Origin of the sequence: Clostridium punense (assembly GCF_017874425.1) — a bacterium.
GTDB classification, from domain to species: Bacteria; Bacillota; Clostridia; order Clostridiales; family Clostridiaceae; genus Clostridium_J; species Clostridium_J punense.
In genome coordinates this window covers 57,672-115,342 of the sequence record NZ_JAGGLL010000005.1, presented here as the reverse complement: position 1 = coordinate 115,342, position 57,671 = coordinate 57,672, and the positions used below count along the sequence as shown (strand labels likewise).

General features: G+C 31.9%; 41 protein-coding genes and 2 pseudogenes. 36 read left to right on the top strand and 7 right to left on the bottom strand.

Translation table 11 applies throughout. The annotated features are described in order from the left end of the window. Window positions 1-295 precede the first annotated feature (295 nt). The 3 genes from J2Z44_RS04675 to J2Z44_RS04665 are packed head-to-tail and all read left to right on the top strand — an operon-like array spanning window position 296 to window position 3,200. Entirely contained in the window at window positions 296-1,417 is a 1,122-nt protein-coding gene (locus J2Z44_RS04675) for a glycosyltransferase family 4 protein (protein WP_021283142.1), read from the top strand. 23 nt (window positions 1,418-1,440) lie between these two features. Then, entirely contained in the window at window positions 1,441-2,574 is a 1,134-nt protein-coding gene (locus tag J2Z44_RS04670) for an EpsG family protein (protein ID WP_021283143.1), read from the top strand. A 26-nt stretch (window positions 2,575-2,600) separates the two neighbouring features. Next, window positions 2,601-3,200 (top strand): Uma2 family endonuclease, encoded by a 600-nt coding sequence (locus tag J2Z44_RS04665; RefSeq protein WP_245352983.1) that lies wholly within the window; start codon window positions 2,601-2,603, stop codon window positions 3,198-3,200. 148 nt (window positions 3,201-3,348) lie between these two features. On the opposite strand, the gene J2Z44_RS04660 is transcribed toward J2Z44_RS04665, so the two are convergent. Next, a complete protein-coding gene (locus tag J2Z44_RS04660) occupies window positions 3,349-4,281 on the bottom strand; it encodes a LicD family protein (RefSeq protein WP_021283145.1) in 933 nt (310 codons plus the stop codon). A 548-nt stretch (window positions 4,282-4,829) separates the two neighbouring features. Between J2Z44_RS04660 and J2Z44_RS04655 the strand changes: the two genes are divergently transcribed. From J2Z44_RS04655 to J2Z44_RS04560, 20 genes and pseudogenes are all read left to right on the top strand, one after another. Then, window positions 4,830-5,774 carry an NTP transferase domain-containing protein gene (locus J2Z44_RS04655; protein WP_021283146.1) on the top strand — a complete coding sequence of 315 codons (945 nt, stop codon included), beginning with the start codon at window positions 4,830-4,832 and terminating at the stop codon, window positions 5,772-5,774. A gap of 638 nt (window positions 5,775-6,412) precedes the next feature. Continuing rightward, window positions 6,413-7,711 (top strand): phosphoenolpyruvate mutase, encoded by a 1,299-nt coding sequence (gene aepX, locus J2Z44_RS04650; protein ID WP_021283147.1) that lies wholly within the window; start codon window positions 6,413-6,415, stop codon window positions 7,709-7,711. A gap of 1 nt (window position 7,712) precedes the next feature. After that, entirely contained in the window at window positions 7,713-8,846 is a 1,134-nt protein-coding gene (aepY, locus tag J2Z44_RS04645) for a phosphonopyruvate decarboxylase (RefSeq protein ID WP_021283148.1), read from the top strand. Window positions 8,847-8,861: 15 nt separating this feature from the next. Then, the gene (locus tag J2Z44_RS04640; RefSeq protein WP_021283149.1) at window positions 8,862-9,968 is read left to right on the top strand and encodes a 2-aminoethylphosphonate aminotransferase; all 1,107 of its coding nucleotides are present in this window, start codon (window positions 8,862-8,864) and stop codon (window positions 9,966-9,968) included. 435 nt (window positions 9,969-10,403) lie between these two features. Further along, complete coding sequence (locus tag J2Z44_RS04635; RefSeq protein ID WP_021283150.1) at window positions 10,404-11,099, top strand: sugar phosphate nucleotidyltransferase; 696 nt, start codon at window positions 10,404-10,406, stop codon at window positions 11,097-11,099. Between the two features lie 184 nt (window positions 11,100-11,283). Further along, window positions 11,284-12,321 (top strand): acyltransferase family protein, encoded by a 1,038-nt coding sequence (locus tag J2Z44_RS04630; protein ID WP_021283151.1) that lies wholly within the window; start codon window positions 11,284-11,286, stop codon window positions 12,319-12,321. 291 nt (window positions 12,322-12,612) lie between these two features. Further along, window positions 12,613-13,638, top strand: a complete 1,026-nt coding sequence (locus J2Z44_RS04625; protein ID WP_021283153.1) for a glycosyltransferase family 2 protein — start codon at window positions 12,613-12,615, stop codon at window positions 13,636-13,638. 54 nt (window positions 13,639-13,692) lie between these two features. Continuing rightward, window positions 13,693-14,715, top strand: coding sequence for a sulfotransferase (locus J2Z44_RS04620; protein ID WP_021283154.1), 1,023 nt, complete (start codon window positions 13,693-13,695; stop codon window positions 14,713-14,715). Window positions 14,716-14,731: 16 nt separating this feature from the next. Further along, window positions 14,732-15,505, top strand: coding sequence for a Wzz/FepE/Etk N-terminal domain-containing protein (locus J2Z44_RS04615; protein WP_021283155.1), 774 nt, complete (start codon window positions 14,732-14,734; stop codon window positions 15,503-15,505). Window positions 15,506-15,688: 183 nt separating this feature from the next. Then, a complete protein-coding gene (locus tag J2Z44_RS04610) occupies window positions 15,689-16,807 on the top strand; it encodes an O-antigen ligase family protein (RefSeq protein ID WP_021283156.1) in 1,119 nt (372 codons plus the stop codon). 493 nt (window positions 16,808-17,300) lie between these two features. Beyond that, complete coding sequence (locus tag J2Z44_RS04605; protein WP_021283157.1) at window positions 17,301-19,067, top strand: N-acetylmuramoyl-L-alanine amidase; 1,767 nt, start codon at window positions 17,301-17,303, stop codon at window positions 19,065-19,067. A gap of 316 nt (window positions 19,068-19,383) precedes the next feature. Then, window positions 19,384-21,231: a phosphocholine cytidylyltransferase/choline kinase family protein gene (locus J2Z44_RS04600; protein WP_021283158.1), complete on the top strand. Its 1,848-nt coding sequence runs from the start codon at window positions 19,384-19,386 to the stop codon at window positions 21,229-21,231. A 383-nt stretch (window positions 21,232-21,614) separates the two neighbouring features. Continuing rightward, window positions 21,615-22,310, top strand: coding sequence for a sugar phosphate nucleotidyltransferase (locus J2Z44_RS04595; RefSeq protein ID WP_021283159.1), 696 nt, complete (start codon window positions 21,615-21,617; stop codon window positions 22,308-22,310). 442 nt (window positions 22,311-22,752) lie between these two features. Beyond that, on the top strand, window positions 22,753-24,690 hold the full coding sequence (locus J2Z44_RS04590; RefSeq protein WP_021283160.1) for an N-acetylmuramoyl-L-alanine amidase family protein: 1,938 nt from the start codon (window positions 22,753-22,755) through the stop codon (window positions 24,688-24,690). Window positions 24,691-25,221: 531 nt separating this feature from the next. Beyond that, the gene (locus J2Z44_RS04585) at window positions 25,222-26,586 is read left to right on the top strand and encodes an N-acetylmuramoyl-L-alanine amidase family protein (RefSeq protein ID WP_021283161.1); all 1,365 of its coding nucleotides are present in this window, start codon (window positions 25,222-25,224) and stop codon (window positions 26,584-26,586) included. A 159-nt stretch (window positions 26,587-26,745) separates the two neighbouring features. After that, window positions 26,746-28,470: an N-acetylmuramoyl-L-alanine amidase family protein gene (locus tag J2Z44_RS04580; RefSeq protein ID WP_021283162.1), complete on the top strand. Its 1,725-nt coding sequence runs from the start codon at window positions 26,746-26,748 to the stop codon at window positions 28,468-28,470. Between the two features lie 343 nt (window positions 28,471-28,813). Further along, window positions 28,814-29,275 (top strand): VanZ family protein, encoded by a 462-nt coding sequence (locus J2Z44_RS04575; protein ID WP_209649372.1) that lies wholly within the window; start codon window positions 28,814-28,816, stop codon window positions 29,273-29,275. A 209-nt stretch (window positions 29,276-29,484) separates the two neighbouring features. After that, complete coding sequence (locus tag J2Z44_RS04570) at window positions 29,485-31,212, top strand: phospho-sugar mutase (RefSeq protein WP_021282401.1); 1,728 nt, start codon at window positions 29,485-29,487, stop codon at window positions 31,210-31,212. 432 nt (window positions 31,213-31,644) lie between these two features. Further along, a pseudogene (locus tag J2Z44_RS04565) lies at window positions 31,645-32,286 on the top strand (mannose-1-phosphate guanylyltransferase); the annotation flags it as partial. Window positions 32,287-32,802: 516 nt separating this feature from the next. Continuing rightward, window positions 32,803-34,122 (top strand): O-antigen ligase family protein, encoded by a 1,320-nt coding sequence (locus tag J2Z44_RS04560; RefSeq protein WP_021282403.1) that lies wholly within the window; start codon window positions 32,803-32,805, stop codon window positions 34,120-34,122. Window positions 34,123-34,461: 339 nt separating this feature from the next. On the opposite strand, the gene J2Z44_RS04555 is transcribed toward J2Z44_RS04560, so the two are convergent. Continuing rightward, a complete protein-coding gene (locus J2Z44_RS04555; RefSeq protein ID WP_242833393.1) occupies window positions 34,462-36,084 on the bottom strand; it encodes a recombinase family protein in 1,623 nt (540 codons plus the stop codon). Between the two features lie 11 nt (window positions 36,085-36,095). Then, window positions 36,096-36,296 (bottom strand): hypothetical protein, encoded by a 201-nt coding sequence (locus J2Z44_RS04550; protein ID WP_021282406.1) that lies wholly within the window; start codon window positions 36,294-36,296, stop codon window positions 36,096-36,098. An 84-nt stretch (window positions 36,297-36,380) separates the two neighbouring features. Between J2Z44_RS04550 and J2Z44_RS04545 the strand changes: the two are divergent. The 6 genes and pseudogenes from J2Z44_RS04545 to J2Z44_RS04520 form a co-directional block, all read left to right on the top strand. Next, window positions 36,381-36,857 (top strand): annotated as a pseudogene (locus J2Z44_RS04545) (mannose-1-phosphate guanylyltransferase); the annotation flags it as partial. A 147-nt stretch (window positions 36,858-37,004) separates the two neighbouring features. Beyond that, window positions 37,005-38,696, top strand: a complete 1,692-nt coding sequence (locus tag J2Z44_RS21770; protein WP_209649371.1) for a cell wall-binding repeat-containing protein — start codon at window positions 37,005-37,007, stop codon at window positions 38,694-38,696. 281 nt (window positions 38,697-38,977) lie between these two features. Then, window positions 38,978-40,522: a nickel pincer cofactor biosynthesis protein LarC gene (larC, locus tag J2Z44_RS04535; RefSeq protein WP_021282410.1), complete on the top strand. Its 1,545-nt coding sequence runs from the start codon at window positions 38,978-38,980 to the stop codon at window positions 40,520-40,522. Window positions 40,523-41,072: 550 nt separating this feature from the next. Continuing rightward, the gene (locus J2Z44_RS04530; protein ID WP_021282411.1) at window positions 41,073-41,921 is read left to right on the top strand and encodes an ABC transporter substrate-binding protein; all 849 of its coding nucleotides are present in this window, start codon (window positions 41,073-41,075) and stop codon (window positions 41,919-41,921) included. Window positions 41,922-42,135: 214 nt separating this feature from the next. Continuing rightward, a complete protein-coding gene (locus tag J2Z44_RS04525; protein ID WP_021282412.1) occupies window positions 42,136-42,792 on the top strand; it encodes an amino acid ABC transporter permease in 657 nt (218 codons plus the stop codon). After that, window positions 42,779-43,501, top strand: a complete 723-nt coding sequence (locus tag J2Z44_RS04520) for an amino acid ABC transporter ATP-binding protein (RefSeq protein ID WP_021282413.1) — start codon at window positions 42,779-42,781, stop codon at window positions 43,499-43,501. Before J2Z44_RS04525 ends, J2Z44_RS04520 begins: the two co-directional genes overlap by 14 nt. 156 nt (window positions 43,502-43,657) lie before the next feature. On the opposite strand, the gene J2Z44_RS04515 is transcribed toward J2Z44_RS04520, so the two are convergent. Then, entirely contained in the window at window positions 43,658-43,939 is a 282-nt protein-coding gene (locus tag J2Z44_RS04515) for a hypothetical protein (RefSeq protein WP_021282414.1), read from the bottom strand. Window positions 43,940-44,431: 492 nt separating this feature from the next. Further along, window positions 44,432-45,565, bottom strand: coding sequence for a glycosyltransferase family 4 protein (locus J2Z44_RS04510; protein WP_021282415.1), 1,134 nt, complete (start codon window positions 45,563-45,565; stop codon window positions 44,432-44,434). A 135-nt stretch (window positions 45,566-45,700) separates the two neighbouring features. On the opposite strand from J2Z44_RS04510, the gene J2Z44_RS04505 reads away from it, so the two are divergent. From J2Z44_RS04505 to J2Z44_RS04490, 4 genes are read left to right on the top strand one after another with little or no spacing between them, the layout of a single operon-like run. Then, window positions 45,701-46,705, top strand: a complete 1,005-nt coding sequence (locus tag J2Z44_RS04505; RefSeq protein WP_209649370.1) for a CotS family spore coat protein — start codon at window positions 45,701-45,703, stop codon at window positions 46,703-46,705. A gap of 25 nt (window positions 46,706-46,730) precedes the next feature. Next, a complete protein-coding gene (locus J2Z44_RS04500) occupies window positions 46,731-46,961 on the top strand; it encodes a hypothetical protein (protein WP_021282418.1) in 231 nt (76 codons plus the stop codon). A gap of 10 nt (window positions 46,962-46,971) precedes the next feature. After that, complete coding sequence (locus J2Z44_RS04495; RefSeq protein WP_021282419.1) at window positions 46,972-47,754, top strand: protein kinase family protein; 783 nt, start codon at window positions 46,972-46,974, stop codon at window positions 47,752-47,754. Beyond that, complete coding sequence (locus J2Z44_RS04490; RefSeq protein WP_209649369.1) at window positions 47,748-48,782, top strand: CotS family spore coat protein; 1,035 nt, start codon at window positions 47,748-47,750, stop codon at window positions 48,780-48,782. The genes J2Z44_RS04495 and J2Z44_RS04490 overlap by 7 nt, the downstream gene beginning before the upstream one ends. A 221-nt stretch (window positions 48,783-49,003) precedes the next feature. Here the strand turns inward: J2Z44_RS04490 and J2Z44_RS04485 are convergent, their stop codons facing one another. After that, entirely contained in the window at window positions 49,004-50,131 is a 1,128-nt protein-coding gene (locus tag J2Z44_RS04485; RefSeq protein ID WP_021282422.1) for a glycosyltransferase family 4 protein, read from the bottom strand. 324 nt (window positions 50,132-50,455) lie between these two features. Here J2Z44_RS04485 and J2Z44_RS04480 point away from each other — a divergent pair, with 324 nt between their 5' ends. Beyond that, on the top strand, window positions 50,456-51,460 hold the full coding sequence (locus J2Z44_RS04480; RefSeq protein WP_021282423.1) for a CotS family spore coat protein: 1,005 nt from the start codon (window positions 50,456-50,458) through the stop codon (window positions 51,458-51,460). Window positions 51,461-51,942: 482 nt separating this feature from the next. Next, window positions 51,943-52,908: a polysaccharide deacetylase family protein gene (locus J2Z44_RS04475; RefSeq protein WP_021282424.1), complete on the top strand. Its 966-nt coding sequence runs from the start codon at window positions 51,943-51,945 to the stop codon at window positions 52,906-52,908. Window positions 52,909-53,308: 400 nt separating this feature from the next. Here the strand turns inward: J2Z44_RS04475 and adhE are convergent, their stop codons facing one another. Then, complete coding sequence (gene adhE, locus J2Z44_RS04470; protein ID WP_245352981.1) at window positions 53,309-55,969, bottom strand: bifunctional acetaldehyde-CoA/alcohol dehydrogenase; 2,661 nt, start codon at window positions 55,967-55,969, stop codon at window positions 53,309-53,311. A 361-nt stretch (window positions 55,970-56,330) separates the two neighbouring features. On the opposite strand from adhE, the gene yabG reads away from it, so the two are divergent. Then, on the top strand, window positions 56,331-57,254 hold the full coding sequence (yabG, locus tag J2Z44_RS04465; protein ID WP_021282427.1) for a sporulation peptidase YabG: 924 nt from the start codon (window positions 56,331-56,333) through the stop codon (window positions 57,252-57,254). The last annotated feature ends 417 nt before the right edge of the window (window positions 57,255-57,671 follow it).

Here is a 57,671-nt window from a genome sequence, read left to right as displayed (position 1 = left end):
ATTGTTTCCATATTACAAATAAAGGTTTTATATAGATTAATAATATGGTATTATATATTAGGTATAGGAATATTCAAAAATGATTGTATAAATAATAAACATAAATTAGGTATTAAATCATAGGAACTTTATTATATAGGTACCTATATGTAAAATTAGTATTACTTTTGAGCTGTTTAGGGGTTTGCGGAACTTTTTTATAAGCTTGTAACCTTTGTGCAGCATAACAATAAGTAGTGATTTACTTGTAATACTATAAAATATCTAATTAATAATACAAAATGTAGGTGAATTTATGAAGAAGATACTATATGTTACTAATACAAGCAGGTCTGTAAATACTTTTTTCATACCACATATGAATGCCTTGGTGGACCACGGCTATAAGGTGGATTGCGCTTGTAAAATAGGCCATGCCATTTATAAAGAAAGAGTTAGAGATGATATAGAATTTTTTGATGTACCTTTTAGTAGAAACCCTCTTAGTACGGATAATGTAAAGGCTTTTAAGCAGTTATGCGAGCTTCAAAGAAATAATCAGTATGATGTGATTCATGCTCACACACCTATAGTAGCAGCTTATGTGAGATTAATGAAGTTAAAATTTCCAAACTTAAAAATAATGTATACCGCTCATGGGTACCATTTTTATGAAGGTGCGTCTAAAGTGAATTGGGCCATATATTACCCAATTGAAAAAATTCTAGCAAAATATACAGACTTGCTAATTAACATAAATGATGAAGACTATAATGCTTCAAAAAAGTTTTCTTGCAAGAAATTAGCTAAAATCAATGGAGTAGGTATAGATTTAGATAAGTTTAAAGTATTAGAAGAGCATGAAGTACTACATGTTAGGGCTTCATTAGGACTATCAAAGGAAGATTTTGTAGTTGTAATGATTGCAGAACACAATAAGAATAAAAATCAAATACAGCTTTTAAATGCTATGGAAATTTTAAAGTCTAAGCATGAAAACATAAAGGCGGTTTGTATAGGTGATGGAGAACTTCTAGAAGAAATAAAAGGGGAAGTAGAGAAGAGAGCTTTAAGCAATGTTAAAATTTTAGGTTTCAGAAAAGATGTAAATGAAATTATAAATGCTAGTGATGTTGCTATACTACTATCTCATAGAGAAGGATTACCTAAGAACTTAATGGAAGTTATGGCTTGTAAAAAGCCTTTGATTGGAACTAATGTAAGGGGTATAAGAGATTTAATTGAAGATGGCGTTAATGGTAAAATAGTACCTTTAGGGGACCCTGTTAAAACTGCTGAAGCTATCGAATATCTATATAATAATAAACAAATGCTAAAAGCTATGGGAGAAGAATCTTATAATAAGATACAAAAGTTCACCATGGATGAAATTTTAGAGGAGATATTACGTCTTCACAACCAGGTTTTAAACCAATAATGTGAATTTAAGAGAGGTAGTTCATGTTTTATATAGCAGTTTTTTTAGGTTTATGTGTTTTATCCTATTTTGAATATAGAGGAAAAAGTTTTAAATACTTATCCTTAGAGACTTTGTTTTTAATTGTTACTTTGATTACGGTATTTAGATTTGGGCAAGGAACAGATTACTTTGCCTATGTAGATATTTATGATAAGACTCCTTCATTTTTAGGAGTATCAAGCTTTGGAGAAATTTTTGCCACCAATAGTGATGTAGAGTTTGGTTATGTACTTTTTATGGCTATTTTTAAAACTCTTCACTTAAACTTTGAAGTTTTTTGTGGAGTTTCAGGAATTATAACCATGTACCTTTTCTACAAATTTATTAAACAAAATGCAAAGCTTCCAATTACAGCCTTTTCTGTTTTTTATGTGCTTTACTATTTAGTTTATGTATTAAGTGGAATGAGACAAGGCTTAGCTATTGCCATATTTGTGGGCATTGGAATCCAGTTATACAAAAGAAAGAAATATAAGGAATTTGTTCTGCTAGTTTTATTAACAGCTACCATACATGTATCTATCTTGGTTACTTTGATGGTTTTTGTTTTAGATAAGTTAGGAGATAACTACAAGTTTTATTGCGCTTTAGGTATTCTTGCTATTTTAATTATATATTTTAATTTTGATGTGGCTATAATTAATTTAATGCCAGGGTTCCTAGCAGATAAGTTATCTATGTATCTTACTGATGGAAGAGCATCTATGATGTCCTTTATAAATAGATTCACAATACTTGCTCTTGTGCTGTTTTATTCCTTTGGAGAGAAGGAAGATAAGGATTTAATTTTCTTTAAAAAGATTTATATATTTAGCTTTGTTTTATATCTTCTTACTATGAAGAGTATGACCATATCCACTAGAATAACCTTATACTTTAAGATTTTTGAGGTTATTTTAATACCTAATGTGGTGATGAACCTATTAAGAGATAATAAGAAGTTTAAGGCTTTACAGCTCTATGGAATGTCTATGGCAATAGTTGCTGTACTTTTAATTAAAACCTTAAATGCTTTCCTTGATGAAGGATATTATAAGGATCACGTTAATGTAGTTAACTATCCTTATGTTACAATATTTAATAAAGATCGTTTGTGGGATTTTAAGGAACATTAACCGCATACCCCTGGGGTGCGCGGTTTTTGTCGAAATTAAATTTAAGTAAGGGAGTGATTTTAATGCTAGCTGAAAAGAAACATATAACTTATGAAGAATTTTTAAACCTTGATAATAGTATAGAAGAATTATTAGAGTATATTGATGGAGTTGTTTATTATCAAGCATCACCTTCAAGAATACATCAAGTTGTAGCTATAAATATAGCCACAGAATTTAATATGTTCTTTAAAAATAGTGCATGTAAGCCTTATATTGCTCCTTTTGATATTATACTGAAAAATGAAAAGGAAACATATCCAAGAAAGGTTATTCCAGATATAAGTGTTATTTGTGATACCACAGGACTTAACGATCAAAACTATGTAGGAGTACCTAATTTAATTGTAGAAATATTAAGTCCATCAAATGAAGCTCATGATTTAATAACAAAGATGAATTTATATCAAAACTTTGGTGTAAAAGAATATTGGATAGTGAATCCTAAGATAAGAACCATTTCAATATATAAGTTAAATGAAAATGGATTATATGAACAGTTTGCAGTATATAAAAATGAAGAAGTGCTTGAAGCTGCTACTTTTGCAGAGTTAAAATTAGGGTTAAAGGATATCTTTGAATTTTAGCTGATTTATATTATATTAACCCCAGGGTTCCCACGGAAACCCCTGGGGTACGCGGTTTTTGTCACAATGAGATTGATTTAGTAATTCAATAATTATTTAAAATTATGATGTCCAAATAATAAAACTCGGGATTTGCATCCCGAGTTTTTTATTTAGTAACAAATTGTTTTTCCTCATTATTTACACATGGTTTATTGTAGGCAATAGGCTCCACATGATTAAAATGAGTGTACCTATTATATTCAGGGGGAGGAGTCATGTAGCTACCTCCATACTGAGTAACTAAAAAGCTATGACAATTGTTTGGAACAGAAAACTCTCCATCTTCAAACTTCATTTTCTTAAGAGGATATATTACTTCAGAATCATATACCTTGTCCCAATTTAAGATATCTGTTCCATAGCCATAATTGGTTTTAGGATTATTCTTCATGGAATTTATTCTTTGTTCTCTTGACTTAAGGCTTAAGTTATATATCTTTTTATGATTTAAAATAGAAAATATAATTGTAAGTCTACTAAGTAGTCTAACTATGTTTTTAGGCAAGTTACTTCCTTTAAAAAAAGGTTTCTTTAAAGGTGCGTTCACTAAAAAGGACTTTATGAAAAGATGCTTATGAAGCTTCTCTGAAAAGTTTCTTTTAAAGAAGTTATCACTATAGCTGTCAAAAGGAAATATATCAATGTAAAGACCACTAATATGATCCTCTGCACCTTTTTCAATAATGCGAGATTTTGTATCTATTACATTCCCCCAAGTGTGCTTTGGATTTTCAGTGGTATCATAACATTTAAAGTAAAGATCCTCAGGAAGCTCTTGTTCTATAATTTCAATAAACCTTTCATAATGTTCCCTTGGCATAGCAATGTCTATATCATCATCCCAAGGAATAAAACCTCCATGGCGAACAGCTCCTAAAAGCGTTCCTGAGTCTAGCCAGTAATCTATAGAATTTTTTTCACATATATAATCTACTATTTTTAACATTCTAAGCATAATTAATTGAGATTGCCTTAATACAGTTTCATTTGTATGCTCTTCCCTATCATCAGGAAAAAGCTTTGAAAAATCTTCCTTCATTTTTTTCACCCCTTATGTTTATGTAGTTATTTTGCTATTTAAAAAAGCAAGTTACCCAGTTTTATAGAATTTGTAAGCTTAGTTATATGAAGAAAAGCTTAAAGCTATTCGTCTACTGTAGCTTTAAGAGAAATATCTATTGTGGTAAAACATAAGTTCATTATACACAAGTTACCATATTATTTCTACATTTTAAACATAGGTATGAAGGGGGTTATATAAAGTAAGCCTGCGTTAAAAATATATACAAAGATATAATAAAGCTTAAAATTACTACCACCTTATAGTGAAAATTTAGCATATGCATTTGGTAAATGCTTTATTAGAACTGGACTTTTAGATGATATTCATAGGAATAAATTTAATAAATATAAGAATTAATAATAACTGCTGTCAGAAAGACTTATGATCACAGTTATTTTAATTTTAAAGGTGATATTAAGTTATGAAGTAAATGTAAAATCTATAAAAATTCATTGCTTTATGGATAAGCCTGTACTATAATTTATACATGATTCAAATTTTGAATGAGTTTAGGTGATGTAACTGTGATTGAAACGGAAATACTGCAATTTATTAGCAATAATAGTAGCACAACTCAAGGACATATAGCTAAGGCTTTGAATATATCCGTTGGAAAGGTGAATTACTTGATAAAAGACCTTTTAATAAAGGATTATATTCAAGTTCATAAAGAAGGAAATAGGTATAGATATATTCTTAAAGATAAGGGAATGGAATACCTAGAGACGGAGTTACATAGTACTCAGCGTAGAAAAATTGATCTTGGGAAAAGTGATTCAAAAATTGAATTGGCTGTAATTTTACTTGCAGGAAAAAATGAAGAACTTAGAGAAACTGTGGGAGTTCTTAGTGTTAAGGATGAACCTTTAATAGAAAGAACCATAAGACTTCTAAGAAAAAAAGGCATTGAAAATATTATATTAATCTGTGGGTATAATAAGGAAAAGTACGAGTATTTGCTAGAACGCAATGTAGTGCTTTTAGAAAATCCTGATTATGAGAAAACAGGCACCATGTATTCACTGTCTGTGGCCAAGGATTATATAACTTCAGATTTTATACTTCTAGAAGGAGATATAGTTTTTGAAGAAAAATTACTAGATGTTTTAATTAGTAATAGAAGTAAGAATTGTGTAACCATAACTAACTTAAGTGATAGAGATGATGAAATATATGTGGAGACAAAAAATGATTATATTCATAACATCTCTAAGGACATTCATCATTTAAATAAAATTCATGGAGAGTTAATTGGAGTTACCAAAATATCTAAGATGGTTTTTGAGAAGATGATGCATAGATTTTCCCAGGGAACAAACCCTTATGTAAACTATGAATACATGTTATTAGACGTAGCTGAGACCTTTAAGGTTCACTATGAATATGTGCCCAACATTGTCTTTGCAGAAATTGATAATTTAAAGCAGTACTACTATGTGAAGAGGGAAATAGAACCCTTACTTGTATAAGGCATCTTCAAAAAATAAATAAGTCAATCTGTTCGTCTATTTTGTGATATACTGCGTCAACAGAACCCTTAGATAGCTACACTATCTGCGGAACCTGTTTCCTTGTCTATCTCAAAATATACTTCACATCTTGGACTTGTTATTTATTTTCAGATGCCTAAAAATAACTAAGTATTTTAAGGAAAGCACATTTGTCTACTTATTTCTATATTGTAAAAGGTGCTTTCTTATATAAATATATTATAATGGAGGAGGTGAACTGTTGTATTTAATCTATAGAAAATAGATAAAAACTAGTATTAATAGGTACATTTAAGCTTATTTTGGTTATAATATTAATAGCTATTGTGAATCCCAGACATTGCGAAAGTGATGTAATCATAGGGTAGAACCTTGAGGGTGTTAGTGTTTAAATAAGGCTACTTGCGTAAGTAGTTAGCGAGAACCAAGCAAAGTAAGTTAATACAAGATATTGCACTTAAAAGTAAACTTGTATATGTACCGTGCGTTGTGCGGGAGTTTAAGCCTTTGGAGCAACATATCAAACTGGAGTAGTCTTATGATAAAACAGGTTGCGTTGAATAAGGAATAAATCTCTAAGTATTAGGTTTTAGTAGATTTTATACAACGGAATTGAGATGAAAAAAGTATACATAGCAATGAGTGCAGATTTAATCCATCATGGGCACTTAAATGTTATTGAAGAGGGAAGAAAATTAGGGGAAGTTATAATAGGACTTCATACAGATGATGTAATATCAGAATATTGGAGAACACCACTTTTAAGCTACAATGAAAGAAAAGTTATTGTAGAAAATATTAAAGGTGTATCAGAGGTAGTTCCACAAGATGAATTAGACCAGGTAGCTAACTTATTAAAAATAAAGCCTGACTACGTAGTTCATGGAGATGACTGGAAAGAAGGTCTTCAAAAGAACTTAAGAGAAAGAGTTATTGAAACTTTAAAACAGTGGGGCGGAGAATTAGTAGAAGTTAAGTACACTGATGGGGTTTCAATTTCTAAACTTGACGAAACTATTAACCTAATTGGAACAACTCCAGCTAACAGAATGAAAAAGCTTAAAAAATTAATAGGAAGCAAGCCAGTAGTTAGAATTATGGAAGCTCACAATGGTCTTACTGGACTTATTGCTGAGAAAACTAAAATAGAAAAAGACGGAAAAATTAAAGAGTTTGATGGTATGTGGATTAGCTCGCTATGTGACTCTACAGCTAAAGGAAAGCCAGATATAGAGCTTGTTGACTTAACTTCAAGACTTAATACTATTAATGATATATTAGAAGTTACAACTAAACCTATTATTTTAGATGGTGACACAGGCGGAAAGATTGAGCACTTTGTTTACACAGTTAAAACTTTAGAGAGATTAGGAGTTTCAGCTATTATCATAGAAGATAAAGTTGGACTTAAGAAAAACTCACTATTTGGTACAGATGTAGAGCAAACTCAAGATACTATAGAAAACTTCTGCGATAAGATTAGATCAGGAAGAGCTGCTAGAGTTACAAATGATTTTATGATTATTGCAAGAATTGAAAGCTTAATTTTAAAAGCTGGAATGGATGATGCTATAGCTAGAGCTAAAGCTTACGTTGAAGCAGGAGCAGATGGAATCATGATCCATAGCCAACAAAAGGATGGAAAAGAAATCGTTGAATTCCTTTCAATCTTCAATCAATTTGAGAAAAAGGTTCCAGTGGTAGTTGTACCAACTTCTTACTCTCATATGACTGAAAAAGAGCTATACGAAGCAGGTGCAAGTGTTGTAATTTACGCTAACCACTTAATCAGAAGTGCTTACCCAGCAATGGTTAACACTGCAAAATCTATCCTTGAAAATGATAGAGCTCTTGAAGCTAAAGAGTATTGCATGCCAATAAAAGAAATTTTAACTTTAATTCCAGGAGGAAAATAAAGTGATAAATACTGGACTGTTTTATGACATGTTAAAAGAGAATGGAGTGGACTTCTTTACAGGAGTTCCCGATTCTCTATTAAAAGACTTTTGTGCCTATGTAATGGATAATACAGAAGAAAGCAATAACATAATTGCTGCTAATGAGGGTAATGCCTTAGCTATGGCTTCAGGTTACCACTTAGCTACTGGAAAGTTTGCCTTAACTTATATGCAAAACTCAGGGATTGGTAATATTGTTAACCCTTTATTATCTCTAAATGATGCTTTAGTTTATAATATACCATCTCTTCTTTTAATAGGCTGGAGAGGAGAGCCAGGTAAAAAGGATGAGCCTCAACATAAAAAGCAAGGTCTTGTTACTGTAGAGCTTTTAGATACTATGGGTGTTAAGTATGAAGTTTTATCAGAGGAAGATACTGTAGATAGCGCAAAAGAGAAAATAGAAAAAGCTATAAACCACATGAAAACAACTAATGAGCCTTTTGCACTAGTTGTTAGAAAAGGTACTTTTGAGCCCTATAAGCTTCAAAAGAAAATAGAGACTTCTTTTGAAATGAATAGAGAAAAAGCCATTGAAGTTATACTTTCAGCTATGGGTAAGGACGAAGTTATTGTTTCAACTACTGGTATGGCCTCTCGTGAGCTATTTGAACTTAGAGAAGCTAGAGGAGAAGGACATGAAAGAGACTTCTTAACAGTAGGGTCTATGGGACATTCTGCTCAAATAGCACTAGGAATAGCCCTAGCTAAGCCTGAAAGAAAAGTATTTTGTTTAGATGGTGATGGAGCTACCTTAATGCATATGGGTGGTCTTGCTATAATCGGAAATCAACAGGTTAACAACTTTAAACATATAATCATAAACAATGGAGCTCATGATTCTGTTGGTGGTCAGCCAACTATAGCTTTTAACATAGACCTTCAGGGAATTGCAAGAAGCTGCGGATATAAAAATGTATTTTCAGTAACTACTAGTGAGGAACTTAAAGAAGCTATGACCCTATTAAACAATGCACAGGGTCCAGCACTACTTGAAGTTAAGGTTAATGGAGGCGCTAGAAAAGATTTAGGAAGACCAACTACTACTCCAATAGAAAACAAGTTAGCTCTTATGCAATTTTTATCAAAGTAGATGGGAGAGTTAATTATGGAAGTTAAAAGAAATGTGTTATTAAATCCAGGTCCTGCTACTACTACTGATACTGTAAAGTTTGCTCAAGTGGTTGCAGATATTTGCCCAAGAGAGCAAGAGTTTGGGGATGTTATGGAGTTTGTTTCTAAAGAGCTTACAAACTTTGTAGGAAACAATGAAGAATATACTACAGTACTATTTGGTGGTTCTGGAACTGCTGCAGTTGAAGCTATGCTTAGTTCTGTAGTAGGTGAAGATACTGTTGTTATTATTAATAACGGTGCTTATGGTAAGAGAATGTGTGAGATTGCTGAAGCTTATGGACTTAAGTTCATAGAATTTAAGAGCTCTACAGTGGATGCTATAGACTATGAAAAGTTAGAAGGAGTTATTAAAAACTCCCCAGATAAAATCAGTCACTTAGCTGTAATTCACCATGAAACTACTACAGGATTACTAAATGATGTAGCAAGACTTGGACAACTTTGCAAAAAGCATAATATAGATTTAATTGTGGATGCAATGAGTTCTTATGCTGGAATTCCTATTGATATGAAAAAAATGAATATAACTTACTTAGCTTCAAGCTCAAATAAGTGTATTCAAGGTATGGCTGGGGTTAGCTTTGTTATTGCAAACTTAGAAGCACTATTAAAAACTAAGGAATTAAAGCCAAGAAACGTGTATCTAAACTTATTTAAGCAATACGAGTATTTCATTAAGAACTATCAAATGAGATTTACTCCACCAGTGCAAATACTTTATGCTTTAAAACAAGCAATTGTTGAAGCTAAAGAAGAAACTATTGAAAAAAGACATGAAAGATATGTAAGAAGCTGTGATACTCTACTTGCTGGGCTAGACAGATTAGGTCTTGTGCACTTAGTTAAGGAAGAAAATCACTCTAAGCTTATTACATCAATTATAGAGCCTAAGGTAGAAGGCTATAGCTTCGATGCTATGCATGATTACCTTTATGAAAGAGGCTTCACTATTTACCCAGGAAAAGTATCTGATGCAGATACCTTTAGAATTGCTAACATTGGGCAAATAGACTATAAGGATATGGAAGGTTTCTTAGCTGCTCTTGAGGCGTACTTAAAAACCATAAACTATATTTAATAGTACTTTAGAACTTTAGCTACCTGATTTGTTCAAGTAGCAAAATCAAGTGCCTATATTTAGAATAATTTTATCAAACTACCCTGATGATTAATGATAGTCCTTTATACAACAAGGGATTGGTTAATTATCAGGGTATTTTAACGAGATTTTAAAGAATAGTTACATCCTATTCTTTAAGGTAACAAAAACTTCTAATTACAAAATGCCCTTGCTCAAGCCAAATTTTCATCCAAAGATAAATTTTAAAAAGAACTTGGTGATTATATAATGTAAAATTAAAGTTTTAAGCTAAAAAATACTTGTTTTTATAAAAAAAATAAGTCTTTTTAAAGCGAATAGGGGAAAATAGTGATATAATTAGCAGTGTTTGTTATAATACTAAATAAAGTAATTGAAGTATACATTATATTGATATATAAGGAGTGAACATAGATGAGAGCTATTATTTTGGCAGCAGGGATGGGTACAAGACTTAGACCTTTAACAGATAATATTCCTAAATCACTAGTTAAGGTATTAGGAGAGCCAATGGCTGAAAGACAAATAAAGTTTTTAAGGGAAAAAGGTATAGATGACATAATAGTAGTAACGGGATATTTAAGTGAGAAATTTGAATATCTTAAAGAAAAGTACGGAGTAAAACTAATACATAATGATAAATATGATTTATACAATAATGTGTACACCATGTATTTAGTAAGGGATTACCTTGCAGATGCTTATGTTACAGAAGCAGATGTGTATATGGTAAGAAATTACTTTGAAGAAAGTCCTAAGACTTCAACTTACTTCTCAGGAATCAAAGAAGACTTCCTGAAGGAATGGAAGGTAAAGTTTGATGAAAATAATAAGGTTTATACCCTAGAGGTTGGACCTGGAACGGATTACATCATGTCAGGGGTTTCCTATTGGAGTAAGGAAGATGGTGCTTTAATTAAAAAGCAACTTGAAAAGGTTATTGGGGGAGGAAACTTTGATAACGTATATTGGGATGATGTAGTTAGTGAGATAATGACAAAACTAAATGTTTATATTAATAAAATAGATTCTAATGATTGGTTTGAAATTGATTCCTTAGAAGATTTAAAAAAAGCAGAAGAATATTTACAGGGAAATAAATTAGTTTAATTTTTACATTAGGAATTTATAATTTACTAAAGCACTATGAAACTTATTGGTTTTATAGTGTTTTTTATAGGGATTTATTTTATATAAAGATATTCAGTTTTATTAGGTTTTAAAATCATCGTTGTCATTTATTGCTAATAGGGTATAATAACTATATTAAAATACTTTGAAAAGGTGGATACTTATGAAATCAAGTTACTTGCTTTGGATAGTAATACTATTTTTTGCTATGGTGTTTTTAAATAAAAAGAATTATAAGGTTGATAGCTATACAGTAACTTCTCAAATAAAGGGTATTGCAATATTGCTTGTTATTTTTGGGCATCTTTCTAGGGTAGCAGAAATACATAATCCCATTCTAAACCTCTTAGGAGCCAATGGGGTATGTATATTTCTATTAATTTCAGGATATGGGCTTTATAAATCTTCAGAAAAGAAAGGGATTACTTTTAGCTATTGGAAGAAGAGGATAGTTACAGTACTTATACCCTATAGCTTAATTACTGGAATCTTTCTACTATATGATAGGTTTTTCTTAAATAAGGAGTATTCTAAAATATATATTTTAAAAAATATTTTAGGTATAGATAACTTAACTAGATTTGATGGCACTATGTGGTATATTCAGTTTATATTAAGTTGGTATATAGTTTTTGGCATAGTATTTTATTTTAATAAATATAAGGCTTTAAGAATAAGTATTTTATTTTTATTTTCTATAATTTTTTATAGTCAAATGAACAGAGAGCCTTTCTCTATGTATTATTATCAATGTGCAGTCCATAGTTTTTGGTTTCCCATAGGAGTATTAGTTGGAGCATATGGAGAAAGGCTCAGAACTATAGTTAATAGTAAAAGTAAAATTATTTTTATCAATCTTATTACTGTAATTTTCATATATCTTATTTATGGAAATATTAATACAAATAATAACCTATACATGCTTTATAATTTTTCGGTTGCGGTAGTACTTATTAGTACTATACTTATTATTTATAGCTTTAAAAAATATATTTATCTGTTAGATTATATAGGCTCAATATCTTTTTATCTGTACTTATTTGAAGGAGTTTTTATTTATAATTATAATATTATAAATAAAGACATGCCCATTTTTAGTTTTTTCCTATATTTTTTCATAATAACTGCTTTAAGTATGATTTATAAGAGGATAATTGAATTGGTAACAGGTAAGGTATTAGTAAATAAAAAAACTGTATAAGGCATCTGAAAATAAATAACAAGTCCAAGATGTGAAGGATATTTTGTGTTCACAAGCGGGCTTGTGCAGGCAAGGAAACAGGTTCCGCAGATAGTGGGGCTATCTAAGGGTTCTGTTGACGCAGTATATCACAAAATAGACGAGCAGATTGACTTATTTATTTTTTGAAGATGCCTAATATCTAAACTGCACATAATAACTTATTGATAGGTATTGCGAACATTGAAAATCTAAAGGAAATGACATATAATGAAAAATGTTAGGCTATAACCTAAATGCTAGGAGGAAGTTATGAAATTAGTAAGTATAATAGTTCCTGTTTACAATTTAGAAGACTATATATTATACAACTTGGAATCTTTAGAAAACCAAACCTATAGAAACATTGAGGTTATAATAATTAATGATGGTTCTACGGATAATAGCCTTCAAAGGATAAATGATTACATTAAAGGCAAGACTCTTACCTATAGGGTTTTTGATGTGAAAAATGGAGGGGTTAGCAAGGCTAGAAATATTGGCCTTAGGGAAGCTAAGGGAGATTATGTACTTCTTTTAGATGGAGATGACAAGCTAAAGCTTGAAGCTATTGAGAATATGGTGGCAAAAGCAGAAGAATATGGTGCGGACATATGCCACACAGGTTATGAAGAATTTGATGATTATAGTAAGCCGCCTATTGATAAGTATAAAGATCATTTAGGTTACTTATCTGAGCCGGTGCCGGGTTATGAAGCTTTAAAGAAGAAGCTTAGTAAAGAGATTTGGATTTGTACAGGTAATGCTCTTTACTCTGGACCAATGTTAAGAGATAATAACATATATTACTCTGAAGGAATGGCCTTTGGAGAGGATATAGAGTTTATTGGGAAATGCCTTTTTAATGCAAAGAAAGTTATTAGTGTTACAGAGGACTACACAGATATAATAAATAGAAATACCTCTGCTATGCACTCAAAGTTTTCTCCTAAGTACTTAGATGCTTTAAAAACCAATAGAAGCTTTTATAACTATGTAAATAAAAATTCTATTAATATAAGCAATGAGGAAATAGAAAAAATCAGTATCTACATAGACTTTGATTATGTAAATATATTCTTAGGATCTGTGAAAAAGGTCTTTGGTGAGTATAGCCTATTACAGTCTTTTAAGGCAATAAAGCGAATAAAAGAACTAGATATAAATCTTAAAGATATAGATCTAGGCAGAGTAAAAAATGTAATAGGAACTTTTAAGAAGGTAGAAATAAGTATATTTCAGTTCTCAAAGTTTTTATATTTCTACTGTGCAAAGATATTAGGCATCATCAAAAAATAAGTAAGTCAATTTGTTTTCAGATGCCTTAAGCTATTAAAGAAAGAGGTTAATTATATGAGTGAAAAAAGATATCATAAAATGGTAACCTGTGCAAGCTATGGGGGAACAGGTTCTAGCGTAATAACAGACTTATTAAAGGAATTTGATAATTGCAACTCCTTAGGAGAATACGAATTTAGATTTCTTCAAGATTATGATGGGGTTTCTACTCTAGAGTGTGCCCTTGTTGATAACCATCATAGAATGAATTCCGATATTGCTATACGTAGATTTAAAGATATAGTAGATTATCATTCAGGAAATGCCCTTGCAAAAAGATATGAAGGCTTCTTTCATGGTAAGTTTAAGGAAATATCCTACAAATACATTGATTCTCTTATAGACTTATCTTGGCAAGGGTATTGGGAGCAACATTCCATAGAAGCAAATCCAGTTTACACTTTTTTTGCGTATAAGCTATACCCTAGATTTAGAAAATTATTTAATAATCCTAAAGATACGGAAATAGTTGCTCAAACTCCTAAGAAAACTATGTATTTCTCTTATCCTCGTGAGGATTTTCATGAGAAAACTAAAAATTATACTAGAGAGTTATTTAACTCCATCGATGAGGAGTTTAAGTATGAGTATTTAGTGGCAGACCAATTAGTGCCGCCAGCAAATATCGGAAGGTATTTAAACTACTTTGATGATATTAAGGTTATAGTAGTGGATAGAGATCCAAGAGACTTATATGTGGCTAATAAATATGGCTGGAAAGAAAGCTGGATACCTACCCATGATTTAAACACTTATATTACTTGGTATAGAAAGTTAAGAGAGCATCAAAAATACCACACAGATGATCCAGAAAGAGTGCTTAGAATAACTTTTGAAGAAGCTGTTCTAAACTACGATGAAACTCTTAAGAGGATTTTAAATTTCTTAGATATAGACGAGAAACATCATGTAAGAAAAAGACAAGGTTTTAATCCAGACATATCAATAAAAAATGTGGCTTTATATAAAAAATATGAAGCTGATGAAGATATAAAAATCATAGAAAAAGAATTAAAAGAGTACTGTAGAGAAGTATAATAACTTGGAGGATAACATGAAGGAAAAAGAATATTTAGAACTGTATTACAAGGAAGACTCTATAGAATTAAAAGATATATTAAACTTAATATTTAAGGGTAAGTTTATTATTTTAGCTACAACTATTATATGTACGGCAGCAGCCCTTTGGTATGCTACTTCTAAGCCTGTTACTTATACTACTAAAGCTGAATTTGCTCAGCAAGGTGGAATATTTATGGCTGGAGATAAGATTGCAAAATCTTATGAGTTTAATGAAAATCTTGCTAAAAATGATACTTTAAAGACTTTATATAGTGAAAGTAATAAAGGCAAAGAAGCCTCTAAGGAGAATGTAACTAATTGGGCAAAATCCATGGTTACAGTTAAAGCAGAGGAGCTAAATACCACAGTTAATGATTATGTAAGAAAAATAACCTTTACAGCTACTGGTAGTAGTGAGAAGCAAGTAGTGGATTTAATAAATGCATATAAAAATACCATGGATTTAACTATGACACAAGAGAAAACTAGGTATTATGATGATCGAATTAAGGAACTAGATAAAAAGCTTGAAATTTTAAAGGATATGAAGGCTTCAGAAACCTCTTATAGCTTTACTGTGGATGAAATATCAAGAATGAAGCTAGAAAAGGAAAGTGCAAAACTGTTAACTCCAGTTGGTTCTTTAGATAAAATCGATGAAGTAGTTCCAAGTAAGAAAAAGTATGGTGTTATGGGACTTGCAGGAGGAGTAATATTAGGCTTGGCTATAGTCTTTGGATGGGATTTTCTGAAAAATGTTAAATAAAGAGGAAATATCTTTATTTTGTGTTAGGAGGGGATTCTAATATATATTTCTATTGCTAAGCAAAAATTAAACTTTAAAATGGTTTTTATCATAATTACCTTAATTTATACTACATTCTTAGCTAAGATTCCTAGGTTTAGTACCTTAACAAATTTCTTACTGCTAGGTTGGGCAGTGGCTATAATGTTTTTAGAATTTAAGAAGGATGGAACCTTAGCTATTAAAAGGTATAAGTACCCTTTGGTTATATTTTTCCTTCTTGGTTTTGTTACCATATTCCTTATGAAAGGAAAAGTAGGAAACTTAAAGCTTTGGGCTTCACTTTGGATTCAGTTTTTTATACTCTTTAGTGAGGTTAGAATCAATAACAAATATGTAGTTGTTAAGGAGTTAAGTACCTTATGTAAAACTTATATAATAATAAGTTTTGTAGCTTCCTTTGTCACTTTAGTAATGTACGCTTTGGATATAAATTTTGTATTTATGAAAGAGCGCTACGGGATGACTCCTTACGGAGCCTACACTGGAGTTTATACAGGTTCTAATACAGAAGCTTTAGTAGCCTGTTTGTCTATTATAATTACTTTATTGATTTTAAAATTAAAGGTTACAAATAAAATTGGTGTGATTTTTTATTTTTTCAACATAGGAATTCAACTCATAGTACTAAATATGTCAAAGGGAAGAGGAGCTATGGTAGGACTACTTGCCTATGCTATAGTATATTTATTTGTACTAATAAAATCCCAAAGACATAGATTCACCTATGTAATATATCTAGCACTAGGTGGAGGTCTAGGTGCCTTTATTCTCTCTAGATGGGGAGGATATCTTGTAAATAAGAGTGAGGGCTTAGGATTCTTCGGAGGAAGGCTTTCATTATGGTCACAAGGACTTAAGGTAGTGAAAAGCAACTTTTTCTATGGAGTAGGAGTTAGTAATGTAGTAGAAGAGGTTAAAAAAGTCGCAACCAAGCCACTTCCAGGTATAGAAGGAGGGGCTATGCACAATATTTACATTCAAACTGCAGTAAGCAATGGTGGAATTGCCCTATTATTAATACTAGTCTTCTTTATTTTCATTAGTGCTCTTATGTATAAAACTTTAGTTAAATACAAAGTAAATAATGTAGAAAAGAAGATTTTAGCATCTATCTTTGCTCTTACCATAGCTATTTATGTAATAAACTTTGTTGAAGCTAATATGCTTTATGTGGCAAACTTTGTGGCTACAGTGTATTGGATATTTTTAGGTTATGGAGTTACTATTGTGAAAAATAGTAAGGCATCTGAAAATAAATAACAAGTCAAAGATGTGAAGGCTATTTTGTGATAGACAAGGAAATAGGTTCCGCAGATAGTGGGGCTATCAAAGGGTTCTGTTGACGCAGTATAGCACAAAATAGACGAGCAGATTGACTTATTTATTTTTTGAAGATGCCTAAGAAAGAGCTTATAACAAAAAAGGATTAACCTTAATAAAAAACTATTATTAATAACTTAAGTCATTCTAGAAGGAGGTTTCTAGAGTGACTTTTTATTTTTGGTGAATATAATCTTTAAAATTACTAAATTTTACTTTTTAAGTTTACATTTGTTATTACTATACAAATTGCTATTCTGATGAACTTCACATAAAAAATTTTGTTATCCATGAAAAAGTTTAATAAATTCTATATTGCCACAATATTCTACATAGATTTTTAAATTTATGTATGTTAAAATATTTAAGTAAGGTTTAATGTATTAATTTGAGGATTTATATTATTTTGTGAGGAATGGAAGGTGGATAAAAGGTGAATTTTGTAAAACAAAGCATTAAACTATTTTTTCAATCAGCTGTGCTGTTAGGTGCTATATTAGCTATAAACCTTTTACTATTTAAAGGTACGATGCAGGTTAGTGCAATGAGTGCCACAGAAACAAAATTGTTTAATTTGATTGAGAAGTATGGAGAAGAAAACGTTATTGTTGAAAATGGATTGTCTATAAAAGTAGGACAAGAGAAAACTTTTGTGACTCAAGATATGGGACAAGCTACAGTTTGGGTATCAACTAACGACAACATTGTAAAGGTTATTAAAAATAATACTTTTAGGGGTATAGCTCCAGGGACAACCTTCTTAGTAAGTGAAGTTAATGGTAAACATCATATCTTAGAAGTTTTTGTTGATGATGGTAGCAGAATAAGCAGAAGTATAAATACAGCTTCTAGAAGTGTCAACAGTACAACAAATGGTACTTTTTATAAAGTGTTTATTGATGCTGGTCATGGTGGCAAGGACCCAGGTGCTGTAGCTAATGGGGTTAGAGAAGCCGATGTAAATATAGGTGTAGCACTTAAGGTAGAACAAAAGCTTAGGGCTAAAAATATTGATGTTATGATGAGTAGAACTACAAATGTCTTTGTAGAGCTAAAGGAAAGAGCAAGACTTGCCAATGAATATGGAGCTCATGTGTTTGTTTCAATACATGCAAATGCCGCTGGTTCTTCAGCAGCCAAAGGGATAGAAACTTACTATCATGAGGATAAACCAGCTCATAAGGTTTTTGCCAGCAGTATACAAACAAAGTTAGTTAACTATACTGGAGCAAATAATAGAGGCGTTTTAAGTCAAGACTTTTTAGTTAATAGAGAAACTAATATGCCTTCTGCCTTAGTTGAGTGTGGGTATCTTACTAATGGATCTGAAGCAGCTTTATTAGCTACAGATAGCTATCAAGAAAAACTTGCAAATGCCATTGTTGATGGGGTTGTTAATTATCTTCAAGAGAATGTGCAACCATATAAATGGATAAATGTAGATAATAAATGGTATTATGTTAATCCAGTAACTGGAGAAAAGAAAACTGGTTGGGTATTAGATAATAAAATCTGGTATTACCTAGATCCTCAAGGAGTAAGACAAACTGGATGGATTGATTACCTTGGAAGAAAGTATTACTTAGATTCTGAAGGAAAAATGAAAACTGGATGGTTACTATTAGAGGATAAGTGGTACTGTTTTGAAGACTCTGGTGCTATGAAGACAGGCTGGGCACTTATTGGAGGCAAATGGTATTATCTTGATAAAACTGGTGAGATGAAGATTGGCTTTATCACTGATAATAATAGAAAGTATTATCTAGGACCTTCTGGAGCAATGCAAACAGGATGGGTATTAGATAATAATATATGGTATTACTTTGATATTTACGGAGCAATGCAAACAGGCTGGATTAAGCCAGACAAAGTATGGTACTACTTAGATGGTAACGGAGAAATGAAGACAGGCTGGATTGATTATTATGGAACTAAGTATTACCTAAATAAGTATGGAGCAATGGAAACAGGATGGTTAGTTGACGGAAATACAAAATACTATTTAAGTGAATCTGGAGCTATGCAGAAGGGGTGGCTGCTTCAAGGTGGAAAGTGGTACTATTTAGATGCCAATGGTGCAATGAGAACTGGATGGTATAGGATTGATGGAGCAGAGTATTTCTTCTATGACAATGGACAGATGGCAGCTAACGTTCTAATTGAGGGAAGAAGAATCAATGTCTACGGTAGAGTTAGTTAATATTAGTAGGACTCTATAGAGAACTAGAGGTTCTATAGGATAATGAATTCATATTTATTCACTTGAAATTTCACACAAGATTTTAGTGTAAGGACTAGATTGATTTCTAGTCCTTTTATTTATGCTATAGTGAATATTTAGTACTACAATTTATGAAGAGATTGAGGTTGTTTATAGGTATAAGTTAAGTTGTTGATTTTGCTTCTCTTTGTATAGATGATTTAAGAACGGGGTGTATTTCCCTATATGTTGCAAAATCTTAGGCAATAATATATTATATATATGAATGTTCAAATAGTGAACAAAGGAGGGGCTTATGGATACTATAGAGGTTTTAAAGATCTTAAATCAGAATTCAAATATAAATCAAAGGGAAGTTGCATTAAAGTCCGGCTTATCCTTAGGAAAAGTTAATTTAATAATAGGACATCTTTTAAATAAAGAATATATATATTGTGAAAAGTTAGGGAAAAGCGTAAAGTATCACCTAACAGAAAAGGGCATAGAGGTATTAGAGGAAAACATAAAAAGTTACAGTGATGTAAAAATTAATATACATACAGACGAGTTTAAAAAGGTAAAGCAGGCAGTTATATTAGCTGCAGGCCGTAAATTAGATTTTGATAGACCAGTAGGTTTTTTAAAGCTAGATGACAATACTTTTATAAGTAGAACCATAAATATTTTAAGAGATCATGGCATTGAAAAAATTGTTATTATTACAGGATATAAAAAAGAGTATTTTGAAGAGCTTAACAAGCAAAGTAATATATTCTTAGTAACTAATGATAAATATAAATGGACTGGCACCATGAGTTCATTGAGTCTTGCACAAAAGTATATAACTGATGATTTTATTTTAATTGAAGATGATATCTTAATTGAAGAAAGTGCTATAACAGAACTTATTAATTCTCAGGAAAGAGATAGTGTTATAATCACCAATGAGAGCGGTTCTGGAGACGAGGCCTTTGTAGAATTAAGAAATCATTATGTTTATAAGATATCAAAGGACATACATCAATTAAACAGAATAGATGGAGAAATGATAGGAGTTTGTAAGATTTCTTATCAGGTTTATATGAAGATGTTAGAAGATTATAAACATAATAAGAACCCTTACTTAAACTATGAGTATCTTTTACTAGATGTGGCTAGAAATTATGAAATTGGATATATAAAAATAGATGATCTAGTTTGGGCAGAAGCAGATAATAAGGACCATTATGAGAAGATAATTGGCAATATATATCCAAGACTTAAAAGAAAAGAAATGAGCATTAAAATCAAGCAAATTAAGGACAATATAGCTAATGCACTTAAGGTAGATAACGAAGAAATAACTTCTGTGATGCCTTTTGGTGGTATGACAAATAAAAACTTTAAAATAACAGTAAGTGATAAAAACTATGTGCTTAGAATTCCTGGTAATGGTACAGAGGAAATGATTAATAGACAGGAAGAAATAGATAATGTAGAAGCTATTAAGGACTTAGGTATTGATGCTAATATTGTGTATTTTGGCCGTGAAGATGGAATTAAAATAGCAGAGTATATTGAAAATGCAGAAACCTTAAATGGTAAGACTGCAAAAAGAGAAGATGTTATGAAGCTTACAGCAGGAATTTTAAAAAAGCTTCATGATTCTCCGGTGAAGTTTAATAATTGTTTTGACGTATTTAAGAAAATAGAGGACTATGAAGGTTTATTAAAGAAGGTAAATGGAAATAACTTTGAAGATTACTATGAAATAAAAGAAAAGGTTATGAACTTAAAAACCCTTCAGAAGGATTTAGGTTTAGAATTTGTTCCTTGTCATAATGATACGGTTCCAGAAAACTTTATTAAAAGCGGAGATGATAGAATTCATCTTATTGACTGGGAGTATAGTGGCATGAACGATCCAATGTGGGATTTAGCTGCTCACAGCTTAGAGTGTGATTTTTCAGAGGATGATGAGGAGCTATTTTTAAGCTACTATTTTAGTGGGAAAGTAGATGAAAAATATCGTATACGAATACTTATCAATAAGATATGCCAAGATTTTTTATGGAGTATTTGGACTAATATTAAGGAAGCCAAAGGGGATGACTTTGGAACCTATGGAATAGATAGATATAACAGAGCAAAGAGAAATTTAAAGCGGAGGCACTTTAACAGATAACAAAACATTGCAGAAGTTTATAATAATATAGTGAAAATTTATAGATAGGAAGGGGGGAAGTTGCCAACCTTAGAGTATAATTCTTAAAAACGTGTGATATAATACTATTAGCTATTGTGAATCCCATACATTGCGAAAGTGATGTAATCATAGGGTAGAACCTTGAGGGTGTTAGTGTTAAAAATGCGAGAACCAAGCAAAGTTAGTAAATATAAGGGCGTACACTTTAAAGTAACCTTATATATGTACCATGCGTTGTATGGGAATTTAAGCCCTCGGAGTGTTATATCAAACGAAATTAGCCTTTAGTGAAATCGGATACGTTGAACAGGGAATTAAACAAGCTTTATAAGGTTTTATAAGGTTTTGGCAACGGACAAGTAATGAGAGCAATACTATTAGCAGCAGGAATGGGAACTAGATTAAGACCTATTACCCTAACTACCCCAAAGTCTCTAGTTCCAGTTAACGGAGTACCAATGGCTGAACGTCAAATTGAATTTTTAAAGGAAGTAGGAGTTGAAGATATCATAGTTGTTACTGGATATCTACACGAAAGCTTTAATTATTTAAAACAAAAATATGGAGTTAAACTTATTCACAATGATAAGTATGATGTTTATAACAACATTTACACCATGTATCTTGTGAAGGATTATCTTAAGAATTCTTATGTTATAGATGCGGATATATATTTGAACAACAACTTTTTCCTAGAAAGTCCAAAGACTTCTTTATACTTTAGTGCTAAAAAGAAGGATTTCGAAAATGAGTGGATGTTAAGATTCAATGAAGATTTAAGAGTTTATGATATTGAGGTTGGTACAAAGGAAGAAGATTATATTCTTTCAGGGGTATCCTTCTGGAGTGAAAAAGATGGAGAAAAAATTGTGAAAAAACTTGAGGAAGCTATTAAGGGTGGGGACTTTACTAACCTATACTGGGATGACATTGTAAAGGATAATATTAAGGATTTAGAAGTATATGTACATAAAATTGGCAGTGAAGATGTGTTTGAGGTGGACTCTATAGAGGACTTGAGAAAAGTAGAAGCTTACTTAAACCCAGCAAGCAATTAAAAAGAATTTTATAAATTATGAAGCATATGAAAGAAAAAGTTATTGAATTATATAACTTTTTCTTTTTTTAATAATAAACATTAGATGCTTTGGATAAATAATACATATAGTGCAAAACATCGAATTAGTGGAAAATAAAAAAGATTAACTTTACTTTTAATCTATGATAAAATTGACTAGGAATAAATAATAAAAGGGTTTATGTAAAGGTTTTATTTGCATATAGGCTTCTTCAGTTAAAGTTTAATTTTTCAGGTTCCAAAAGCCTTAAGTGAACCAGGGTAGGACCCATGTATAAGTTAAATTTTAACTCTGGTTACCTATAATATAAAACCATAAAATTCATAAACACTCCATTTACTCCTGACTTCACTGTGGAAAAACACAGGTGAAGTTAAAAACATCTAGAAAAAACTATAATGAGAGCATTTAGGGGGAAAACATGAGAAAGAGAGTTCTAGCTTTAGTATTAACAGCGTTAATAACCACAACACAATTTTCAGTAGTACAAGCATCTACAGCAGATTCATCTGCAAGCCAAAGCAATTTACAAGAAGTTCTAAAAGAGAATCAGCCTATCATTGAGAATACAAATCAATCACAGACACAACTAGATAATTCTCAGCAAAGTACAGGAGCTGAAACACCTGCTGAAGGAACTGGTGGAGAAGTTGGACAACCACAGCCAGAAGAACCACAACCAACAGAACCAGAAGCACCGGTAGAAGAATCACCCGTGGAGACTCCTATAGAGGAAATTCCAATTAAAACTACAGTGACTAAAACTATAACTCCAGAGGCGCAGACTGTAAATCTTAAAGTAAATATTGAGACAAAGGGAATAGTTCAGTTTTATGTAGTGAGTCAAATTAAAGAGGCTACCATAGAAGTGAAGGATGCTAATGGCAATGTTATAGTAAATCACAGCGGAATTGTTGGGCAAAAATATGATTCAGGTTATATTCTTTCTGAATTAAAATTCCTACAACCAGGAACTTATTATTTTAGTTTTAGTACACAAGAAACTAGCGGTAATTTTGACTTATATGTAGGCCACCGAGATGCAGAGAATGATGAAGTTGAACCAAATGATAGCTTTGAAACTGCACAGAATGTTGAGCTAAATTCAAAGGAATTTAATGGATTTTTGACAGAAACGGATATAACAGACACCTATAAATTTCAACTTTCTAAAAAGAGCATAGTTGATATAAATGTGGAATCAAGTATATATGGTGCAAATGTTGAAATTTTAGACTCAAATAAAAAGGTTGTTTTCAGCAATCAGATAAAAGAGGGAAGATCTTATGCACCTGTAACAGCAGTTAATTCTGCGCTGTTAAACGAAGGAACTTATTATTTTAGGGTTACTAATGCTTATCCAGGCAAAGAATACGGAACATATAAATTTAAGTTAGGTAATAGATATTTTACTAATATAAGTAGTGACGGTTGGATTACTTTAGAAGATGGAAGAAAATCCTACTATGATGCAGCTACTAAGAACTTAAAAGTAGGCTGGTTATTAAGTGGTAGTAAATATTATTATTTTGACTCACAGGGAATTATGAAAACAGGACTGCAACAAATAAATGGAGCTTACTACTACTTAGATGGAAATGGAATTATGAAAACTGAGTGGGTAAGATTGAATAATACTTGGTATTTCTTTGGTCCTAGTGGTGCAGCTAAAGAAGGCTGGTTGAGATCAGGAACTAGTTGGTACTATATTGGTAGCAATGGTGAAAGCTATAAGGGGCTAAAAACTATAGGTGGCAAGATATACTATTTCAATAAAGATTCCATAATGCAAACAGGTTGGATTAATGAAGGCGGAACTTGGTACTACTTTGAGTCAAGTGGAGCAGCCAAAGTTAATCAGTGGCTACTGCAAGGAAAGACTTGGTACTATTTAGGTGAACAAGGAAAAATGTATACAGGGCCTAAGACTATAGGTGGAAAAAATTATTGGTTTAATAACAGCGGAGATATGCAAACAGGTTGGAAGCTTATTGAGGGCCACTGGTATTACTTTGGAGACAATGGAGCAGCAAGAATGTCTGAATGGGCCTTAGTAGGTAAGACTTGGTACTTCTTTAATGAAAATGGGATTATGGCAACTGGAGCATGGGAAATCGACGGTAAGGTTTACTACTTTAATGAAGGTGGGGCAATGCAAACAGGCTGGAAGAGCATTGAGGGTGATTGGTACTACTTTAATCAAGGTGGAGATCTAAGAACTGGATGGCTATACTATGGTGGACATTGGTACTACTTAGCTCCTAATATGGTAACATCAGGCATTTATACAATTGATGGAACGAACTATAAGTTTAGAGGGGATGGAACTTGGGATGAGCATGCTATTATTAAAAGGTAGTAAAAAAATATAGGTTTTGTAGTAGACAAAGACACATTTAAAGAGAGCGTATTTTAAAATTTAATATTAATTGAACCATGTACTATAGATAATTTAATTATATGTAGTACATGGTTTTTTTATTGTTATATAGTAAACTTAACTGTTTTTAAAATTTTTTGTAAACATATTCAAAAACATTTCATTAATAGTTTGTGGAGAAAATGCATTTGCAGTATTTTAAAGTATAAATAAAATTTATCATATAATTAATAAAACATTGAAGAAACTATGATATTAATTGTCTATAAATGCAAAGAAAGGTCGAATGTATTTTTTTACCATAATATTAAACATTTCCAAGTTATGTGGTAATATTTGTTATGAAGGTAAAGTAAATATCTTAACTTTGTTTATAAACATTGAAAGATAAGATGTGATATAAATAATATAAAATATCACATTATCTTTTATAATTCTAAGACAATTAAAATAGATATTTACAAAATCTAAAAATTCCAAGGGTTAATATTAAACAAAGGGGTGTTGAGAATGAAGAAAAAACTATTGGCATTGGGGTTAGCAGCATTATTAACTGCAACTCAATTCAATGTAGTTAAGGCAGCAACTAAGGATGACACTGCAACGAAGAGTGGACAAGCTCAGGTAGCTACTAAAGTAAATGAAGTAGTAGAAAAAGAAATTCCACTTAGACAACATGTAAAGGGAGAGATAACTAAAGCAGATGAAGCAGTTAAGTATAAGGTGCAAATACCTGAGGTTGGGAGTTTAAGCCTTGACCTTGATATAGACATGGATACTGCTCTAATGGGGATTATTGATGACAAGGGTAATGAAATAATTTCTGCAGAGGTTACTTCTAAAGAATCAACAGTTGATTGGAAATCTTTAAGTTATGTTCAACCAGGAACATACTATATAACAATTTCATCTTCCTATATAGGAAGCTTTAAAATATATGTATCATATGCTAAGTTAGATACTAATGAAATAGAACCAAACAATAGTATGGATAAAGCACAGAAAATAGGAGTAGATAAAGAAACAATAGAAGGGCTTTTCCCAGTTAACGATAATGTAGATATTTATAAGTTAGATGTAGAAAAAGATAGTGCATTATCATTTGGATTGAAATCCAAATGTTCTTTTTTGGTTGAAATATTAGATGATAAAGGCAATATGTTACATGTCGGGATACTTGGTTTGCAAGAAAGAGCAAATGCTTATGAGGGATTTATTGTAGAAAAATTTAAAGCTGGTAGTTATTATGTAATTGTTACAAAACCTGAAAGCATGAGTAAGGAATTTTTGACTTATGAACTAAATGTTAAGAGTATTACCAAAGATGGGTGGAATGAGTTAGGGGATAATGATTACGTCTATTATGATTCAATAAACAATTCTTTTAAAAAAGGATGGCTTCTTTATTATGGAACTTGGTACTATTTAGATGAAAATGGAGTTATGGTTAAAGACTTACAGATAATAGATAAAAAGGCTTATTACTTTGCTGAAGGTGGAGCAATGCAAACAGGCTGGGTTAAGTATTATAATAATTGGTTTTACTTCAGTGAAAGTGGAGCCGCCAAATCAGGATGGTTATTATACTATGATACTTGGTATTACTTAGAAAACAACGGGCTTATGAGTACTGGATTTAGAAGAATTGATAAAAAACTTTACTACTTTGCAAAATCTGGAGAAATGAAAACTGGGTGGATTAAAGAAGCGGGGAAATGGTACTACTTTGAAGAAAATGGTGCAGGTAAGTCAGAAGAATGGCTTAGATGGGATAATAATTGGTATTACTTCAATAAAGCTGGAGTTATGGTAACTGGTAGTTTAAAAATAAATGGTGTAGTTTATAATTTTAATCAAGATGGGACATTAAAATAATTGTTGCTTTTAAAATTTATTTCTAAAGATTGAAAGATAAGCTGGGATATAGATAATATAAAATATTATAATATCTTTTATAATTCTAAAATAATTAAAATAGATATTTACAAAATCTAAAAGTTCTAGGGGTTAATACTAAATAAAGGGGTGTTGGAAATGAATAAAAAACTATTGGCATTAGGGTTAGCAGCATTATTAACTGCAACTCAATTCAATGTAGTTAAAGCATCAAGTGAAGAAAATGCTTCAGCAAAGCAAAGACCAACTGAGATTTTCAAACAACAGAGAGAAAACGTGAATATTATAGAAAAGGCAGAACATAATTTGTTTAAAGAAAACGAATATGTCAGAAGTAATACCATTATAAAAGAAATTACTAGTGACCACAGAGATGTGACAATGCTAGAAGAAACTACTGAGGGTATTGGCGAGAAGGGTGAAGAAACACAGGCGCTTTCTACTACCGCGGGAGTAGTGGAAAAAGAAATAGGCTTAAATCAAGAGATAAAAGATGAATTGACCAGTGAAAATCAAGCTATAAAATATAAAATTCAACTGCCTGCTGAAGGGGGGTTAGGCATTGACTTTCTTTCAAGTATAAAGAAAATAAATATACAAGTTGAAGACGATAAGGGAATATGTTTAGTTTCAGAAAATGCTAGTACTAGTGATGGTGAGTCATCGTCTAGCTGGAAAATGCATAAAAATGTTTTGCCAGGAACATATTATATAACAATTTCTTCTTCAACAGCAGGGAACTTTAAGTTTTTATTATCCTATGCTAAAGTAAATACTAAAGAAATAGAGCCAAATAATGATATTTCCACAGCGCAAAAGATCGAAATAAACTCTGGAGATATGAAGGGTTGCTTAGTAAGCAATGACAATTCAGATGTATATAAAATAGAAGTATCAAAGAGGGGTATAGTTGCCTTTGGAATAAATACATTTTCAAAGATTCAGTGTGAAATATTTGATGAGGTAGGGAATAGTCTATTTAAGAATGTCTATCAATCACCAACTAAGGATGTTCCTGTTAATGGAATTATTTTAGGAAAGCTGATGCCAGGTAATTACTATATAAAGGTTAGCAAGGTATGGCATGAAGAAACAGCATACACTCTTAATATTACGGATATCAACAAGGATGGATGGAATAAGCTATTTGGTGGAGATTATGTTTATTATGAATCAGCTACTAACTCTTTGAAAAAGGGATGGCTTCTTTATCAAGGCGCTTGGTACTATTTAGATGACAAGGGAGTCATGGTTAAAGACTTACAGGTAATAGATAAAAAACTTTATTACTTTGCTGAAGGTGGAGCAATGCAAACTGGATGGGTTAAGAGTAATGAAAGTTGGTTCTACTTTAGTGATAGTGGCGCAGCTAAGTCAGGATGGCTAAATTATCATGGGACTTGGTATTACTTAGCTAGCAATGGACTAGCTTCAACGGGATTTCAAGTTATCAATGATAAGCTTTATTATTTCGGAAAAAGTGGAGAAATGAAAACGGGTTGGATTAAAGAAGCGGGAAAATGGTACTACTTTGAAGGAAATGGTGCAGGAAAGGTAGGAGAATGGCTAAATTGGCAAAACAATTGGTACTACTTTGATGGTCATGGTACTATGTTAACTGGACCATGGGAAATAAAGGACAACCGTTATTATTTTGATGCAAGTGGCATTATGCAGACAGGGTGGCAGAAGATTAAAGATTATTGGTATTATTTTAACGATGGTGGTGATTTAAAAACAGGATGGCTATTTTATGGTAATCACTGGTACTATTTAGATAATGAATATGGGGTTATGCTAACTGGAACTTATGAAATTGATGGTGTAACTTACACATTTAACTCAGATGGAACTTTAAGATAATATGTATTTATTCCAAGTATTAAAAACTAGTAGGAATTAATAATTTAAAAACAAAAAACTAGCGAGGAGCTAGTTTTTTGTTTTTAAGCTTTCTACGGGAATTTAATAATTTTATTGCGCAAAGTTAATGGTAGTATATAATATTAATAGTGCAATAAGCTTACTACTAAAAACTATGGAATAATTTAGTAAAACTTTAAGAGACCTAAAGGAAGTAATTATAAGTATCGTTTTGTAAGGTTGAATTTTATATGTAGTGAATATTTTCCATGAAAAATACTTAAATAAAGTAGAAAAAATGAAATAGAAAAATAGCTTTTATAGTCTATGCATGAAAAGGCAGGTGATTAGTATAAAAAAGTATATACTATTACTTATTACAGTAGTTTGGATATCTTTCATATTCTATATGTCTACAAAGCCAGGGGATGAGTCTGCAAAAACTAGTCTTAAAATAGTTGATGTCATTGTTAAGGAGTTAAGACTATCTGAGGCTCAAGCTGACACTACTCATTTTATAGTTAGAAAAGCAGGGCATTTTACAGAGTACTTTATTTTATCTCTGCTTATTACCTTGACGTATAGTGAATTTTACAATAAGAAGCTAAACCTTTCTTTTATCCTATTAGTTTGTATTTTAGCAGCTACTTGCGATGAGTACCTTCAAAGTTTTATTAATGGAAGAAGTTCTCAGGTAAGGGATGTGCTTATAGATTTTAGTGGAGGACTAACTCAGCTATTAATTTTTATTTTTATGAAAGCTAGAAGTACAAAAATCCATAGACGGAATAAATATATAGGATAGAAATTAATTTGGTAGTATAATAATAAAGTATATGAATGTTTCATGGAGAAGTCTAAATATAAGTTATTTATAGGCTTCAAAGGTAAAAGTGCAGTACATTTACCACAGAAAAGCCTTAAGGGAACAAATGTAGGAGTAATAGATAAACTACATTTCACTTTGACTCCCTATAAAAAGAAAATTTCTTAAATTAACTTAAGGAGGGCATTATGGACTATAAAGTTAAATATAATTTTTGGTTAGAATCATCTTTAGTTGATGAAGACACTAAGAAAGAACTTAGAAATTTAGAGGATGAAAAAGAAATTGAAGATAGGTTTTATAAGGATTTAGAATTTGGAACAGGAGGGCTTAGAGGAGTAATTGGTGCTGGCTCTAATAGGCTTAATATTTATACCATAGGAAAAGCTACACAAGGCTTAAGCAATTACTTAAATAATAAGTTTGAGAAACCATCTGTGGCAATAGCTTATGATTCTCGTCATATGTCTAGTGAGTTTGCAGAGTATGCTGCAAGAACTCTATGTGGAAATAATATTAAAGCTTACTTATTTGAAACTTTAACTCCTACACCAATTTTATCCTATGCTGTAAGGTTTTTAGGATGCAACGCAGGAATAGTTATCACAGCTTCTCACAATCCAAAACAATATAATGGCTATAAGGTTTACGGACAGGATGGAGGACAGCTTACAGATAAAGCTGCTGGAGAAGTTTTAGACTTTGTAAATTCAGTGGATTCCTTCGAGAAGGTAACTGCTATTTCCTTACAACAGTGCATAGAAAGAAACTTATTAGCATATATAGGGGAAGAAGTATATTCTACTTACTTAGAAAAAGCAAAAGCTTTAACTGTAAGAAAGGAATTAGTTAAGGATAAGGCTAAGGACTTAAAGATAATTTATACGCCTCTTCATGGTAGTGGAAATGTTCCAGTAAGAAGACTACTAAAAGAACTCGGATATGAAAATCTTCAGGTAGTTAAAGAGCAAGAACTGCCAGATGGAGATTTTCCAACGGCACCATATCCAAATCCAGAGGATCCTAAGGTATTTAAGTTAGCTTTAGACATGGCTAAGGAGTTTAAGCCAGATATAATCATGGGAACGGACCCAGATTGCGATAGAATTGGTGCAGTAGTTCAGCAAGGTGATGGTGAATATAAGGTTTTAACAGGAAACCAAGTAGGGGCACTACTTTCTCATTATATTATATCTTCCCTTAAAGATATGAATGAGCTTCCAACTAATGGTGCCATAATTAAAACTATAGTTTCTACAGATATGATTAAGCCTATTGCTAAGAAGTATGGCGTGGAAGTCATGGAAGTTTTAACAGGGTTTAAATATATCGGGGAGTTAATCGGAGCTTTTGAAGAAACAAAGTCTAATAAATTCCTTCTTGGTTTTGAGGAGAGTTATGGATATTTAAGTGGAGATTTTGTAAGAGACAAGGATGCAGTAATTGCAGCTATGCTTGTTTGCGAAATGACCTTATACTATAAATCTAAAGGAAAAACTCTTTATGAAGCTCTTATGGACTTATACAAAGAGTTTGGCTTCTTTAAAGAAAGTTTAGTTTCTATTGAGCTAAAAGGTAAAGAAGGTCAAGAAAAAATTGCAAGTATTATTGATTACCTAAGAAATACTGATCTTAGTGAGATTGATAAATTTAAGGTAACTAAAAAACTAGATTATAAGCTGAGCATAGAAAGAGATTTATTAACAGGAGACGAGGAAGAAATCAACCTTCCAAAATCTAATGTACTTAAGTTTATGCTAAATGATGGATCCTGGTTTGTAATTCGCCCTTCAGGAACAGAGCCAAAGATGAAGATCTACGTAGCAGCTGTAGGAGAAACTTTAGAGTCAGTTCAGCATAAGCTGCAGGTTATTGAAAAATCAGTATGTGAATATATAGATAATTTCATAAAATAACTATATTAGGCATCTGAAAATAAATAACAAGTCAAAGATGTGAAGGATATTTTGAGTTCACAAGCAAGCTTGTGCGGCTAGGAAACAGGTTCCGCAGATAGTGGGCTATCTAAGGGTTCTGTTGACGCAGTATAACTCAAAATAGACAAACATACTGACTTATTTATTTTTTTGAAGATGCCTTATTGGGAACCATAGTAATAGGAAGCCTTATGGGTGATGTTACTTTGGTTCCTTTTTAAGTAAAAAAGCAAATGAAAAAAGATTTATAAAATAAGTAAACTTGTTATTTAGCATAAACACTCTGTGACAACAATCTACATCAGTGTGGATTATTAATAGGAAATATCGAAATAAAATATTAAATTATCTTCACCATATTAGTTAGGATATCATAATATGAAATTAAGCAATGATTAAAGGTGATAGTTTTTGTTATATGCGGTAATACTAGCTGGAGGTAAAGGAACAAGGCTCTATCCCTTATCAAGAGCTAATAACCCCAAGCAATTTTTAAAAGCATACAATAATAAAAGTTTTCTAAGAAATACTGTTGATCGCATAAAACCGATAATCAATAAAGATAATATCTTTGTTGTAACTAACCAAGAATATGTAGATAAGATACAGGAAGAACTGCCAGAGATAAGTAAAGACAACATCTTTGTGGAGCCAAGCAATAAAGAAACTGCAACCTGCATTGGGCTTTCAGCTGTAAAGCTTTTAAAGAAGGACAAGGATGCAGTAATGGTAGTGCTACCTTCAGATCACTATATTGAGGGTGAAAAACAATTCTTAGATACTTTGCATCATGGCATAGAATTAGCAGAAAAGAGAAGGGGACTAATAACTATAGGAATTGCTCCTAACAGACCTGAAACAGGTTATGGATATATAGAGATGGGAGACCCTATAGGAGGTCCTATTTCTACTTTTAAGGTGGCTAGATTTACAGAAAAGCCTAATGTGGAAGTAGCTAAGGATTTTATTTTGAAAGGTACCTACCTATGGAATTCTGGTATGTTCCTTTGGAGAGCAGATGGTCTCCTTATAAAATTGCTACCCAAAACCTTTTATAATAAAAATTGAAGTAAGTTATTAATCACAAAATAAACGAACAGATTGAAATATTTATTTTTTGAAGATGCCTTAACTTGGAATAAAGATATATAAGTGGGAACAAGATAAAAAGATAAAAGGATAACAATATAACAATATAACAATATAAGAAGAGAAAAAGATAAGAAGATATAGTATTTTCAAGGGTTGTAGCTGCTTTAGTAAATTTTAGGTTGTTTAAATGAGGCTTTTATTGTAATATAAAGTATATGTAATTTTGGAATACAGATATTTTCAGAGAAATTAATAAGGCATCTAAAAATAAATAACAAGTCAAAGATGTGAAAGCTATTTTGCGTTCACAAGCAGGCTTGTGCCGACAAGGAAACAGGTTCCGCAGATAGTGGGGCTATCAAAGGGTTCTGTTGACGCAGTATAGCGCAAAATAGATGAGCAGATTAACTTATTTATTTTTTGAAGATGCCTAACTATAGTATATGATAGATTACTAACCCTTAAGGAGGTGCTTTCATGGATTTTAAGAAATTCTCCTCAATATATGAGAAGTCACTTAAATTATTGCTGATATTTTTGATAATATTTATTCCGTATAGAGAAGTGCTGTCCCAATTCATAAGTTCAAAGGTGAAAATACTCCCTGATTTAATGGTTTTAGCAACCTTTGGCTTATATATAATGAAGAATAAATTTAGGATAAAATTAAATTTAACTGATTTATGTTACATTGGGTTTTTACTAGTAGCGTTTGTTAGTACTGTTTTTATAAATAAAGTAGGAATTAAGCCTTATATTGTTGAGTCAAGAAGCATAGTTCTTTACTATATTGTTTATTTTATGGTAAGAAATTCTAAACTAACCTATAAGTTTTATCAGGTTTTTGCAAGGGTAATGATTTATAACACTATGATAATTGCCCTAGCATCCTTTGTGGAGAGAATTACAAATAAGGATATTTTATTTCCTACTGCTTGGGCAAATTCTATTTTTTATATTGACAACTTTCTTAGAACCTATGGAGTTTTTAACAATCCTAATACCTATGGAGCATACCTCCTCTTTTCAATTATAACCGTATTTTATTTACATAGAGTTTTAAATATAAAGGTCAATAGATTGTTTTATATGTTTTCAATTGTAGGAATAATTTTAACTGCATCCAGAAGTAGTATGATAGCTTTAGGAGTATTTATAGTGATTGCTGCTTTAGTAACAGATACAAAAACTGTGGTTAAAAGCTTTGCTATAAATATTGCAGCTTCTATTGCTATTGTCTTTATAATAAACAATGTTAGTGTACACTATAGTTCTATTATTACCAGCATAAACAGCAAAGCTAAGACTAAAGTGAGTAGCAACCTTCAAAGCTCTGCTATAGATAGATTTAATGAATTATCAAGTGCAAACATAATTTCTAAGAGTAAAACCGACGGCAGAATTTTTTCTGTATTAAAAGGTATAGAAATATTTAAGGAAAACCCAGTGTTAGGCACAGGGTTTGGAACCTATGGAGATGCTGCAAGTTTAATTATTACCCCAAAGCAATATGAAAAGTATGAGATTAGCAAGGGCTTTTACGCAGATAATGAGTATATAAAAGTACTAGTTGAAACTGGAAGCCTAGGAACACTAATATATTTATTGTTTTTATTATCTATAATGTATAATTACAGGCATAATAAATTAAAAATAACCTCCTGTGTAATTTTAGGGTTTTTAGGGATGTTTTATAATATCTTTGAAGTTCAAATCTTATCTTTTCTTTTCTGGATAGTGCTTACACTACCAGAACCAGAAAGTGAAAGATTAACAATACCTGATAGGTTTAATTAATAGCTTTAATATGAGGATGATAAGGCATCTTCAAAAAATAAGTAAGTCAATCTGCTCATCTATTTTGTGATATACTGCGTCAACAGAACCCTTTGATAGCACCACTATCTGCGGAACCTGTTTCCTTGTCTGCACAAGCTTGCTTGTGAACACAAAATATCCTTCACATTTTTGACTTGTTATTTATTTTCAGATGCCTAAAGTATAGCAAAGAGCAGTGAAGTACCTAAGGTTGTAGAACTTATTGCCTAAGAAGTATGTGAAGCTGAAATAACGTTCACCATATAACAATATGATAATAATAAACTCACGAGAGTTAAAGTTAAAAGGAGTAGAACCCTACATGGTTTCTACTCCTTTAAGTTTTATTAGAACTTCACCTGTGGTTCCGTTGGCATATATTTTATGAACTACAGACTGAATTAGTCTTCTCTTTTCTAAGGGTGACAGATGGGTCAAGGTATTAGGCACACTGCTTAATTCCAGGTTTATGGCATGAACTTTATCTAAGTCTATTTCTTTTTCTATATCTTCTACTTGAAGCTGATAAATTTTACCCTGAAGGGCTTTATTTTTTAGCTTTAATTCATTTACCTTACTAAGAATCATCTTAACGGTTTCTTCATCAGAAGTTAGGCTTAGATTATTTAGTAGGTTATCTATAGCCTTATTATTTTCCAGTAGGGAGGTATTTAATTTTTTTAGTACCATGTTTTCATTTGAGCTTTCCACCTGACTTTTATAGTTATTAAGTTCTTCTATAATAGTAGTTTTATCAAGGGTTAATTCTTTAAGGTTTTCAATTATAATTTTATCTAAGTCTAGGCCATTTATATTTTTACTATTGCAGGTTGTCTTACCCCACTTGTTTTTTAAAGTGCATACATAATAGTACTTTTTTTGGTTATCCCCATACTTTTTTCCATAAGTTACTCTCATGGGACTACCGCAATGACTGCAGTTAATAATTCCGGTGAGTAGAGCTTCACTGCTTGAACCTAAAGCTGGTGCTTTAGCTTTGTTTGAAGCTAGGATTTCTTGGACCTGAAGCCATTTCGAAGAAGAAATTATACCTTCGTGAAAAGAAACAGAAGCTATCCACTGACAGGTATCTTTCACTCTCCTAGAGCCGCTTTTCCCTTTTCGCTTTTTATAAGTTAGTATGCCATGAAGGCTATCTACTTTTCCATTTATCTTTAAACCCCTAGTTTTTAAATGCTCAACCACTTTTTTATCAGCTTTCACATACACAGGATTGGTTAAAACAGATCCTATGGAGTTCGAGGACCAATTTTTGTTTTTCTTAGTTTTGATATCTGCTTTAAGTAGGTACTTTTCTACCTTATTAATGCTTTTAAACTCTAAATACTTTTCATATATAAGATTAATAATAGCTACTTCTTCTGGAATGGGTACTAAAATGCAAAAGGTTCTATTTACGCCGCTAGGATCTTTAAGTTTTATTCTTTCTGCTTTGTATCCTGTAGGGGTAGTGCCTCCAAGCCATTTTCCAGACTCTGCTAAGGAATACATATTATCTTTTACTCTTGAAGAAATAGTTTCTCGTTCTAGTTGAGAAAAAACACTAGCAATATACATCATAGCTCTTCCCATGGCAGAAGAGGTATCAAACTGTTCATTAACTGAAATAAAGGATATACTAAGGTTTTCAAGGTCGCTAGCTAAAGCAGAAAAGTCTGCAACGTTTCTACTAATTCTATCTAATTTATAGCATATAAGCATATTAAACTTCTTATTTTTAGCATCCTCTAACATTTTCAAAAATTCAGGTCTATGGGTGTTTTTACCAGAGAAACCTTCATCTTTATATATATAAATTTCATCAACAGCCAGGTGAGAAAGGTACTCTCTACAGAGCTTTACTTGATTTTCAATGGAGTCTCCTTTTTCAGTGACTTTAGATTTTCTTGCATAAATAGCTGCTTTCATAAAAATCATCATTCCTTTCCTCGCTACCCCAGGGGTACGCGGTTTTTTACCGCACACCCCTGGGGCATGCGGTTTATTACTTCTTCAATAAAAATTTTGTTCTTAGGAATATGTTTTTTTATTATAGAGAAATAAGCCTTTGTAAATTGTTGGTGCACTGCACTTATATCTTCTGGTTTCTCAATTTTTATCTGGAGCTGTACCTTTGTATATTGATTAGCCATAATCCCTCCAAGATAATTAGTATATTTATGTATATTCAATTAAGATGGCAATAATTAATGATTTAGGGTATTGTGCATAGCAATTTTATTAGGAGAGCAGATGTATTCTTAAGAGAAATGGAAAGATATTTACCAAAGATGTATAAATCTATCACTGAGATTTATAAGTACATTGGTGAAGAAAAAGAAAATGAAGTTATAAAAGAACAATATGAGATAATTGATGGCATATCTGTTGATTTCGGTATTATGCAAAAAACACGAAAAGCCTATGTGATAAAGTGTGAATTTACATGGGATGATATAGGAACCTTTGCTGCACTTTCAAGATTTTTATCTAATTACAGAGGAAATAATATTTCTGGAAATGTTTATCTAGAAGGTAGTGAAAATTGCTCTGTATTTGGAGATAAAAAACTGATTATTGGATTTGGAGTGAAGGATTTAGTTGTTGTTGACGCTGGGGATGTTATTCTTGTAATGGATAAGTCAAAGGATCAAGAAATCAAATACCTTCTTAATGGATTGAAGGATCAGAAGGAACTAGAGAAGTTTTTGTAAAAGAAACCGCGTACCTCAGGGGTGCGCGGTTTTTTTGTTTTTCGCGCACCCCTGGGGTACGCGGTACGCAAAATAAAGGATTTCCATTTACATATATAGGAAATAAAGTTATAATTATATATTATTAAGGAAATATGGGGGTAAACTATGAAGACTATTAAAAAAGCCCTAGCCTTAGGCATAGGGGCATTAATGTCAGTGGGGATTCTTACAGGATGTGCACCGGATGATTTAGCACTTTATAATGCACTAAATAAAACTCAAAAAGTCACTTCTTCAATTACAACTACAGATATGAGTTTTAATTTATCAGCTAAGAATTTATCAACTGAAGAAGAAGAATTTGTACAAAACATTATTCCAGTAATCAACAGTTCAAAGATTTCTATGACCTCAAAGGTTGAACAGAATGCGGATAAAACAAAGGTAAAAGCAGAAAGCACTGTAAAAGTGAATATGGCGCAAAATCCCATGGATACAACTGTATGGGTTGATACAGATTTAACAGGGGACAAGCCTAAGTTTAAGGAAATTATTAAGGTTCCTTCAACTTTTACACAGGGTATACCTAAGTTTGAAGGGAAACAGTATCTGGTAATGGACTATGAGGATTTAGCTACCGTACCAGGAGTTGGACAAGTTAATACAGCTCAAGTTATGAAGTTTAATAAAGATTTACAAGAAAAGTTTGTGGACTTTATGAATAAATATGTGGTTCAGTTTAATCCTAAAAAAGATATAGTTAAGAATTTAGGTACTCAAGATATTATACAAAATGGAGTTACTGAAAAAGCAACTATATACCAAATTAAGCTAAATGACCAGGATTTAAAGGAATTAATAAGGTATACTGCTAATAATGCAGCTCAAAATAAGGATGCAATAAGCTTTGTTAAGGAATATATGATTGCAAATATCTCTATGGCTGGACTTCCAGAAGAAGAGTTTGCAGCAGCAAAGGCAGAAATTGATAAGTTATTTATAGAATACAATAATAATTTACCAGAGATTTTAAAGAAAATTAATGAAGCTTTAGATGAATTTAATGACATAAAGGTTCTTGGAGATGCAGGCATAGATATAAAATATGCAGTAAATTCTGAGGGTTATATAATAAATCAAAAGGGATACTCAGAGTTTGTATTGGACTTAGGGCTCATGAGTAAGTTACAAAACGGAGTGGGAAATGAAACACAGAAGTTAACTGGAGTATATACTATTGGTTTAACATACAATTCTGATATCACTAATATTAATAAACCTGTTACAATTAACTTCCCAGAGATAAATGAAAGTAATTCTGTTAAGTACTCAGACTTAATAAAAATTGATAATCCTCTTCCAGAAGAACCAGTAATAAAAACTGGTTGGGTTTTAGAAAATGGAAAGTGGTACTATAAGGACAATAAGGGACAAAATAAAAAGGGATGGCTTTTAGATAAGGAAAAGTGGTATTACTTAGATGAAACTGGTGAAATGAAAACTGGTTGGGTTAAGGTAAGTAATAAGTGGTATTATCTAAACAAAGGCGGAGACATGGCCAAAGGATGGGTCCACTTAGACAATAAGTGGTATTACCTAAAAGATAGTGGAGATATGGCAACGGGATGGTTAAAGCTAGGGAATAACTGGTACTATCTAAGAGATGGCGGCGATATGGCTACAGGTTGGATTAAGTTAAATAGTAAGTGGTATTACTTAAAAGAAGGTGGCGACATGGCTACTGGATGGATTCAGTTAGGCAATAAGTGGTATTATTTATATAGCGGTGGAGATATGGCTGTAAACACCTATATAGGTAAGTACAAAATAGGAGCAGATGGAGCTTGGGTTAAATAATAGTACAAAAAACTACTAACTCAATAATATGAAGATACAAGAAAAAAGGGTTAGAAGAAATTTATTAAAAAATTTCACTAGTATAAGATGATAATGTGAAGATATAATAAAAAGAAGTAGAATATTTTAGTATTCTGCTTCTTTTCTCTTATAGATTTCATTGTTAGAAGGAATTTAAAATGTAGTGTAGAAATAAAATAAAAGGTTTAAATTTGATACCCTGGGATAGGCTGCAGAAATGGAGTAATAGTTGTTAAAAATTTTGAAAGGCAGGAATTATAATGAAAGTTTTATATTATGATACTTTTTCAGGCATAAGTGGAGATATGCATTTAGGTGCAATGATTGATTTAGGGGTAGATGCTAACTATTTGATTGAAGAACTTAAAAAACTTGGACTAAGCCATGAGTATGAAATAAAAGTAAAAGAAGACGCTAGAAAAGGAATTACGGGCACAAAGGTGGATGTAGTTTTACTAAATCAGCCTCATGAGCATAGCCATACTCATGAGGAAGGTCATTCTCATCATAGTCATGAACACCTTACAGAGGAAGTACATGATCATTGCCATGAAGAGGAGCATCACCATATTCATAGTGAAGTAGCCCATTTACATGGACACGAAGTTAAGGAACATATTCATAACCATAATGAAGATACACACCTACATAATCACCATCACAGCCACAGTGATGAAGGACAGGAGCAGGGGGATGGTCATACTCACCATCATGGAGATGCCGAGCACACTCATAATCATCATGACAATGAACATAGCCACCATGACCATGATCATGAAGGGGAAGGTCATACCCATGGTCATAACCATAGTCATGAAGGAGGTCATTCTCATGATCATGAACATAGAAACTTATATATCATTGAAGAACTTATTAATAAAAGCGAATTAAATGAAAATGTAAAAAAGCTAAGCATAGATATTTTTAAGCAGGTAGCTGAAGCAGAGGCTAAGGTTCATGGAAAGCCAATTTATGAAGTACATTTTCATGAAGTAGGAGCTACAGACTCCATAGTTGATATAGTAGGAGCTGCTATTTGCTTAGACTACTTAAAAGTCGATAAGATTCTAGGCTCTCCAATAGAAGTTGGAGGTGGGTTTGTAAAGTGTGCCCACGGCCTTATGCCAGTGCCAGCCCCTGCTACTTCTGAGATTTTAAAAGGAGTACCAATTACAAAAGGAGCAGTACCTTTTGAAACCACAACTCCAACGGGAGCAGCAATTTTAAAGGTAGCTGTAGATAAGTTCACTAAAGAAATAGATTTTATTATTAACAAGGTAGCCTATGGAGTGGGAAATCGTGATACGGATATTCCAAATGTACTTAGGGTTTATCTTGGACATTACGAAAAAGCTTCAGGTTCTTCAGACTTTGAGCAGGAAAGAGAAATCATCACTGAGTGTAATATTGATGATATGAATAGCGAGACTTATGAGTATGTCCTTGAAAAGTTATTTAAGGCAGGGGCTAAAGATGTTTATATTACTCCAATAATAATGAAAAAAGGAAGACCTGCTCAAAAGCTTACAGTTTTAGCACCTCATAAGATTCAAGGAGAAGTAGAAGAAATCTTACTTCGTGATACAACTACCTTTGGAGTTAGAAAGTATGAAGTTGAAAAGGTGATGCTAAAGAGGGACTTTATAAAGGTTAACACTAAATATGGTGAGGCTACAGTAAAAAGAGGAATCCTTAAAGGAGAAGTTATAAAGTTTAAGGGTGAGTATGATTGCTGTAAGGAACTTGCTAAGAAAAACAATGTAACTCTTGAAGAAGTTTATAATGAGATAAAGAAAAACATGTAAGTGGGCTAGCTTTTGATTTATTGAGTATGATGCATGAACTTGATTAGTTTGATATAATAAGATTAAGGCATCTTCAAAAAATAAGTAAGTCAATCTGCTCGTCTATTACAGTTTTAAATGGAACCTTAGCTTGGGACTTAGAAGGTAATTACGATGAAAGTAAATGCCTAGATTTGGGTCCCTTCGAGTTATATGAATGTGAGGAAGTTGAAGAGCCTATAGAATTGTTTGAGAGTTATAAAAATCAAAAATAACTGAAAATATTACTTTATGATTTAATGCAAAGACTAGTCTTTTACAGGCTAGTCTTTTTTTGCTTAAGAAAATTCTGATTATTGAAATTTATGCACAAATTCTGTATATTATGCATACCTATAAAGGTTGAAGAATTATATAAACGTTTTCAAAGTAAATAAAGTGGCTGTCTTACAGAGTTGTAAAATGTTCCTGAAAATAACAGAATAAATTTTATAAAAAATACTTGCATAATTATGAGTTATAGATGTATAATTATACACATCAAGAATAAAACTTACAGGAGGTTAGAGAAATGAAAAAAAGTTTGTTAAAAAAAGTAGCAGTTGGAGTTTTAGCGGGAGTTATAGGATTATCTTTTGTAGGGTGTGGAAAAAGTAGGGTAGAGAATACTAAGGATGCTTCAAGTAAACAAGTTGTATCAACAACTTTAGATAAGATAAAGGAAAGCAAAAAACTAGTAATTGGAACCAGTGCAGATTATCCACCATATGAGTTTCATAAAGAAATAGACGGAAAAGACACAATTATAGGTTTTGATGTAAATATTGCTCAGGAAATATCCAAAGACTTAGGTGTAGAGTTAGAAATAAACGATATGAAGTTTGATGGTCTTATTGCAGCTCTTAAAACAGGAAAGGTTGATATGGTACTTGCAGGAATGAATCCTACTGAGGAGAGGAAGCAAAGCGTAGACTTTTCAAAGATTTACTACACAGCTCAGCATGCTGTTATAGTAAGAGCTGAGGATAAGGATAAGTATAAAACTTTAGCTGACTTAAAAGGAAAAGAAATTGGAGCTCAAAAGGGTGCAATCCAAGAGGAGCTTGCTAAAACTCAAATTGAAGGAGCTAACGTAAAAGGTCTTGGAAAGGTTACAGATTTAGTACTTGAACTTAAGAATAAGAAAGTAGATGCAATTGTGGTTGAAGTACCAGTAGCTAAGTTTTATGTAGAGAAGAATAAAGATTTAGCTATAACTGATGCTACTTTCAAGATTGAAGAAGGAGAGCAGGGATCAGCAGTTGCGGTTAAAAAAGGTGATGAGGCTTTTGTTAATGCAATAAATAGCACTTTAGACAGATTAATCAAAGAAGGAAGAATCGAAGAATTTGTTGTAAAGGCTAATGAACAAGTAGAGTAAGAACTAAGTAAGCAACTAAAGTAGTTTTATAAAGGTTATTAATAACTAATTAGAAAACTTATTAGGAGCTAAGCAGACTAGTAATAATAAAATGGATTTCAAAAGATTTTGATGGAATATTTTTAAAATTAGGATAATTATACTTGAAGTTTAAGAAAATATTTTCACCACTGGCAAAAGGTCAGTGGTGAATGTCATGAAGGGGGAGGGTACTTTGGATTTTAGTTTTTTAAGTAAATATTATAAGTTCTTTTTAGAAGGAACTCAATATACAGTACTCATAGCATTTTTTACAGTTATTTTAGGAACAGTTTTAGGACTATTTTTAAGTCTAATGAAACTAAGCAAAAATAAAATATTAAAGGCTTTAGCTAGTATTTATATAGAGTTTGTAAGAGGGACACCAATACTTGTGCAATTATATATTGTTTATTATGGAATGCCTGCTATGGGAATTGATCTTCCAGATATGCTAGCAGGAGTTGTTACTTTATCAATTAATAGTGGAGCTTATGTAGCGGAAATAATTAGAGCTGGTATTAACGCAGTGGATAAAGGACAAATGGAGGCTGGAAGAAGCTTAGGTATGACTTCAGCTATGACCATGAGATTAATTATTATTCCTCAAGCTTTTAAGAACATCTTACCTGCTTTGGGTAATGAGTTTATTACAATAATAAAGGAGTCTTCTATTGTATCTGTTATTGGAATAGGAGAACTTATGTATAAGGCTGATACTGTAAGAGGAAACACAGCACTTCCTTTTGAACCTCTTATTGTGGCAGCAGTGGTTTATTTCCTTTTAACCTTTAGCTTATCGAAATTGCTAGGAAATATAGAAAGGAGGATGAAGGCTAATGATACACATTAAGGATTTAAATAAAACTTTTGGTCAGAATCATGTGCTTAAAGGAGTTAATGAGAGGATTTCAAAAGGAGAAGTTGTGGTTGTTATAGGACCTAGTGGTTCAGGAAAAAGTACTTTTTTAAGATGCTTAAATCTTCTTGAGGAGCCTTCCTCTGGAACTATAGTTTTTGAAGGTAAGGAAACTACAGATAAGAAAACAGACATTAATAAAATTAGAGAAAAAATGGGCATGGTGTTTCAACAGTTTAATCTTTTTCCTCATAAGACAGTTTTAGAAAATATTACTTTAGCACCAATTAAGGTTAAGGGTGTTAAGGAAGAGGAAGCAAAGGAAAAGGCTTTTAAACTGTTAGAAAAAGTTGGACTTAAGGAGAAAGCTAATGCCTATCCGGGTTCTTTATCAGGAGGGCAAAAGCAAAGAATAGCTATTGCAAGAGCTTTAGCTATGGAACCCGATGTAATGCTTTTTGATGAGCCTACTTCAGCTTTAGACCCAGAAATGGTTGGTGAGGTTTTAACTGTAATGAAGGACCTTGCCAAAGAAGGCATGACCATGGTGGTTGTAACTCACGAAATGGGTTTTGCAAGAGAAGTTGGAGATAGAATTTTATTTATGGATGGTGGAAATATAGTAGAGCAGGGAACCCCTGAAGAAATGTTTAAGAATCCAAAGCATCCTCGTACGATAGACTTCTTATCAAAGGTATTGTAGACACAAATAGTACTAAAAAAGATAGAATGTGCTTAAAGTAATCTATATTATTACTTTAAGTGGATTTTTGCTTTTTAAAAAGTTAGGACATGATTTTAGGCTAGGAAATAATTATATGTAAAAGCTACCAGGTTTAATTCTGGTAGCTTTTGCATTTTATATATAAGAAATTATCTTCCAAATAGCAAAAATCAGTCCCAAGGGTCCCATTAGTATAGCAACATAGCCCATTCCTTTATAGCTGCCATGAAGCACCTCTTTCATACCAGTAAAGAAGCTAGTCCCACTTAAACAGCACAAGATATAGCTACTCATAAGTTTATATTCTCTAATACTAGGAGAGATGATGGAGTAGACACAAAGAAACATACCCACATATATAAAAATTAAGCACATAGACATATAAATCGAAGAAATTCTTTTTCTTTTTACCCTCATAATAAACCCCTCACAAATCCTCTTACTAAAATTCAACTTTCATGGAACTCTTTAAAATATATTAATTAATTTTACTCGTTCTGGTAGTAAATTAACTAGCATTGCTTACAAATAGATAATTTTAATTAAATATAATAAATTCAATGAGAAAGCTTGGCTACTAAATCTTTAATTAAAGAGCTGACAAATGTCAGCTCGAAAATTTATTTGATAATTATAATTGTTTTAAATTGAATTTAATACTTCATAGGACAACTATTAAACAGAAATCTTAGCTAAGTTCATTTAAGGCATCTTCAAAAAATAAATAAGTCAATCTGCTCATCTATTTTGTGCTATACTGCGTCAATAGAACCCTTTGATAGCTCCACTATCTGCGGAACCTGTTTCCTTATCGGCACAAGCTTGCTTGTGAACGCAAAATAGCTTTCACATCTTTGATTTGTTATTTATTTTCAGATGCCTAAATTAGAGGGTTAGCACCTGTTAAAATTATGGTGCTTCTAAAATCTTATTATGAACATCTTCATAGGCCTTAAGAGTATTTCTAGCGGTTATCTCCCAAGAGAAAAGTTTAGCCCTTTGAAGTCCTAGCCTACTGTATTCTCGTCTTAAGGTGTCGCTTCCTAAAATTAATTCCATAGCACTTTGAAGCTCCTTATCATTATAAGGATTAATTAATATTCCACCATCTCCAACTACTTCTGGTATAGAAGTTAAATTAGTAGTAATTACAGGAGTACCACAATTCATTGCTTCTAGAGGAGGAAGTCCAAAACCCTCATAAAAAGATGGATAAACAAAGGCTTCGCAAGCGTTATAGTAAATTGGAAGATCCTCATCAGGAGCAAAACCAGTGAATTTTATATAATCCTGCATATTTAAAGAGTCCTTAAGTTTAACTAGTTCTTGAGAAGAATCCCTATAGGAACCTACTATTACTAAATTATATTCCTTATTTGAATGTTTCATTACTTTAGCAAAAGAAATTATTAAAGAACGCACATTTTTCCTTTCACTAAAGCCACCAATGTAGAGGAGGAAAGGTTTATCTATGCCATACTTTTCTTTAATTATTTCCTTGCACTTTTCCTTGTCAAGGGGAGTATATTTGCTGTCAGCAGCTAAAGGGGTGACATAAATTTTGCTTTCGTCTATAGGGAAAAACTTCAAAATATCCCTTTTAGAGTACTCGGAAACGGTAAGTATGCCAGTAGATTCTTCAATTATTATGGGCATTTCCTTAAGAAACTTTAAAAGATACCCACGGCCAACGGTTTCGGGCATAATATATGGAATTAAGTCGTGAATAGTGCACATTTTTTTACAGCCTATGTTGGGGGTTACTCCAATTCCATTTTGAGGTATATGGTACAAGTCTATTTTTTCGTTCTCCAGACTAACAGGAAAAAAATGTTCTTGAAAGAATCTTTGGTGCTTTTTAGAGCACATAACTATATTGGAATTAGGCTTTTCATAGTCCTCATATTTATCCCCAGACCAATATAGTTGATAAAAGTTTTCTTTATCTATGTTAAGTAAATTCTTAAGAACATTTTCAGTATAGGTGCCTATACCAGTACCGCTATACCAATTGATACCTCTAGCATCAATTGCAATTCTCATGAAATCACTCCTTAAAAAAGTATATATTATATATTAGTCAAAGAGGAAATATGTGTTACAAATAGTTCAAAATTAAACACACATTACAGTGGGGTTTCATATATTACATATAGAACACTATTTGGAGGGCTTTACTTGGAGGGAACAAATATTAAGGAACTTATACAAGAAAAGTATGGGTTTACTCCTAGTCATTCAGAGAAAATAAAAAATGTTTATAGGGTTGAAACTGAAGATAACATTTATTGCTTGAAAATCATTAAGTATGAGTTTGAGCATTTTTTATTTATAGTTGGTGCTATTAAGCATCTTCAAAATAATGGCTTTGAGTATGTACCAGAAATAATTAAAACCATTGATGACCTTGATTATATAAAATTAGAGAAGAACTTTGCTTATCTTACTCCTTGGGTTAATGCCAGAGAAAGCAATTATGACAATCCCATTGATGTAGTTATTGCTGCGAAGAAGTTAGCAGAGCTTCACAATAAAAGTGAAGGGTTTCAGGTTCAGCCTAATATGAAACCTAGGGTTGGCTGGCTTAAGTGGATGGAAACCTATAAGACCCGCAGGGATGAAATTTTAGACTTTAAAAGAAGAATAGGTAAAAAGGCCGTTAAATCTAGATTTGATCTATTTTATTTAAGCCTTATGGAGGAAGAACTTGAAAGGTGTGATAGAAGTATACTTCATTTATCACAAAGTAATTACATTGAAAAGATGAAGAAGGAAATGGAAAGCAATGGCTTTTGTCACCATGACTATGCCCATCACAATGTAATGATAGGTGGAGATGGAAAAGTAAACATAATTGATTTTGATTACTGTATATTAGATTCTCATCTCCATGATCTTAGCAGTCTTCTCATTAGAAGAATGAAATACAATAAGTGGAACTTACACAGTGCAAGGGAAATTCTTGAAGCCTATGGAAATATTCATAGCCTTAGAAATGAAGATATTCCAATCATGGCAGCTTTTATGGAATTTCCTCAGGACTACTGGCAAAGAGGAATTCAGTACTACTGGGAAGAGAAGCCTTGGGGTGAGGATTTCTTTGTTAAAAAGCTTCAGTTCTATAATGATGACAGAGAGGAAAGACAAGAGTTTATTGAAAAATTTAGAGGGTTAAAATTATAAATTTAGGTTAAGGAGGGTTGTTTCAATGTCAAGAAGAGAGAAGGAAAATGAATTTTATGAAGAGGATATAGAAAGAAAATATGAGGGATCACCTTTATCCGTAGATGATTATGACAACAAGCTAGAAACCATGAAAGAACAAATTAAGTTACTAAAAAAGATTAAGAGAAGACAAAAAAAACTTAAGGAACTTGAAGAGGAGCAGGCTTTAATTCTAAGGAAAATGAAAAAAAGGGAAAGGAATAAACATAAGTAGAGGTGGTGGTATGAGAAGATTTTTTTACGACAGCTTTCAGGATTACGCCAAGGAGCAAGGGATTAAAAAAGTAGATTTTATACTGAAAAATAATGAGGCTTTAAGTAAAAAGTTATTAGAAGAAAGAGTGCTTTCTCAACTGCAGCTTATAGCTGAATTTCATAATATAGCCTGTGGCTTTAATGGGTATTTAAAGAAAAGAATTAATAATGATACCTGTAAGTTGGTGGAGGAATATAAAGTTCAAGTTAAGAGATTAGGAAAATATTTAGAGAAAATTAAGGAACAGGAAGTAAAGAATGACTTAGAGAAGTTTATTTGCATTGAAGGGGAAAAACAGCTTGAAAGGGCTGACCAGTGCCTAGATTTTATTGGAGAAAATAGCTACATGGATTTAATCTCAAGAAGCATGAAGAATATTGAGATTTGCCTTACAGATGTAGATTTTGATAACTTGGTTAAGAATGAAGCTTTGGAAATTGTAAACTTTGATGATGTAGCCTATAACCTAGTAGAAATGGATGCTTATTATTTACTATATAAGCTTAAGAAAAGAGGCTTTGTTATAGATTTTTATAAATGTGTAGATAAATTTTGTTCTCTTGAGGGCTTAGAGGATAGCAGTAAGAACTTTATATTAGCACTTTTATCTTATCCTCATGAGTTTATGAGAATTTATGAGAAGTATAGAAGAAATAAGAAGTCTTGGACAGAAGGTGAGTATATAAAAAGGTTCAGTGATGCTATAAGGGAAGATGGTATTTCTTTCATAAATGAGGTGAAGAAATGTTAGAGACAAGATTTAAGGATAGAGAATTTTTGAGCAGATATCACCTAGATATAAAGCTTTTAAATAATTATGATTTTCAGGTAAAGGATATTATTCCTGTAAGAAAGGTATATATACTAGAAACAAATAAAGGAAATAAGGTTCTGAAAAAACTAGATTATAGCTTCCATAGATTAAGTTTTATAGATAGTTCTATGGAATATATGAAAAAAAATGACTTCAAGGAAGTAATCAGCTTTGAGAGAAACAAAAATGGTGACATATATACTCAGTGGAGAGAAAGTACCTATGTGGTGATGGATTTAGTGGATGGAAGGGAATGTGAGTTTAATAACCCTATAGAAGTGTCTTTAGCAGTTAAGGTATTAGCTAAGATGCATCTAAGCTCTAGAGGCTTTGACACTGGTCAATGGGAAGGTTACTCTGAGGTTGGAAAGGCTATAGAGAAATGTGAAAAAAACTTAGGAGAGTTAGACTATTTTAAGAAATTAGCTTTAACCTTTGAAAATAAGAGTAGTTTTGATGAGATTTTTTTAAACTATATAGATAAATTCATAAGCCATATGGCTAAGGGAATAAGTATTTTAAAAAGATCACAATATCATGAACTTTGTAGTGAAGAAGATAAGATTAGCTTATGTCATCACGATCTGGCTTACCATAACATTTTAGTTTATAATGAGGAAATTCGCTTTATAGATTTTGATTATGCAGCAATAGATTTAAGAATTAGTGATGTTTGTAATTTAATTAATAAGGTAACCAAAGGCTTTGCTTATGACTTTGAAAAAATGAAGGATATCCTAGAAGAATATAATAAGGTTACACCAATAGATTCAAGGGAACTCATGGTTTTATATGGCATGTTATGGATTCCAGTAGGCTTCCACAGTTTAGTGAAGGATTATTATTTAAAAAGGAAGCTTTGGAGCGAAGAAAGCTTTGTTTACAAGTTAAAAAACAAAGTTGAAAATCTTACTGAAAAGGAAGATATGCTAATGAACTTTAAAAGTTACTATAAAATATCATAAATAGTTATAGATTTAGCTCATAGCTTTAGGACTAGATTAAACTAAAAAATATGACTTTTAACCTCTAAGAATATGATTTGGATATATTCTTAGAGGTTTATTTGACTAGAAATAAATTAATATATGTATATAAATTAACCCTTAGTAATGAGGAAGATTACTAAGGGTTTTTCAATTATTTATTTTTGAAGATGCCTAAGGTTAGATTTTCATCATGAAAGTTAAGAGCTTTTAATGATAGCCTCATAAGCTTTTAGGGTTTTTATAGCAGTTTTATCCCAGCTTAAAGCCCGTGCCTTTTGAAAGCCTTTTACAATTAGATTTAGCCTTAGATTTTCATTCATTAAGGCTTCACAAATTTTTTCACTAAGAGTTTCAATTTCCTTCGGGTTAAACAGTATAGCAGCATCCCCAACTACTTCAGGAATAGAGGTTACTTTAGAAGTGATTACAGGAATACCGCAAGCCATGGCTTCAATAGGGGGAAGTCCAAAACCTTCATAAAAGGAAGGGTACACAAATAGAGAAGCACTGTTGTATAGATAAGGCATGTGCTCCATGGAGATAAACCCAGGGAAAATAACCCTATCTGCCACCTTTAGTCTTTCAGCGCAGTCTTTGTATATGGCATAGGACTTGCCCTTATTTCCTGCAATAACTAAGTTTATGTTTTTAGGGATCATATTTATAACTCTACTAAAGGCTTCAATAAGTCCAACTATGTTTTTTCTAGGACTAAAACCACCTACATATAGTATATAGTCAGAAGGGAGACCGTAATGCCTTTTGAGAATTTTATCAGATAGTTGCTTATCTATGGGTCTGTAAATATCTTCGCTAGCTAAGTGGGTTACAAAAATTTTTTCCTTTGGATAGTTAAAATCTCGTGAGATATCCTCTTTAGAGAATTCAGATACAGTGATGATTCCATCACAGCGACTAACTATCCCAGCCATTTCTTTTGTAAAAATACTAAGGTATCTATCCCCAACAGTTTCCGGCATGTGGATAGGAATTGTATCGTGGAGAGTAATAACAAAGGGGTGTTTTTTTTCTAAGGGTAAACCAACACCGTTTTGAGGTACATGGTATAAATTAATATTTTTATCATATAGTTCATTAGGGATATTTACGTCATCCCAAAAGTTTGAAGCCATGGTGTCAGCAATAGCTATGTTACTGAAGTTTTTATTAAACTTAATATCACTGTTATAACCCTCTGGAGTAAAAAGTAAATAATCATTTAGTTGGTCTATTTTATTTAGTGAATTAATAAGCTGATAAGTGTAGGTGCCTATGCCTGTACCTCTGTACCATTTAGCAGCTCTTGAATCTATACCAATTTTCATATCACTACTCCTTAAACTTAATAAATAAAAAAATATTAGGCATCTGAAAATAAATAACAAGTCAAAGATGTAAAGTATATTTTGAGTTCATAAGCAAGCTTATGTTCACAAGCAAGCTTGTGCAGACAAGGAAACAGGTTCCTCAGATAGTGGAGCTATCTAAGGGTTCTGTTGACGCAGTATAACTCAAAATAGACGAGCATACTGACTTAGTTATTTTTAAAAGATGTCTTATAATGTATATTATTACAACAAGCTAAAATATGTTAATGGTTATTCTAAAAAATGTTAAATACACATATAAATTATAGAGGGGGTGTTAGTATGATGAGAGAATTTGAGATTGAACGCCAATTCGATATAAAAATTGAGAGCATCAAGCCTAATAAAGGCGTATATCATTTAAAGACAAACGATGGCGTTAAGTGCTTAAAGAAGATAAGCTATGGAACTCAAAAATTATTATTTGTCTACGGTGCCAAAGAGCATCTTTATAAAAATGGGTTTCCAAATATAGATAGATATTTTTTAAATACGGAAGGAAACCCATATGCGGTGGTTAATGAAGATATTTACACCTTATCTCAATGGATTGAGGGGAGAGAGTGTGATTTTTATAATGAAGAGGACTTGAAGATTGCTGCGCAATGTCTTGCCAAGCTTCATATTGCATCGAAAGGGTATGAGCCACCAGAGAATAGTAAGCTTAAATCCGATTTAGGAAGATGGCCTCATCTTATGGAGAAAAGAATTAAGTCTTTTGATAAGATGAAGGAAATGGTTAGAAAAAAGAAGAATCATAAATCAGATTTTGATATCGTTTATTTAAAGTCTGTAGATTACTACAAGGAACAAAGTAAGAAAGCTCTTCAAATACTTAACAGTTCAAATTATTTTGAGATATGCAGAATAACAGAGGAAGAGAAAAGTTTTTGTCATCATGATTTTACGTACCATAACATAATCATAGATAATGATAATAATGTGAACGTAATAGATTTTGACTATTGTAAAAGAGAAGTAAGAGCCTACGATATTTCCAATTTTATGATAAAGGTATTAAAACGTCAAAATTGGGATATTAAGTTCGCGCAAATTATCCTTGATGGATATAATAGCATTTCTCCACTAAGGGAAGATGAGTACAAGGTTCTTTTTGGTTTCTTAGTTTTCCCACAGCGTTATTGGAGGCTTTGTAATAGATACTATTACAACGAAGTGAACTGGGTACAGGGTACCTTTAACAAGAAAATGGAGGAGTTAATTTCTGAAAAAGATAAATTTGAAAAGTTCATTGAAGATTTTAAAAGCACTTATAACGTGGAATAATTTTTTTGTTTATAATTGGAAAAAGGTTAATATTGTTCAACAGCTTTAGAAGGATATGTTTTCTTTTTAAAACAAGAGTAGATAACTTATCCTTCTAATATGTTGTTAAACTTGTAAAGCTATGCAGGATTTTTTTGCATAGCTTTAATGTATTTCAAAAGTAAATAAAAAATTTCAACAAGTAAAAAAACTTTGAATATTTGATGAATATTATATTATATTCTGGTATACTATAGATAAAGAAGATTTAAGAAGAATAACTTTATTTACTATTCAAGGGTGATGATATAAGGCATCTGAAAATAAATAACAAGTCGAAGATGTGAAGGCTGTTTTGTGATAGACAAGGAAACAGGTTCCGCAGATAGTGGGGCTATCAAAGGGTTCTGTTGACGCAGTATAGCACAAAATAGACGAGCAGATTTACTTATTTATTTTTTGAAGATGCCTAAGGGGATAAGTAACTAACATGGGGGGAGAAAATGAGAAATAAGTTTTTAACAGTGGTGATTAGTTTAATTATTGCTACTGTTAGTATTTGGTGGACTTTTTTTCTTACAAATAATAATATTAGCTACAAGGAAGTTCCTGTATTTAATCGGGATAGCACCAAAACTTTTTTATTAGCACAACTTAACAATGCAGAAGAGGTAAATGGAGCTAAGAGAAGTGGCGCTGACTTAGGGGATTTTTATACAATAGATATTATGAACAAAAAGAAGGAGAGAATTTTTAAAGAGCAGCATGGTGATATAAAAACTAAGGACTATGCAAATAAAGAAGAAAATTTTATTCCTGTACTTATGTACCATTCCATAAATTATGAAGCAGGAAATGAACTTAGAGTTCCAAAGGAAAGGTTTGAAGAGCACGTAAAGTGGTTAAAAGATAATGGATTCTATACCCTATCTATGAAAGAGTTTTATGAGGCAATAACCACAGGTAAAAGGGTTCCAGAAAAATCTATTTTATTAACCTTTGATGATGGATATAAAGATAATTATACTAATGGATTTCCTATAATGAAAAAGTATAAGGCCAAAGGCACAATTTTTGTTATCACAGGAACCATTGATGTGTCAGAATCTTACATAAACTCAGAGGAGATAAAAGAGCTTTCCAGCAATGATATAGATATTGAAAGCCATACGGTAAACCATGTGGAGTTAAATGGATTAAATTATGAGCAGCAGTTAAAGGAATTGAAAGATTCTAAGGAGAAAATAGACAGATTACTAAATAAAAACACTATTGCTATTTGTTATCCAGTGGGAAAGCTTAATGAAGATACCATAAAAGCTGCTGAAGTTGCAGGATATAAAGTGGGATTTACTACTAAATCAGGCTATAGTAATATTTCACAAGGTTTATATAAGTTAAAAAGAGTTAGAATTAATGCTTCTACAACCGTAGAACAACTTCAAAATATTTTAAGTGATTATAAGTAATATACCAGGCTATGAGTGTGCTGTTCATAGCCTGGTATTTTAATTTCAGCTGATTACTATAAGGGGTAATTTATAGTAGTATACATATTTATTTAATTAATTAGTATTCATTAATGGTGCCAACACCATGAGAATAACCTTCTCTGCCAAGGTAGTTATTCTTTTAAATTAATGAATACTAGGTTGCTGACTAATAATTTAAAAATTTTAACAACATTTTGGAAGCTTTAAGTCTTTCATCTTCTAAAGTGGCAGACTAAATCTGCTTCAAAAGTTATTAACAAATGAACTTGTTCATTATTTAATGGGATGGAACTTAGATTAGCTTTTAACAATCAACTAATCTAGTTCCTCTTTAAAGTTTCTATATTTATACTAAGATTTCAATTTGAAATCCGTATTAATAGGCTTGTGTTATTAACTGTGCAATTTCACTTACTAGTGGAAGCCTTGGGTTTGCAGTAGTACACTGGTCTTCAAAAGCTTCATCAGCAAGTTCCATTAGGACTGAATCTAAATGAGCTTTTGAAACCCCACATTGACTTAGCGAAGAAGGTACATTTAATTCCTTCATTAGATTTTCAATAGCTACAACTAGATTATCAATTGCTTCTTCAGGAGTACTATGACCTAGACCTAAGTGCTTAGCAATTTCTTGGAACTTCTCAGGTGCTTTATAATACTCATATTTAGGGAAGGATACCAATTTGCTTGGATTGCTTCCGTTATATCTTATTACATGAGGTAGCATTATAGCATTTGCTCTTCCATGAGGAATATGGAACTCAGAGCCTAGCTTATGAGCTATACTATGGTTTACTCCAAGGAAGGCATTAGTGAAGGCCATACCAGCAATACAAGAAGCATTGTGCATTTTTTCTCTTGCAAGGGCATTGCTACCGTCTCTATAGGCTGTTGGTAAATATTTAAATACTAATTCAATAGCTTTTAAAGCAAGAGCATCAGTATAATCAGAAGCCATTACTGAAACATAAGCTTCTATAGCGTGAGTTAATACATCCATTCCAGTATCTGCAGTAACAGAAGGTGGTACTGTCATAACTAACTCTGGATCAATGATTGCAATATCAGGAGTTAGCTCATAATCAGCCAATGGATATTTTATGCTATTAGCCTTATCGGTGATAACTGCAAAGGCAGTAACCTCAGAACCTGTTCCAGAAGTGGTTGGAATTGCTACCATTTTAGCTTTCTTACCTAGTTTAGGGAACTTAAAGGCTCTTTTTCTTATATCCATAAATCTTAATTTTAATCCATCAAATTCAACTTCAGGATTTTCATAGAAAAGCCACATTCCTTTAGCAGCATCCATAGCAGAACCACCACCAAGAGCGATGATTACATCAGGCTCAAAGCTTCTCATTTGAGCAGTTCCTCTCATAACTGTTTCAGTTGATGGATCTGGTTCTACATCCAAGAATATATTTACATCAAAGTTTGCTTTCTTTAAGTGAGACATTACTCTTGATACATAGCCAAGCTTATCCATAAATTTATCAGTAACTATAAAAGCTTTTTTCCCTGGCAATTTTTCAAGATATTGTAATGAGCCAGGTTCAAAGTAAATTCTTTCTGGTACTCTAAACCACTGCATGTTAACTCTCCTTTTTGCTACTCTTTTAATGTTGATTAAGTTTTGAGCACTTACGTTTTGAGTAGTTGAGTTTCTTCCCATGGTTCCACAACCTAAAGTTAAAGATGGTAAGTTTGCGTTATAAATATCTCCTATAGCTCCTTGAGAAGAAGGGGAGTTAATTATTATTCTTCCTACTTTAACTCTTCTTGAAAATTCTTCTATAACCTTATTATCAGTAGAGTGCAATACTGCAGAGTGTCCAAGACCACCAAAGTCAATCATTTCCTCTGCACGGTGAATGCCTTCTTCTGTAGTATCAACTATAAACATTGAAAGAATAGGGCTTAATTTTTCTCTTGATAGAGGATATTTTTCTCCTATGCCTTCAAGCTCACAAATAAGGATTTTTGTTCCTTCAGGAACTTCTATACCAGCCATTTTAGCAATTTTTTCAGCGCTTTGACCTACTATATCAGCATTCATGGACTGTCTTTTTTCATCTATAGCAACCTTTTGAAGTTTTTTCATCTCCTCTCCATTTAAGAAGTGGCATCTACGTTCTTTAAGAAGAGCAATAACTTCAGTGGATACTTCTCTATCTATAATAACTGCTTGCTCTGAAGCGCAAATTGTTCCATTATCAAAGGACTTTGAAAGTACTAAGTCATTAACAGCTCTTTTTAAGTTAGCAGTTTTTTCAATATAACAAGGTACGTTTCCAGCTCCAACTCCTAGGGCAGGCTTTCCAGTAGAATAAGCTGCTTTAACCATACCAGGGCCACCAGTTGCTAGAATTATATCTACACCAGAGTGGAACATTAATTTCTGTGATGCTTCAATAGAAGGAGTTTCAATCCATTGAATACAATTTTCAGGTGCACCAGCTTTTATTGCTGCATCTCTTACAATTTTAGCAGCTTCTACACTAGATTTTTGAGCTCTTGGGTGGAAGCTAAATATTATTGGGTTTTTAGTTTTTATTGCAATTAAAGATTTGAATATTGTAGTGGAAGTTGGGTTAGTGGTTGGAGTTACTCCAGCAACAACCCCTATAGGTTCGGCAACTTCCATATAATCTTCTTCCTCATTTTCATTTATAATTCCTACAGTTTTTAATTTTTTTATGCTGTTATAAACATATTCAGAAGCAAAAATGTTTTTGGTGATTTTATCTTCGTAAACTCCCATTCCTGTTTCTTCTACTGCCATCTTAGCAAGTTCTCTGTGTTTAGCTAAAGCTGAGATTGTCATTTTTTTAACTATTAAATCTATTTTTTCTTGATCGAAGGGCAAAAAATCTATATAAGCTTGTCTAGCGTTTGATACAAGTTTGTCAATATCTCTTTCTACAGCGCTTTTAGTATCCACAGATGTATTCTCTTTTACAGTTGAATTATTTGTTAGATTACTAGCTGTAATGCTAGTTGAATCTATATTTATTTCGCTAACTTTTGATTTTGACATAGGATTGACCTCCTTGAAGTTTGTTATTTATTTAACTAATTTCATTATATAACCCTTAATAAAAAATGCAATAGGTTTTGTTAAAAATATATCAATGTTAATAAATTGTTTAAATATGTTTAGTAAGACAAGATTTTACTAAGCCTTGAAATCTTCTCTACTTTCTTAGATTTTTCTATTGTTAGATGTTAACTTTTCATTTCAAAATTTTAAAGGGTTTTCGATAGAGTTTTAAAATCAGTAAAATAGACTTTTATGTTTAACGGAACAAAAAAGACTCAAAAATTAAGCTTTAAATTTTTTCACCATTAGTAGTAAATGTACATAGTATGTAATACAAGTCTTAAATGGAGTTGATATAATGAGAATTGGCGATAGAGTAGTAAGAAGATCCTATGACGGCGACATTGTATTTAAGATCATTGATATAAGAGATGAGTATGGCATAGAAAAATATATCCTTCAAGGGTTAAATATTAGAATTGAGGCAGATTGCTTAGAGGAAGATTTAGAACTAGTAGATGAAGAGGAATTAGGTCAGATGGATAGGGTCTTTAATAAGAAAGTAAACGCATCTATTAAAAAGATATTGCTAAGCAGGTCTGGAAATCAATATAGAGGAGAGCCTGCAAAGGTTTTAGAGGATACTTATTACGTAAAGGGAAGAAAAGGCAAGGTTACCAATACTGCCATACCTATGCCTAATAAGGAAATGTTTTTTGGAAGACCAGGAAAGGTTCTTCATATTGATGGGGACCCAGGTTATTTGGAGGTGTGCTTAAAAACCTATAAGCAGCTTTCGATTGAAGCGGTAGGAAAGGTTATTGCTGAAAAGGATCAACCAGCAGAAATTTTAAATTTAGTAAAGGAAGTGAATCCTGATATAGTAGTTATTACTGGGCATGATGGTATGACTAAGGATGCTCCTGATTATATGGACTTAAATAACTATAGAAATTCTAAATACTTTGTGGAGTGTGTATCTATTTTAAGAACTTATAAATCTGATTATGATGAACTTGTGATATTTGCGGGGGCATGTCAGTCAAATTACGAGGCATTGCTAGATGCAGGTGCTAATTTTGCTAGCTCTCCTAGTAGAGTACTTATCCATTGTCTTGACCCTGTAATGATTTGTGAAAAAATCGCTTATACAAATATTAATGATATTGTAGATATTCAAGATGCTATACAAAATACCATAACAGGATTAAAGGGAATAGGGGGACTTCAAACAAGAGGAAAGTATAGAGAAGGTTACCCAAAGTCCCAATACATTAGATAAGAAGCTTAAAGGTTTTCTCAGAGGTGAATTCTCTAGAGGGAACCTTTTTACTCTTTTTTGATGCCTTATAGCATTTTCAAAAAAATAATTTAGTATGTTTGGCTATTTTCAGTTCACATCTTTGACTTGTTATTTATTTTCAAATGTCTAATAAAAACCAAAGATAAAATTAAAATAATCTCTTTTAAAATAGATTTAAGGAGGAATTTTTATACTAGATATAAGCTATAAATAAGTTACTTGTTAAAAATTTATAAATTTATCACAAAATAAGAATATATAATCATATTTACACACATACTAATCTCGGACTTTGAAGTTATAAATATGCAAGATCACAACTTTTAAAAACAAGTCTTATCTCTTGTTTTCTTTGATATAAATTTTAAGCATTTTTATTGAAATTCAATTTCCTTC

What these genes read in the sequence shown, in the direction of transcription:
- J2Z44_RS04675 (WP_021283142.1), top strand. Translation starts at nt 296, where the DNA reads ATGAAGAAGATACTATATGTTACTAATACAAGCAGGTCTGTAAATACT.
- J2Z44_RS04670 (WP_021283143.1), top strand. Translation starts at nt 1,441, where the DNA reads ATGTTTTATATAGCAGTTTTTTTAGGTTTATGTGTTTTATCCTATTTT.
- J2Z44_RS04660 (WP_021283145.1), bottom strand. Translation starts at nt 4,281, where the DNA reads ATGAAGGAAGATTTTTCAAAGCTTTTTCCTGATGATAGGGAAGAGCAT.
- aepX (WP_021283147.1), top strand. Translation starts at nt 6,413, where the DNA reads ATGAAAAAAGTATACATAGCAATGAGTGCAGATTTAATCCATCATGGG.
- J2Z44_RS04640 (WP_021283149.1), top strand. Translation starts at nt 8,862, where the DNA reads ATGGAAGTTAAAAGAAATGTGTTATTAAATCCAGGTCCTGCTACTACT.
- J2Z44_RS04635 (WP_021283150.1), top strand. Translation starts at nt 10,404, where the DNA reads ATGAGAGCTATTATTTTGGCAGCAGGGATGGGTACAAGACTTAGACCT.
- J2Z44_RS04630 (WP_021283151.1), top strand. Translation starts at nt 11,284, where the DNA reads ATGAAATCAAGTTACTTGCTTTGGATAGTAATACTATTTTTTGCTATG.
- J2Z44_RS04625 (WP_021283153.1), top strand. Translation starts at nt 12,613, where the DNA reads ATGAAATTAGTAAGTATAATAGTTCCTGTTTACAATTTAGAAGACTAT.
- J2Z44_RS04620 (WP_021283154.1), top strand. Translation starts at nt 13,693, where the DNA reads ATGAGTGAAAAAAGATATCATAAAATGGTAACCTGTGCAAGCTATGGG.
- J2Z44_RS04615 (WP_021283155.1), top strand. Translation starts at nt 14,732, where the DNA reads ATGAAGGAAAAAGAATATTTAGAACTGTATTACAAGGAAGACTCTATA.
- J2Z44_RS04610 (WP_021283156.1), top strand. Translation starts at nt 15,689, where the DNA reads ATGTTTTTAGAATTTAAGAAGGATGGAACCTTAGCTATTAAAAGGTAT.
- J2Z44_RS04600 (WP_021283158.1), top strand. Translation starts at nt 19,384, where the DNA reads ATGGATACTATAGAGGTTTTAAAGATCTTAAATCAGAATTCAAATATA.
- J2Z44_RS04595 (WP_021283159.1), top strand. Translation starts at nt 21,615, where the DNA reads ATGAGAGCAATACTATTAGCAGCAGGAATGGGAACTAGATTAAGACCT.
- J2Z44_RS04590 (WP_021283160.1), top strand. Translation starts at nt 22,753, where the DNA reads ATGAGAAAGAGAGTTCTAGCTTTAGTATTAACAGCGTTAATAACCACA.
- J2Z44_RS04585 (WP_021283161.1), top strand. Translation starts at nt 25,222, where the DNA reads ATGAAGAAAAAACTATTGGCATTGGGGTTAGCAGCATTATTAACTGCA.
- J2Z44_RS04580 (WP_021283162.1), top strand. Translation starts at nt 26,746, where the DNA reads ATGAATAAAAAACTATTGGCATTAGGGTTAGCAGCATTATTAACTGCA.
- J2Z44_RS04570 (WP_021282401.1), top strand. Translation starts at nt 29,485, where the DNA reads ATGGACTATAAAGTTAAATATAATTTTTGGTTAGAATCATCTTTAGTT.
- J2Z44_RS04560 (WP_021282403.1), top strand. Translation starts at nt 32,803, where the DNA reads ATGGATTTTAAGAAATTCTCCTCAATATATGAGAAGTCACTTAAATTA.
- J2Z44_RS04555 (WP_242833393.1), bottom strand. Translation starts at nt 36,084, where the DNA reads ATGATGATTTTTATGAAAGCAGCTATTTATGCAAGAAAATCTAAAGTC.
- J2Z44_RS04550 (WP_021282406.1), bottom strand. Translation starts at nt 36,296, where the DNA reads ATGGCTAATCAATATACAAAGGTACAGCTCCAGATAAAAATTGAGAAA.
- J2Z44_RS21770 (WP_209649371.1), top strand. Translation starts at nt 37,005, where the DNA reads ATGAAGACTATTAAAAAAGCCCTAGCCTTAGGCATAGGGGCATTAATG.
- larC (WP_021282410.1), top strand. Translation starts at nt 38,978, where the DNA reads ATGAAAGTTTTATATTATGATACTTTTTCAGGCATAAGTGGAGATATG.
- J2Z44_RS04530 (WP_021282411.1), top strand. Translation starts at nt 41,073, where the DNA reads ATGAAAAAAAGTTTGTTAAAAAAAGTAGCAGTTGGAGTTTTAGCGGGA.
- J2Z44_RS04520 (WP_021282413.1), top strand. Translation starts at nt 42,779, where the DNA reads ATGATACACATTAAGGATTTAAATAAAACTTTTGGTCAGAATCATGTG.
- J2Z44_RS04515 (WP_021282414.1), bottom strand. Translation starts at nt 43,939, where the DNA reads ATGAGGGTAAAAAGAAAAAGAATTTCTTCGATTTATATGTCTATGTGC.
- J2Z44_RS04510 (WP_021282415.1), bottom strand. Translation starts at nt 45,565, where the DNA reads ATGAGAATTGCAATTGATGCTAGAGGTATCAATTGGTATAGCGGTACT.
- J2Z44_RS04500 (WP_021282418.1), top strand. Translation starts at nt 46,731, where the DNA reads ATGTCAAGAAGAGAGAAGGAAAATGAATTTTATGAAGAGGATATAGAA.
- J2Z44_RS04495 (WP_021282419.1), top strand. Translation starts at nt 46,972, where the DNA reads ATGAGAAGATTTTTTTACGACAGCTTTCAGGATTACGCCAAGGAGCAA.
- J2Z44_RS04490 (WP_209649369.1), top strand. Translation starts at nt 47,748, where the DNA reads ATGTTAGAGACAAGATTTAAGGATAGAGAATTTTTGAGCAGATATCAC.
- J2Z44_RS04485 (WP_021282422.1), bottom strand. Translation starts at nt 50,131, where the DNA reads ATGAAAATTGGTATAGATTCAAGAGCTGCTAAATGGTACAGAGGTACA.
- J2Z44_RS04480 (WP_021282423.1), top strand. Translation starts at nt 50,456, where the DNA reads ATGATGAGAGAATTTGAGATTGAACGCCAATTCGATATAAAAATTGAG.
- J2Z44_RS04475 (WP_021282424.1), top strand. Translation starts at nt 51,943, where the DNA reads ATGAGAAATAAGTTTTTAACAGTGGTGATTAGTTTAATTATTGCTACT.
- adhE (WP_245352981.1), bottom strand. Translation starts at nt 55,969, where the DNA reads ATGTCAAAATCAAAAGTTAGCGAAATAAATATAGATTCAACTAGCATT.
- yabG (WP_021282427.1), top strand. Translation starts at nt 56,331, where the DNA reads ATGAGAATTGGCGATAGAGTAGTAAGAAGATCCTATGACGGCGACATT.